The organism is Streptomyces sp. NPDC046866 (assembly GCF_040704625.1).
Lineage (GTDB): Bacteria > Actinomycetota > Actinomycetes > Streptomycetales > Streptomycetaceae > Streptomyces.
On record NZ_JBEYXN010000010.1, the window covers coordinates 1 to 57,671 of the forward strand.

Annotated in this window: 46 protein-coding genes and 1 pseudogene; 32 read left to right on the plus strand and 15 right to left on the minus strand. The window is 74.9% G+C overall.

What is annotated here, in order from left to right:
- The first annotated feature begins 483 nt into the window (after positions 1–483).
- Positions 484–807 carry an STAS domain-containing protein gene (locus AB0953_RS16915; RefSeq protein ID WP_366860242.1) on the plus strand — a complete coding sequence of 108 codons (324 nt, stop codon included), beginning with the start codon at positions 484–486 and terminating at the stop codon, positions 805–807.
- Positions 808–857: 50 nt separating this feature from the next.
- Positions 858–1,286, plus strand: coding sequence for a pyridoxamine 5'-phosphate oxidase family protein (locus AB0953_RS16920; RefSeq protein ID WP_366860243.1), 429 nt, complete (start codon positions 858–860; stop codon positions 1,284–1,286).
- Here the strand turns inward: AB0953_RS16920 and AB0953_RS16925 are convergent, their stop codons facing one another.
- On the minus strand, positions 1,287–3,101 hold the full coding sequence (locus tag AB0953_RS16925; protein ID WP_366860244.1) for a GAF domain-containing protein: 1,815 nt from the start codon (positions 3,099–3,101) through the stop codon (positions 1,287–1,289).
- Between the two features lie 425 nt (positions 3,102–3,526).
- Here AB0953_RS16925 and AB0953_RS16930 point away from each other — a divergent pair, with 425 nt between their 5' ends.
- Genes AB0953_RS16930 through AB0953_RS16940 form a run of 3 tightly spaced genes read left to right on the plus strand, consistent with a single transcriptional unit; the run spans position 3,527 to position 8,262 of the window.
- The gene (locus AB0953_RS16930) at positions 3,527–4,408 is read left to right on the plus strand and encodes an oxygenase MpaB family protein (protein ID WP_366860245.1); all 882 of its coding nucleotides are present in this window, start codon (positions 3,527–3,529) and stop codon (positions 4,406–4,408) included.
- 33 nt (positions 4,409–4,441) lie between these two features.
- The gene (locus AB0953_RS16935) at positions 4,442–6,577 is read left to right on the plus strand and encodes a serine/threonine-protein kinase (protein WP_366860246.1); all 2,136 of its coding nucleotides are present in this window, start codon (positions 4,442–4,444) and stop codon (positions 6,575–6,577) included.
- Positions 6,574–8,262, plus strand: coding sequence for an NAD(P)-binding protein (locus AB0953_RS16940; protein ID WP_366860247.1), 1,689 nt, complete (start codon positions 6,574–6,576; stop codon positions 8,260–8,262). Before AB0953_RS16935 ends, AB0953_RS16940 begins: the two co-directional genes overlap by 4 nt.
- A 24-nt stretch (positions 8,263–8,286) precedes the next feature.
- On the opposite strand, the gene AB0953_RS16945 is transcribed toward AB0953_RS16940, so the two are convergent.
- Entirely contained in the window at positions 8,287–8,772 is a 486-nt protein-coding gene (locus AB0953_RS16945; RefSeq protein ID WP_366860248.1) for a nitroreductase family deazaflavin-dependent oxidoreductase, read from the minus strand.
- 78 nt (positions 8,773–8,850) lie between these two features.
- A complete protein-coding gene (locus tag AB0953_RS16950) occupies positions 8,851–10,029 on the minus strand; it encodes an FAD-dependent monooxygenase (RefSeq protein WP_366860249.1) in 1,179 nt (392 codons plus the stop codon).
- Between the two features lie 83 nt (positions 10,030–10,112).
- Here AB0953_RS16950 and AB0953_RS16955 point away from each other — a divergent pair.
- The 3 genes and pseudogenes from AB0953_RS16955 to AB0953_RS16965 all read left to right on the plus strand — a co-directional run.
- Positions 10,113–10,739: pseudogene (locus AB0953_RS16955) on the plus strand (TetR/AcrR family transcriptional regulator); the annotation flags it as partial.
- 93 nt (positions 10,740–10,832) lie between these two features.
- On the plus strand, positions 10,833–11,210 hold the full coding sequence (locus tag AB0953_RS16960) for a VOC family protein (RefSeq protein WP_366860434.1): 378 nt from the start codon (positions 10,833–10,835) through the stop codon (positions 11,208–11,210).
- A gap of 285 nt (positions 11,211–11,495) precedes the next feature.
- A complete protein-coding gene (locus AB0953_RS16965; RefSeq protein ID WP_366860250.1) occupies positions 11,496–12,476 on the plus strand; it encodes a nitroreductase/quinone reductase family protein in 981 nt (326 codons plus the stop codon).
- A gap of 23 nt (positions 12,477–12,499) precedes the next feature.
- On the opposite strand, the gene AB0953_RS16970 is transcribed toward AB0953_RS16965, so the two are convergent.
- Positions 12,500–13,135 (minus strand): hypothetical protein, encoded by a 636-nt coding sequence (locus AB0953_RS16970; RefSeq protein ID WP_366860251.1) that lies wholly within the window; start codon positions 13,133–13,135, stop codon positions 12,500–12,502.
- 130 nt (positions 13,136–13,265) lie between these two features.
- On the opposite strand from AB0953_RS16970, the gene AB0953_RS16975 reads away from it, so the two are divergent.
- Positions 13,266–14,657, plus strand: a complete 1,392-nt coding sequence (locus AB0953_RS16975; RefSeq protein ID WP_366860252.1) for a PLP-dependent aminotransferase family protein — start codon at positions 13,266–13,268, stop codon at positions 14,655–14,657.
- Positions 14,658–14,771: 114 nt separating this feature from the next.
- Here the strand turns inward: AB0953_RS16975 and AB0953_RS16980 are convergent, their stop codons facing one another.
- Positions 14,772–15,524: an ASCH domain-containing protein gene (locus tag AB0953_RS16980; RefSeq protein ID WP_366860253.1), complete on the minus strand. Its 753-nt coding sequence runs from the start codon at positions 15,522–15,524 to the stop codon at positions 14,772–14,774.
- A gap of 64 nt (positions 15,525–15,588) precedes the next feature.
- A complete protein-coding gene (locus AB0953_RS16985; protein WP_366860254.1) occupies positions 15,589–17,526 on the minus strand; it encodes a serine hydrolase in 1,938 nt (645 codons plus the stop codon).
- A gap of 144 nt (positions 17,527–17,670) precedes the next feature.
- Between AB0953_RS16985 and AB0953_RS16990 the strand changes: the two genes are divergently transcribed.
- The 5 genes from AB0953_RS16990 (at position 17,671) to AB0953_RS17010 (ending at position 24,480) form a co-directional block, all read left to right on the plus strand.
- Positions 17,671–18,777 (plus strand): nitronate monooxygenase, encoded by a 1,107-nt coding sequence (locus tag AB0953_RS16990; protein ID WP_366860255.1) that lies wholly within the window; start codon positions 17,671–17,673, stop codon positions 18,775–18,777.
- Positions 18,778–18,791: 14 nt separating this feature from the next.
- On the plus strand, positions 18,792–20,381 hold the full coding sequence (locus tag AB0953_RS16995) for an acyl-CoA synthetase (RefSeq protein ID WP_366860256.1): 1,590 nt from the start codon (positions 18,792–18,794) through the stop codon (positions 20,379–20,381).
- A 323-nt stretch (positions 20,382–20,704) separates the two neighbouring features.
- Positions 20,705–21,631 (plus strand): hypothetical protein, encoded by a 927-nt coding sequence (locus AB0953_RS17000; RefSeq protein ID WP_366860257.1) that lies wholly within the window; start codon positions 20,705–20,707, stop codon positions 21,629–21,631.
- Between the two features lie 129 nt (positions 21,632–21,760).
- On the plus strand, positions 21,761–22,909 hold the full coding sequence (locus tag AB0953_RS17005) for an ionic transporter y4hA (RefSeq protein ID WP_366860258.1): 1,149 nt from the start codon (positions 21,761–21,763) through the stop codon (positions 22,907–22,909).
- Between the two features lie 50 nt (positions 22,910–22,959).
- Complete coding sequence (locus tag AB0953_RS17010) at positions 22,960–24,480, plus strand: AMP-binding protein (protein ID WP_366860259.1); 1,521 nt, start codon at positions 22,960–22,962, stop codon at positions 24,478–24,480.
- Between the two features lie 75 nt (positions 24,481–24,555).
- Here AB0953_RS17010 and AB0953_RS17015 read toward each other — a convergent pair whose 3' ends face one another.
- Positions 24,556–25,377 carry a YhjD/YihY/BrkB family envelope integrity protein gene (locus AB0953_RS17015; RefSeq protein WP_366860260.1) on the minus strand — a complete coding sequence of 274 codons (822 nt, stop codon included), beginning with the start codon at positions 25,375–25,377 and terminating at the stop codon, positions 24,556–24,558.
- 108 nt (positions 25,378–25,485) lie between these two features.
- On the minus strand, positions 25,486–26,787 hold the full coding sequence (gene paaK / locus AB0953_RS17020; protein WP_366860261.1) for a phenylacetate--CoA ligase PaaK: 1,302 nt from the start codon (positions 26,785–26,787) through the stop codon (positions 25,486–25,488).
- 187 nt (positions 26,788–26,974) lie between these two features.
- Here paaK and AB0953_RS17025 point away from each other — a divergent pair, with 187 nt between their 5' ends.
- Positions 26,975–27,202: a hypothetical protein gene (locus AB0953_RS17025; protein ID WP_366860262.1), complete on the plus strand. Its 228-nt coding sequence runs from the start codon at positions 26,975–26,977 to the stop codon at positions 27,200–27,202.
- 91 nt (positions 27,203–27,293) lie between these two features.
- Here the strand turns inward: AB0953_RS17025 and AB0953_RS17030 are convergent, their stop codons facing one another.
- Positions 27,294–28,940 (minus strand): acyl-CoA synthetase, encoded by a 1,647-nt coding sequence (locus AB0953_RS17030; RefSeq protein ID WP_366860263.1) that lies wholly within the window; start codon positions 28,938–28,940, stop codon positions 27,294–27,296.
- A 188-nt stretch (positions 28,941–29,128) separates the two neighbouring features.
- On the opposite strand from AB0953_RS17030, the gene AB0953_RS17035 reads away from it, so the two are divergent.
- The 5 genes from AB0953_RS17035 to AB0953_RS17055 all read left to right on the plus strand — a co-directional run bounded on the left by AB0953_RS17035 (position 29,129) and on the right by AB0953_RS17055 (position 33,687).
- A complete protein-coding gene (locus AB0953_RS17035) occupies positions 29,129–29,929 on the plus strand; it encodes a crotonase/enoyl-CoA hydratase family protein (RefSeq protein WP_366860264.1) in 801 nt (266 codons plus the stop codon).
- Between the two features lie 104 nt (positions 29,930–30,033).
- Positions 30,034–31,008: an OB-fold domain-containing protein gene (locus AB0953_RS17040; RefSeq protein ID WP_366860265.1), complete on the plus strand. Its 975-nt coding sequence runs from the start codon at positions 30,034–30,036 to the stop codon at positions 31,006–31,008.
- Positions 31,008–32,087, plus strand: coding sequence for a thiolase domain-containing protein (locus tag AB0953_RS17045; RefSeq protein WP_366860266.1), 1,080 nt, complete (start codon positions 31,008–31,010; stop codon positions 32,085–32,087). Before AB0953_RS17040 ends, AB0953_RS17045 begins: the two co-directional genes overlap by 1 nt.
- 5 nt (positions 32,088–32,092) lie before the next feature.
- Positions 32,093–33,259, plus strand: coding sequence for a thiolase domain-containing protein (locus AB0953_RS17050; RefSeq protein WP_366860435.1), 1,167 nt, complete (start codon positions 32,093–32,095; stop codon positions 33,257–33,259).
- Positions 33,260–33,447: 188 nt separating this feature from the next.
- A complete protein-coding gene (locus AB0953_RS17055) occupies positions 33,448–33,687 on the plus strand; it encodes a DUF397 domain-containing protein (protein WP_366860267.1) in 240 nt (79 codons plus the stop codon).
- Between the two features lie 175 nt (positions 33,688–33,862).
- On the opposite strand, the gene AB0953_RS17060 is transcribed toward AB0953_RS17055, so the two are convergent.
- Positions 33,863–35,056 (minus strand): low temperature requirement protein A, encoded by a 1,194-nt coding sequence (locus tag AB0953_RS17060; RefSeq protein WP_366860268.1) that lies wholly within the window; start codon positions 35,054–35,056, stop codon positions 33,863–33,865.
- A 197-nt stretch (positions 35,057–35,253) separates the two neighbouring features.
- Here AB0953_RS17060 and AB0953_RS17065 point away from each other — a divergent pair, with 197 nt between their 5' ends.
- Both AB0953_RS17065 and AB0953_RS17070 read left to right on the plus strand, forming a co-directional pair.
- A complete protein-coding gene (locus AB0953_RS17065) occupies positions 35,254–37,956 on the plus strand; it encodes an AAA family ATPase (protein ID WP_366860269.1) in 2,703 nt (900 codons plus the stop codon).
- A 1,202-nt stretch (positions 37,957–39,158) separates the two neighbouring features.
- Complete coding sequence (locus AB0953_RS17070; RefSeq protein ID WP_366860270.1) at positions 39,159–39,659, plus strand: hypothetical protein; 501 nt, start codon at positions 39,159–39,161, stop codon at positions 39,657–39,659.
- Positions 39,660–39,722: 63 nt separating this feature from the next.
- Here the strand turns inward: AB0953_RS17070 and kstD are convergent, their stop codons facing one another.
- A complete protein-coding gene (gene kstD / locus AB0953_RS17075) occupies positions 39,723–41,528 on the minus strand; it encodes a 3-oxosteroid 1-dehydrogenase (protein WP_366860271.1) in 1,806 nt (601 codons plus the stop codon).
- Between the two features lie 197 nt (positions 41,529–41,725).
- A complete protein-coding gene (locus AB0953_RS17080) occupies positions 41,726–42,850 on the minus strand; it encodes an aminoglycoside phosphotransferase family protein (protein ID WP_366860272.1) in 1,125 nt (374 codons plus the stop codon).
- Positions 42,851–43,077: 227 nt separating this feature from the next.
- On the opposite strand from AB0953_RS17080, the gene AB0953_RS17085 reads away from it, so the two are divergent.
- Positions 43,078–44,559, plus strand: coding sequence for a hypothetical protein (locus AB0953_RS17085; protein ID WP_366860273.1), 1,482 nt, complete (start codon positions 43,078–43,080; stop codon positions 44,557–44,559).
- 100 nt (positions 44,560–44,659) lie between these two features.
- Here AB0953_RS17085 and AB0953_RS17090 read toward each other — a convergent pair whose 3' ends face one another.
- Positions 44,660–46,096, minus strand: coding sequence for a SpoIIE family protein phosphatase (locus tag AB0953_RS17090; protein WP_366860274.1), 1,437 nt, complete (start codon positions 46,094–46,096; stop codon positions 44,660–44,662).
- A gap of 206 nt (positions 46,097–46,302) precedes the next feature.
- Complete coding sequence (locus AB0953_RS17095) at positions 46,303–46,551, minus strand: SCO4226 family nickel-binding protein (RefSeq protein WP_366860275.1); 249 nt, start codon at positions 46,549–46,551, stop codon at positions 46,303–46,305.
- A gap of 316 nt (positions 46,552–46,867) precedes the next feature.
- Here AB0953_RS17095 and AB0953_RS17100 point away from each other — a divergent pair, with 316 nt between their 5' ends.
- The 4 genes from AB0953_RS17100 (at position 46,868) to AB0953_RS17115 (ending at position 53,389) form a co-directional block, all read left to right on the plus strand.
- Complete coding sequence (locus AB0953_RS17100) at positions 46,868–49,114, plus strand: molybdopterin cofactor-binding domain-containing protein (protein ID WP_366860276.1); 2,247 nt, start codon at positions 46,868–46,870, stop codon at positions 49,112–49,114.
- 21 nt (positions 49,115–49,135) lie between these two features.
- The gene (locus AB0953_RS17105) at positions 49,136–49,591 is read left to right on the plus strand and encodes a (2Fe-2S)-binding protein (RefSeq protein ID WP_366860277.1); all 456 of its coding nucleotides are present in this window, start codon (positions 49,136–49,138) and stop codon (positions 49,589–49,591) included.
- A 314-nt stretch (positions 49,592–49,905) separates the two neighbouring features.
- Positions 49,906–51,435, plus strand: a complete 1,530-nt coding sequence (locus AB0953_RS17110; RefSeq protein ID WP_366860278.1) for a helix-turn-helix domain-containing protein — start codon at positions 49,906–49,908, stop codon at positions 51,433–51,435.
- 10 nt (positions 51,436–51,445) lie between these two features.
- Entirely contained in the window at positions 51,446–53,389 is a 1,944-nt protein-coding gene (locus AB0953_RS17115; RefSeq protein ID WP_366860279.1) for an APC family permease, read from the plus strand.
- 21 nt (positions 53,390–53,410) lie between these two features.
- Here the strand turns inward: AB0953_RS17115 and AB0953_RS17120 are convergent, their stop codons facing one another.
- Positions 53,411–54,658, minus strand: a complete 1,248-nt coding sequence (locus AB0953_RS17120; protein WP_366860280.1) for a helix-turn-helix domain-containing protein — start codon at positions 54,656–54,658, stop codon at positions 53,411–53,413.
- A gap of 147 nt (positions 54,659–54,805) precedes the next feature.
- On the opposite strand from AB0953_RS17120, the gene AB0953_RS17125 reads away from it, so the two are divergent.
- The 5 genes from AB0953_RS17125 to AB0953_RS17145 all read left to right on the plus strand — a co-directional run bounded on the left by AB0953_RS17125 (position 54,806) and on the right by AB0953_RS17145 (position 57,668).
- Positions 54,806–55,369 carry a TetR family transcriptional regulator gene (locus AB0953_RS17125; protein WP_366860281.1) on the plus strand — a complete coding sequence of 188 codons (564 nt, stop codon included), beginning with the start codon at positions 54,806–54,808 and terminating at the stop codon, positions 55,367–55,369.
- Positions 55,370–55,541: 172 nt separating this feature from the next.
- Complete coding sequence (locus tag AB0953_RS17130) at positions 55,542–55,946, plus strand: hypothetical protein (protein ID WP_366860282.1); 405 nt, start codon at positions 55,542–55,544, stop codon at positions 55,944–55,946.
- Positions 55,943–56,716, plus strand: a complete 774-nt coding sequence (locus AB0953_RS17135; RefSeq protein WP_366860283.1) for a transcriptional regulator — start codon at positions 55,943–55,945, stop codon at positions 56,714–56,716. Before AB0953_RS17130 ends, AB0953_RS17135 begins: the two co-directional genes overlap by 4 nt.
- Before the next feature lie 89 nt (positions 56,717–56,805).
- A complete protein-coding gene (locus AB0953_RS17140) occupies positions 56,806–57,237 on the plus strand; it encodes a roadblock/LC7 domain-containing protein (protein ID WP_366860284.1) in 432 nt (143 codons plus the stop codon).
- Positions 57,238–57,293: 56 nt separating this feature from the next.
- The gene (locus tag AB0953_RS17145; RefSeq protein ID WP_366860285.1) at positions 57,294–57,668 is read left to right on the plus strand and encodes a hypothetical protein; all 375 of its coding nucleotides are present in this window, start codon (positions 57,294–57,296) and stop codon (positions 57,666–57,668) included.
- The last annotated feature ends 3 nt before the right edge of the window (positions 57,669–57,671 follow it).

Genomic DNA, 57,671 nt, shown 5'->3' on the forward strand with positions numbered 1-57,671 from the left:
GCGGGCGCAGGCCGGGCCGGAGCCCGGGGCCGCACAGGTCGGCGAGCCGGAGCTCACCGGTCCCTCCGCCGCTTCCGCGCCGCCGTGGGAGGGGGAAGGGCAGCCTCGGGACCCCCGCAGCAGCCCGCCGCCGCGTGGGCCGGGGGTGCCGTGCTGCCGCTGCCGCTGCGCGAGCCCGTCCCCTCCCCGCCCCTTCCCGAAACCCGGGCTCCGCCCCGAACCGTCAAAGATTCGGGGCTCCGCCCCGGCCCCCGCGCCTCAAACGCCGGCGGGGCGGAATTCAGCTCGCTCGGGGTCCGGGGCGGAGTCCCGTCACGCGGCGGAGCCGCATATCCGGTACAGCGGGGAGGGGAACGGCTCCGCGGCCTCGGGACCTTCGGCCCCCGAAACGGGGCGTGCGGACCTACCGCGGAGAACCGCGTGCGTGGTGGGGTGGCCGGGTAGGCGGGTGAGGCGAACGAGGCGGACGAGGGGAGAAGACGGATGGGCAGGACGCTGATCGCGCTCCGGACGGTCGTACGGGAGGAGTGGGGTGCGGGCGTCGCGGTGGTCGGCGAGTTGGACGTGCACACGGCCGCGGCCGTCGAGCCGAGACTCACCCGGGTCGCCGACGGCGGCGGGGACGTGGTCCTCGACCTGTCCGGGCTGGCCTTCTGCGACAGCTCGGGCATCGAGATGCTGCTACGCCTGCACCGGCGCTGTGCGCGCGCCGGGGCGCAGCTCGTGCTCCAGGACGTGCCGCCGCTGCTGGCCAAGTCGCTGCGGGTGGTGGGCGCGGACCGGGTCCTGCACTGCGACCGGTCGTGAGCCCGGTGCGCGGGCCGCAGCGCGCTGCGGGCGTCTCGGGTGGCCGCCTCATGCGGCCGCTGGAACGCGAGGAGGCGCTGCGGCTGCTCGGGACGGTGCCGCTGGGCCGGGTCGTGTTCACCCGGCACGCACTGCCGGCCGTTCGCCCCGTCAGCCACCTGCTGGACGGCGGGGAGATCGTCCTGCGGGTGCATGACGGCGGGGCGCCGGCGGCGTTGGCGGCCCCGTCCGAGGCGTCCGGGGCCGTCGTCGCGTACGAGACGGACGATCTCGACCCGCGGACCCGGCTCGGGTGGAGCGTGGTCATCACCGGCTTCGCCGTCGAGGTGGCCGACCCGGTGCTCGCCGCCCGGTACGCCCGGCGGCTGCGGCCGTGGGTGCAGGGGCCGGAGCCCACCCGCGTCGTACGGATCCGGCCGGACCTGGTCACCGGCTTCCGGCTGGAGCGCGACCCGGCCGCGGACGTCCGGGCCGGCTGATCAGCGGCGCGGGGCCGGGGCCGGTTCGGGCTCCAGCGCGTCCGGGCCGGGCCGGGGGTCGGGATCCGGCCCGGCGTCGGGGCGCGGGTCGGGCTGTGGAGGGGCACCGGCGTCCGGGCCGTCCGGGGGCAGGCCGTCCGCGTGCAGCGGGGCCCGCCAGGTGAGCCGGCTGCCGCCTTCGGCCGGGGTCTCGGCCAGGAAGGTGCCGCCGACGCGGCGGGCGCGCTCGGCGAGGTTCGCCAGACCGCTGCGCCGGCCCCGGGCGGGGATGCCGACGCCGTTGTCCGACACGGTGAGGACGAGCTCGCCCCCGGTGGCCTTCAACGAGACCCCGACCCGGGTGGCGCGGGAGTGCCGGGCGGCGTTGCTGAGCAACTCCCCGAGCACCGCCACGGCGTGGTCGGCGACGTCCGCCGGCACATCGGTGTCGAGCAGGCCTTCCATGCTCAGCCGCGGCGGGTGCCCGAGCAGGGCGGCGGCCTCGCCGACCGCGCGCGCCGTGCGGGCGCGCAGCCCCGTGCCGGCGTCCCGGTCCTTGGTGCGCAGCCCGAAGATGGTCGACCGGATGATCTTGATGGTTTCGTCGAGGTCGTCGACGGCCCGGCCGATGCGCTGCGCCGCACCCTCGTGCTCCACCAGCCGGGCGGCGCTCTGCAGGGTCATGCCGGTCGCGAACAGCCGCTGGATCGCCAGGTCGTGGAGGTCGCGGGCGATCCGGTCGCGCTCCTCCAGCAGCGCGATCTGCTCGGCGTCCCGCCGCCGGTCCGCCAACTCCAGGGCGAGGGCCGCCTGCCCGGCGAACGCCAGCAGCGGTTCGAGCTCGCCCTCGCTGAAGACGGGATCGCCGGCGGCCCGGGCCAGCAGGAGCACGCCGCGGGCGTCCGCACCGCGGCCCGTGCCCAGGGGCACCGCCACCGCCGGCCCGCCGGCGCCGGGCAGCGGGGCGCCGGCCGGGAACCGCCGGTCCGTGGCCGCATGCGAACTCGCCACGGGTGCGCCCCCGGTGTGCGCGGCGCCCACCATGCTGCCCTCGAGGGGCAGGACCAGCCCCTGCCGGACTGCGGCGTCCGCGCCCGTGGCCACCTCGACCAGCAGGCCGTCGGCTCCGGGCAGCGCCGTGGCGATCTCGGCCGCCCGGGCGCCGGTGATGTCCCGGGCCCGGCGCGCGATCAGCTGGAGCACCTCGGTGCGCGAACTTCCCGACAGCAGGCTCCGGGTGACCTCCGCGTTGGCCCGCAGCCAGTGCTGCTGGCGCTGGGAGCCCTCGTACAGGCGGGCGTTGTCGATGGCGACGCCGGCGGCCACCGACAGCGTCGTGATGACGGACTCGTCCTCGGTGTCGAACTCCCGCCCGCCCCGCTTGTCGGTGAGGTAGAGGTTGCCGAACACCTCCTCCCGCACCCGTATGGGCACGCCGAGGAAGGTCCGCATCGGCGGGTGGTGGGCGGGGAAGCCGTGCGAGGAGGGGTGCGCCCCCAGGTCGGCCAGGCGCAGCGGCTCCGGGTTGCGGATCACCTCGCCGAGCAGGCCGTGGCCGGACGGCAGCGAGCCGATCCGGGCGATCTCGCCGTCGGTGAGGCCGACCGTCAGGAACTGCGAGAGCGTCCTGCCGTCCGGGCCGATGACGCCGAGGGCCGCGTACTCGGCGTCGACGAGCAGGGCGCCGGCCTCCACGATGCGGCGCAGCACCTGGGAGAGCTCCAGCTCCCGGCCCACGGACACCACGGCCTCCAGGAGGCTGTGGACCCGGTCGCGGGTGCCGCGGGCGGCGTCGATCCGTGCCTGCAGCTCGTCGAGTAACTCGTCCAGACGCATCCTCGGCATCCTGGACAACGCATCCCCCACCATCAACCCGCTCTCCTTGCCCTCGAACGGTGGCAAAGACTATCGGCAGCGCGACGATGCGGAAGGCGGAACTCCTCCGGCTCTGGCGGCCGGCGGCCGGGAGTGCTTCCATGAAAGTGCGGAAGGAGCCCCTTTCGAGGATGCGGAGAAGCGGCCCCCGTGCCGTGCACCGCACAATCGGGTTCCGCGAGAAGCGGGCGGGCTCCTCCCGCCCTTCCGCCTCCGCGCCGGCTCCGGCTCCGCGCCGAGCCTCGGCCCTCCGCCCTGCGCGCCGTTTCCGCGTACGCCCCGTGGCGCGCGGCGCCCCTGCGGTGGCACGCTCGAAACCGGACCACCCGCAGCACCCGTACCCGCCCGCGCCGCCGGGCACGGCGCGGCCATGAGGGAGGCAGGGCATGAGCGGAGGCGACCCGGGGCTCTACGGGCCCGCATCCGTCACCTGGCAGTGCCACGGCGACCCCGTCATGTGGATCGCCGGCGTCCGCGCGCTCTACCTCCAGGCCCTGCACCCGCGGGCCGTCCGCGCCGTCCTGGAGAACTCCGACTTCCGCAGGGACGCCTGGGGCCGGCTGCTGCGCACCGCCGACTTCGTGGGCACCGCCACCTACGGCACCACCGACGCCGCGGAACGCGCCGGCGCCCGCGTCCGCAGGATCCACCGGTCCCTGTCCGCCACCGACCCCGGCACCGGCGAGCGGTTCCCGGTCGACGACCCCGAGCTGCTGCTGTGGGTGCACTGCGCCCAGATCGACAGCTTCCTGCACGTACTGCTCCGCTCCGGCGTCCCCCTCACCCCCGCCCAGGCCGACCGCTACGTCGACGAGAACCGCGTCAGCGCCCGCCTCGTCGGCCTCGACCCGGCCGACGTGCCCGCCGACACCGCCGCGCTCGCCGCCTACTTCGAGAAGGTCAGGCCCGAGCTCGCCGGGGGCCCCGACGCCCGCGCCGTGGACGCGTTCCTGCGCCGCCCGCCGGTCCCCGCCGTCCTCGTACCTGGCCGAAATGTGCTGTGGCGGCCGGTTGCCGCGCTCGCCTACGGATCCCTGCCCGCGTACGCGCACCGTCTGTACGGCAGGCCCGCACCGCCCCCGCGCACCGTCACCCGGCACCTGCGCCTCACCGGTACCCTGCTGCGCAGCATTCCCGCAGGTCTGCGCTGGCAGCTGCCGCCAGGTCACATCTTGAAAGCGATGCAGCGCATGGGCCCCGGGAGCCGCCCCTCCGCGTACACACTGCGTACATCAGCGGCCATACTGGACCGGCCGGGGAGGGCGTAGGACGTAGCACGACAACGGGGGCGGCTTCAAGACATGGCGGAGTCCAGACTGATCCAGGGCCGGTACCGGTCGCTCGATCTGATCGGGCGCGGCGGCATGGGCGAGGTGTGGCGTGCCCGGGACGAATCCCTCGGGCGGCACGTTGCCGTCAAATGCCTCAAACCGCTCGGATCCGAGCAGGACAACCACTTCACCCAGGTCCTGCGCGAGCGCTTCCGCCGCGAGGCCCGCGTCGCCGCCTCCCTCCAGCACCGCGGGGTCACCGTCGTCCACGACTTCGGCGACGACAGCGCCTCCGGCGGCCCCCTGTACCTGGTGATGGAGCTGCTCGACGGCCGCAACCTGAGCCAGCTGATGGAGCAGAACCAGGCCCGCCCGCTCCCCGTCGACGTGGTCGTCGACATCGCCGAGCAGCTCGCCGCGGCCCTCGGCTACACCCACGACCAGGGCGTCGTCCACCGCGACCTCAAGCCCGCCAACATCATGCGGCTCACCGACGGCACGGTGAAGATATGCGACTTCGGCATCGCCCGCCTCGCCCACGACATCGGCTTCACCGCCAAGCTCACCGGCGGCGGCATGGCCATGGGCACCCCCCACTACATGTCGCCCGAGCAGATCGCCGGCGGCGAGCTCGACCACCGCAGCGACCTCTACTCCCTCGGCTGCGTCCTGTACGAGATCGCCACCGGCGCCCCGCCCTTCGACCTCGGCGACTCCTGGTCCGTGCTGGTCGGACACCGCGACAACACGCCCGTGCCGCCGCGCCGGCACCGCCCCGAGCTGCCCGAGTACATCGAGCAGCTGATCCTGGACCTGCTGGCCAAGCGTCCCGAGGACCGCCCGGGCGACGCCCGCGACCTGCACCGCCGGCTCGTCGAGGCCCGCGTTGCCGTCGGCCACACCGCGGCGGGCGGCGTCCCGGCCCCGCTGCCCGCGTGGGCCCGGGGCATGACCGCCGGCCGCAAGGCGGGCATCGAGGCCCGCCCCGCGAGCGGCGAATGGGCCGTGCTCACCGGCTCCTGGACGAGCGGCGGCCAGCGGATCCTGCGCCCCGCCGCGTCGGAGGACCCGCGGCTCACCGCCCCGTACGGGGTGCCGTACGCCAGCGGCTTCCACGGCTCCGGACCCGGCCCCGGCACCGGCATGGGCATCGGCACGGGGCTCGACGCGCTCGGTGCCGCCGGCTTCGACTCCGACACCGGCTCCGCCGCCGCGCTCGCCGCCGGCCACGCCCGGGCCTTCGCGCTCAGCCGGGCCGGCCGCCCCGAGGAGGCGCTGGCCACCTACGAGGCCGTCGCCCACGGACGCACCCGCCTCCTCGGCGCCGACCACCCCGACACCCTCGCCGCCCGTCAGGAGGCGGCGTACGAACTGGGCCGGCTCGGCCGCCACCAGGAGGCCTACGACCTGTACCGCGCGGTGCTCGTCGGCCGCGAGCGCAGCATGGGCCCGCTCCACCGCGACACCCTGCACTGCCGTCACAACCTGGCCTGCGCCCTCGGAGCGCTGGGGCGGCACGCCGAGGCCCACCACGCCGCCGCCGAGACCGCCGCGGACCGGGCGGTCGTCCTGGGCGCCGAGCACCCGGACACGCTGCTGACCCGCTACGAGGCGGCGTACGCGCTGGGACGCCTCGAACGCTGGGAGGAGGCCCTCGAGGGCTTCCGCGAGGTCGCCGCCGTACGGGAACGCGTCCTCGGCCGCGACCATCCCGACACCCTCGCCGCCCGCTACGAGGTGGGCATCGCGCTCGGCCGCAGCGGCCGTGCCTCCCAGGCCCTGGACCTGTTCCGGGGCCTGGTCCGCGACCGCACCCGGGCGTACGGGGCCGCCGACCCCGAGACGCTGCGCGCCCGGCACGTCCTCGGCGTCAACCTCGGCCGCCTCGACCGCTGGGAGGAGGCGGTCGCCGAGGCCCGGCAGGTCGCCGCCGCCCGCGCCGCGGCCCTCGGGGCCGAACATCCCGACACCCTGGTCAGCCGCCGCGAAGTCGCCGTCGGGCTCGGCCGGCTGGGCCGCTGGGACGAGGCCCTGCCGGTCTACCGGGAGCTCGCCGGAATCCGCGAGCGCTCCCTCGGCGACGAGCATCCCGACACGGTCGCGGCCCACGCCGACGAGGCGTACTGTCTGGAGCGGCTCGGCCAGGTGTGCTACCAAGAGCCATGACCAGCTTCGGGCGGGACGCGCAGCGGGACACAGAGCGGGACACGGCACCGGACGGCGAACGCGGAGAGCGCGGTACGGGGCGGGGCGCGCACCGGCGCGCGGACCGGCCCCCGCACCGCGACGTGTACGACGCGGTGATCGTGGGCGGCGGGCACAACGGCCTGGTCGCCGCCGCGTACCTGGCCCGGGCGGGCCGCTCGGTCCTGCTCCTGGAACGCCTCGCCACCACCGGCGGGGCCGCGGTCTCCACCCGCCCCTTCGCCGGCGTCGAGGCCCGGCTCTCGCGCTACTCCTACCTCGTCTCCCTCCTCCCCGCCAAGATCGTGCGCGACCTGGGCCTGCGCTTCGCCGTCCGCAAGCGCGCCGTCTCCTCGTACACGCCCGTCGAGCGCGGCGGCCGCCCCGGCGGGCTCCTCGTCGGCGGCGACGAGGCCCGCACCCGGGAGTCCTTCGCCCGGCTCACCGGCTCGCAGCGCGAGTACGACAGCTGGCGGGCCTTCTACGGCAGGACCGGGCGGCTCGCCGGCAAGGTCTTCCCCACCCTCACCGAGCCGCTGCCGACGCGGGCGGAGCTGCGCTCGCGCATCGACGACGAGGCGGCCTGGCGGATGCTGTTCGAGGAGCCCGTCGGGCGGGCGATCGAGGAGCACTTCGACGACGACCTGGTCCGGGGCGTGGTCCTCACCGACGGCCTGATCGGCACGTTCGCCGACGCGCACGACCCGTCGCTGGTGCAGAACCGCTGCTTCCTCTACCACGTCATCGGCGGCGGCACGGGCGACTGGGACGTCCCCGTCGGCGGCATGGGCGCGCTCACCGGGGCGCTGGCCGAGGCGGCGCGGGCGGCCGGCGCGCACATCGCCACCGGGCACGAGGTGCTGCGGATCGACACCGACGGCAGCGGCGCCCCCGCCGAGGTGGCCTACCGTACGGCGGCCGGCGAAGGGCGGGTCGTCGGCCGGAACGTGCTCGTCGGCGCCTCCCCGCGGGCACTGGCCGAGCTGCTCGGCGAGGAGCCGGCGCTGCCCGCCCCCGAGGGGGCGCAGCTCAAGGTGAACATGCTGCTGCGGCGGCTGCCCCGGCTGCGGGACACCTCGGTGGACCCGCGGGAGGCGTTCGGCGGCACCTTCCACATCGCCGAGGGGTACGCGGAGCTCGCGCGGGCCCACGCCGAGGCCGCCGCCGGCGAACTGCCCTCCGTACCGCCCTCGGAGATCTACTGCCACTCGCTGACGGACCCCTCGATCCTCGGGCCGGAGCTGGTCGAGCAGGGCTACCAGACGCTCACCCTGTTCGGACTGCACACGCCGGCGCGCCTGTTCGAGAAGGACAACCAGGGCGCGCGCGAGGTGCTGCTGACCGCCACCCTCGCCCAGCTCGACGCCCACCTCGCCGAACCCCTCACCGACTGCCTGGCCTTCGACGCGGACGGGCGGCCCTGCATCGAGGCCAAGACCCCGCTGGACCTGGAACGCGAACTGCGCCTGCCCGGCGGGCACATCTTCCACCGCGACCTGTCCTGGCCGTACGCGGACGGGGCCGGGGGCGGGGACGGCGTTCCCGGCCGGTGGGGCGTGGAGACCGCGTACCCCAACATCCTGCTGTGCGGGGCGGGCGCGGTGCGCGGGGGCGGCGTCAGCGGCATCCCCGGCCACAACGCGGCGATGGCGGCGCTGGGCCGCTGAGGGCCCCGCGCCGCCGGCCCGGCGCTATCCGGCGGGTTCGATCACCACGAGCGGGATCTCGCGGTCGGTCTTGCTCTGGTACTCGTCGTACGCGGGCCAGTGCCCCACCATGACGGGCCAGTACGCGGCGCGCTCCTCGGCCGTCGCCGTACGGGCGGTGGCCTGCATGATCCTCGGGCCGACCTGGATGCGCACCTCCGGATGGGCCGTCAGGTTCCGGTACCACAGCGGGTGTTCGTCCGCACCGCCCTTGGAGGCCACCAGCAGGTAGCGGCCGTCGGCCTCGCCGTAGAACAGCGGGGTCCGCACGGGGGTGCCGGAGACCCGGCCGAGGGTGGTGAGCAGCAGCACCCGGGCGCCCTGCCAGGTGAGCCCCTCGGTGCCGCCCGAGTCGACGTACTGCCGGAGGTGGTCGAGCTGCCAGCCCGGCTTCGGGTCCCTGGGGTTGTCCCAGTCGATGCCGGCGGTGTCTGCGCCGTCTGCGCCGTCTGCGTTCTCGGCGGTGGTCATGCGGGCCTCCTTGCGCTGCGGGGGTCGAACGGTCGACGAACCGGATGCCGATGGGCGTCAACCGCGGCGCGGGGCGCTTTATGCCGGGACCGGCTCGCCCGGAAGGGTGAATCCGTTGAACAGGTCGTCCAGGGCGCGGTGCGCGGCGCGCGCCGGGGTGGCCCGGATCGCGAGGTCGCGCAGGGCCACCGCGAGGGGATGGGAGAGGGCGGCCACCCGTCCGGCGCGGTACGCCCGGACCCGGATGGCGTCCGTACGGGCGCAGCGGGCGGCGCTGTAGGCGGCCAGGGCTGCGGGTACGTCGGCCCCGTCCAGCAGGTGAGCGAGGACCACGGCGTCCTCGACGGCCTGGCAGCCGCCCTGCCCGAGGTTGGGCGTCATGGCGTGGGCGGCGTCGCCGAGCCAGGCGAGCCTGCCGCGGTGGTGGCGGGGGAGCGGGGCGGCCAGGTCGAACAGGTCGTGCCGCAGGACGGCCGCCGGGTCGATCAGCTCGACGAGCGCGGGGACGGGGTCGTGCCAGGTGCCGTAGCGGCGCAGCAGTTCGGCCCGCACGTCGGGCGGGCGGTGGCCCTGCGGGACCACGGCGGTGGCGTACAGGTACACGCTGCCGTCGCCGAGCGGCACGATGCCGAAGCGCTCGCCGCGGCCCCAGGTCTCGGCGGCCTCCGGCGGCGCGGCGAGGACGCCGGACAGGACCTCGGCCGGCAGCACCGTGCGCCAGGCGGTCTCCCCGCTGTGGCGCAGGCCGGGGTGGCCGGGGAAGTGGCCGCGGCGGATCGGGCTGTTGATGCCGTCGGCGGCGAGCACCACGTCGGCGGTGAGGTCCCCGCCCGCGGTGCGGACCACGGGTGCGGTGTCGGCGCGGTCGACGGCGGTGACCGCGACCCCGTACCGGATCGTGCCCGCGGGCAGCTCGGCGGCCAGGCCGGCGGCGAGGGCGGCGCGGTGGACGGCGAGCGGTGGCCGGCCGTAGCGGGCGGTCAGGGCGGCGGTGTCGGCGCGGCTGAGCCAGCGGCCGCCGGGCCGGCGCAGCCCCATGGCGGCGGGGACGGCGCGGCCCGCGACGCGCCCGGGGTCGAAGCCGATCGCGTCGAAGGCGCGCAGGGCGTTGGGGGCGAGGACGATCCCCGCGCCGGCGGCGGACGGCCCCGCGGTCCGCTCGCACACGGTGACCCGCCAGCCGCGGCGGTGCAGGGCCACCGCCGCGGTGAGCCCACCGATTCCCGCACCCGCCACGACCGCATGACGCTGGGACATGACCCACTCCGTTCGTTCGCTCGCCCACGACCCTCTACATCCGTAGAGGGTCGTACCTCACTCTACAGCTGTAGAGTGGAGGCATGTCCAGCCCTGCCACCCCCGGAGCCGGCCGCCCCGGCGAAGCAGAAGAACCGCGCACCGCACGCACCGGGGGAGGGGGGCCCACCGACCGCAGGACGCTGATCGCCGACACCGCGATCGACCTGGTCGCCACCGCCGGACTGCGCGGGCTCACCCACCGGGCCGTCGACGGCGCGGCGCAGCTCCCGGCCGGCAGCACCTCGTACTACTTCCGCACGAGGACCGCCCTGATCGGGGCCTGCTACCAGCGGCTCGCCGAGCTGGACCTGGCGGACTACGAGGGCGACGACCGCCCCGCAGCCGCCGACCGGGACGCGGTCGCGGCCGCCCTGGCCGCCCTGCTGCACCGGTGGCTGACCGGCGGGCGGGCCCGGCAGCTGGCCCGCTTCGAACTCAGCCTGGAGGCCTCGCGGAACCCGGAGCTGGAGCCGGAGTTCCGCCGCGCGGGCCGGGCCGCCCGTGACCGGGCCGCCGGCATCCTCGCCGCGCTGGGCGCGCAACGGCCCCGGGAGGCCGCCGAACTGCTGGTCGCCTGGACCGACGGACTCCTCTACGACCGGCTGGTCGGCGCCCTCGCCCGCTCCCGCCCGGTCCCGGACCGCGCCGAACTGGCCGCCGCGGCACGCCGGATGCTCAACGCGGCCCTGGCCCCGGCGGAAGCCGCGGGGCCGGACGGAGCGTCCGCCCCGGCCGACCCCGCGGAACCGGACGCCGCGCCCTTGGCCGCCGAGCTCCAGTGCGTGGTCCTGGACTGCCCCGACCCGCTGCTCCTCGCCGCGTTCTACCGATCCGTGGTGGGCGGCACCGTGAACCGCCCCGACCCGCGGTGGTCCGTCGACGAGGAGTGGGCGACGCTGCACACGCCGTCCGGCCCCGTCCTGGCCTTCCAGCGGGTGGCGGACCACCGGCCGCCGCAGTGGCCGGACCCCGACCGCCCGCAGCAGTTCCACCTCGACTTCGGCGTCCCGGACCTCGACCGCGCCCACGAGCGGGCACTGGCCCGCGGCGCCACCCTCCTCGACGCCCGTCCCGACACCGGGGACTGGCGGGTCTACGCCGACCCGGCGGGCCACCCGTTCTGCCTGGTCCGCCACTGACCGCGGTACCGCGGCGCGTTGACAGCGCGCACGGGTGATCGTTTAATGCCTGGTGTGGCGCGTGGCGCCGGCCAAAGAGATCTGGGCCGGCCGGCGATCGGGCGACCACCCTTCACCAGGGACGACGAATGAGTCCTTTCCTCACGGGCAACGCCTGACCCTCCGGCGACGCACCGGCGCCCTCGCGCCCCCTGCGCCGCCCCGCCGTCGGCGCATCCGTACCGCCCGGCGCGCCCCTTCACGCCTTCACCCCTTGCACCGCGCTCCAGGGAGACCAGACTTCCCATGACCACACCCACGCCCGCATCCGCGCCCGCATCCGCGCAGGCGTCCACGCCCACGCCCTTCAACCAATGGGTCATCGACGAGTTCCGCGCCAACGGCGGCAAGGTCGGCGGCCCCTTCGAGGGCAGCGACCTGCTGCTGCTCACCACCACCGGTGCCAAGTCCGGTGCCGCGCACACCACTCCGCTCGGCTACCTGCCGCACGAGGACGGACTGCTGGTCATCGGCTCCAACCTCGGCGCGCCCCGCCACCCCGCCTGGTACCACAACCTGCTCGCCCACCCCGTCGTGGGCGTCGAGACCGGGAAGGAGACGTTCCAGGCCATCGCCGTCCCCGCCGAAGGCGAGCGCCGCGACAGGCTGTTCGCGTACGCCGTCGCCGCCGCGCCCGGGTACGCGACGTACCAGGCGGCAACGGCGCGGACCCTCCCGGTGGTCGTCCTCGAGCGCCACGACCCGGCGGCGGGGGAGGGGCCGGCCGAGGTCAGCAGCCTCGCCGACAAGCTCCTCGAGGTGCACGTCTGGCTGCGCGCCCAACTGCGCCACGTACGCGCCGAGGTCGAGGCGCACTTCGCGGCGCGGGCCGCGCACCGCGACACCGGCGGACCGGCGCCCGCACCCGGCCTCGGCCTGCAGATACGGCAGCACTGCCTGGCCTTCTGCCAGGCGCTGGAGTTCCACCACACCGGGGAGGACGCGCACGTCTTCCCGGCCCTCCGGGCCGCACACCCCGAGCTGGAGGACACCTTCCGGCGGCTCGCCGCCGAGCACCGGACGATCGCACGCCTCCAGCAGGAGCTGAGCGCGCTGCTCGCCGACATCGCCGACGCCGATCCCGACCGGTTCGGGGCGGAGTTGGCGCGGATGTCCGAGGAACTCACCGCCCACCTCGACCACGAGGAGGAGCAACTCCTGCCGCTCCTGGCCCGGATCCCCTTCCCGCCGGGCCGGCCGCCGGCGGAGCCGGGCCCCGGCCGCTGAGCGCACGGGGCGCACCGTCCCCGTCAGGCCGCCTGCCCGCCCCGAGGGGCGGGCAGGCGAACCGCTGCCAGCGGCAGGAAGAACCCGACGAGGGGCCCGAGGCACAAGGCGACGAGCACGGTCCCCGCCCCGACGGTTCCCCCCAGGAGCCAGCCGGCGCCGGCGACCGTGACGTCGATCCCGATCCGCACGGCGGCGACGGGGAGGCTGGTGATCCGCACGAGTCCCGTCATGATGCCGTCCCGGGGGCCCGATCCGAACTGCGCTCCCAGGTAGAGCGCATCGAAGAACGCCAACGCGACCAGGCCGAGGACGAGGTAGCCGACCCGGGCGGGCGTCCCCTGCGGGTCGGGCAGCACGGCCGCGGTGGCATCCGCGGCGAATCCGACGACGGCGACGTTGAGGACGGTGCCCGGCCCGGGCAGCTCCCGCAGCGGGAGCCATGCGAGGAGAACGAGGACGGAGATCAGGTTCGTCGCCCAGCCGAACGAGATGCCCAGCGCGCCGGCGGCGCCCTCCGTGAGCACGTTCCAGCTCGCTGCTCCGAGCCCGGACCGGACGAGCACCATCACGGCGGCCCCGTACCCCGCCAGACCGACCAGGAGCTGGAGGGTCCGGCGGACCCTGCGGCCCGCCCGGACCTGGTCGAGGGCGCTCATGCGCAGGAGCACGGGCCGGTCGGGACGAGTGGGGGCGCGGAAGCGCCCAAGGGGAGCAAGAGGTGCCATGGAGCCACTCTGCGGACCGTCTGGACCGGGATTCCATGGCCAGATTGGCTACGCTGGCCCGGTGAAGATCAGTTCGCACACGGTGGCCGGCATGGTGGGGCGCTGGCAGGAAGGGCCCGGTCCGGCGCACCGGCGCCTCTCCGACCGGCTCCGGCTGCTCGTCCTGGACGGACGCCTCTGCCTGGGAGCGGCCCTGCCGGGCGAACGGGATCTGGCCGCCGCGCTCGGCACCAGCCGCACCACGGTCGGCACCGCGTACCGCACCCTGGTCGAGCACGGGTACCTCACGACCCGCTCGCGCGCCCGGGCGACCGTACGCCTGCCCGGTGGTCCACGGCCCGAACGGCGGGCCGGCGCACGCGCGCAGACCCTCGACCTGTCCCTGGCGGCGCCGCAGGCCCCGGTGGAAATCCTCCACGCCGCGTTCGCGAGCGCTCTCGAACAGCTGCCGCGGCACTTCGAGCGGCACGGCTACGACCGCTACGGCACCGGGGAGCTGCGCGAGGCGGTCGCCCGCTGGTACGGGCGCCGAGGACTGCCCACCCCGCCCGGCCACATCATGATCACCAACGGCGCCCAGCACGCCCTGGCCCTGTTGGCGCGGACCATGCTGTCGCCGCGCGACAAGGTCGTCATCGACCATCCGACCTACCCGCACGCCATCAAGACCTTCCTGGACGTGCGCGCCCGGCTCCTGCCCGTCGCCGTGACCCCTTCCGGCTGGGACGGCGCGCAGCTGTGCGCCGCAGCGAGCACGGCGCACCTCGCCTACCTGATACCGGACTTCCACAACCCGACCGGGATGAGCATGCCGACGGGCATGCGCCGCCGTCTCGGGCTGGCCTGCCCGACGGTCGTCGACGAGACCATGGCCGATCTGGTGCTGGACGGAGCGGCCCAAGAGCCCTTCGCGGTCCACATGCCCACCGCCATCAGCATCGGCTCGGTCTCCAAGAGCATCTGGGGCGGTCTGCGCATCGGCTGGATCCGCGCCGCCCCCTCCCTCCTGGAACGAGTGGTACAGGCCCGCCCCGCCACCGACCTCGGCACCCCCGTGGTCGAACAGCTCGCCACCGCAGTCCTGTTGAACGAAGACCGGACCCGGCGGCCGGAGGCACTGTGCCGGCTGCGGGAACAGCGCGACGCACTGGGGCAGGCACTCGCCGCCCACCTGCCCCACGTCCGGGCACCACAGCCGTCCGGCGGCATGACGCTGTGGGCGACGTTCCCCGAGCCCGTCGCCTCCCGGCTGGCAGCCATCGCCCCCGACCACGGGGTGACGATCGCGGCCGGGCCCCGCTTCGGCATCGGCGGCGCGTTCGAGCGCAACGTCCGCCTGCCGTACGCGCTCCCTCCGGACCGACTGGCCCTGGCGGTCCGCAGACTGGCCCGGGCCGAAGCCGCCCTCACCCGGGGCGCCACCGGCACCCACACCCCCGCCCCCCTCGCCTGACCACCCCCGGCCCCGACCCGTCGGGTGGACCCAGTCGGCCGGCCCGACCGGCGTTCAGCGGCCGCCGGCCGGCCGCACCCGGTCGCCTCGTCGGCTCGATGGCGGCGGATACGGTCAAGGCGCCAGACGGAAGTGAACGACGGTGACGGCATCGGTGGGCTTGATGTCGGGGTAGTGGAAGCGCAGCCTGTCGTGCAGCTCGGCGAGATCGCGGAACCCGTCGGCGACGGCGTCGTCCTCGGTCAACTCGGCCACGCTCTTGGGAGTGATCCGAGTGACCACACCGGGCAGCACCACCTCGTCATCCAACTCGAACACCATGTTGACCGGGCCCGTCTCCACCGGATCGCGGAACCGCACCGTGCTCGTCTTCCGCCCGGTACGTACCGCATCGAGATAGGCGCGGTGGAAGTGCAGGTCCTGCGTCGCGGCCGAGCCCGGCGCTCCGTCGGACGCTGCGGACTGCTCCCCCCAGACATAGGCATGAGGCAGGAGGTCGGTGATCGCGACACTGCGGATGCCGCCGGCTGCCGGCACGAGGACGCGGATGCCCGGGTGGTAGTCCAGCAGGACCTGCCGGTCCCGGCCACACGGCGCGAGCACGCCGCGCCCCGTGTCACCGACGGCGACGATCGCCGTCAGCTCACGTGCTCCCGCAGCACGCGCATGCCCGAGCGCCACCAACTCCGCGCACGGTCCGCCCGTGAAGTGATACAGGTTGATGCCGCCGAACATCCGGCCCTGGGCGTCGCGCACGGCTGCACCGACGGTGTGCACCTCACCGTCCCCGTTGGCCTCGACAACGCGCTGGGCGAACTCGACCAGCTCCAGGTCTTCTTCCGTCGGCAGATGCATCGTGGTGTCCATTCCACAGACACTACTCATCCACGGATCAAGCAGTGCGCCCAGGTGAACCTTCGCGCTCACCGCACTAGTCGCAAGAGCGGGTCCAGCCGGTGGGGTTGAGGGTGGCGGCGTCTGCGGGGCGGTCTTCCGCGAAGAGGATGCGGCCCGGCTCCGTCACGCGGATGACGTCCACGTACACGCCGCGGCCGACGTAGCGGCCGGTGGCCGTGTGGCGGAAGCGGAGGTGCACCGGGCGGCCCGCCCAGGCGGTGAGGGGGGCTTCGAGGCGGTGCCAGATGCGGCCCGACCAGCCGCCGGCCGTGCCCTCGGGCCACTGTTCGGCAGAGCCGCCCGTCGTGCGGACCGTGCTGAACGGCAGCGGCTCCCAGGCGGTCCCGTCGGCCGAGGCCTCCAGGTGGAACGCGCCCTCGCCGGGCACCGTGTCCCACCACACCGCGCACCGCAGCCGGGCGGCGGACGTGGCCGGGGTGAGGGGCGGCAGGGCCAGGGTGCCGGAGCCGGCGGTGTCCATGCCGGAGAACCAGGCGGCGCCGCCGTGCCGGGTGCGGACGGGGACGGCGCGGGCGAAGCGGTTGCCGACCGCGACCCGGGGGGCACTGCCGGCCCGCCAGGTGCGGACCGGGTGGACCGAGTTGCCCAGCAGGATCAGGAAGGAGTCGGTGGAGGGGTCCAGGACGAGCGAGGTGCCGGTGAACCCGGTGTGGCCGGCGGAGTGCGGGGTGGCCATGGCGCCCATGTACCAGTGCTGGTAGAGCTCGAAGCCCAGGCCGTGGTCGTCGCCGGGGAAGGCGGTGTTGAAGTCGGTGAAGAGCAGCTCGACGGAGGCGGGGCGCAGGATGCGCTTGCCGGCGTAGACGCCGCCGTCGAGGAGGGTGCGGGCGAGGACGGCCAGGTCCCAGGCGGTGCCGAAGATGCCCGCGTGGCCGGCGACGCCGCCGAGGGCGTACGCGTTCTCGTCGTGGACCTCGCCCCAGACCAGGCCCCGGTCCAGGCCGGACCACGGCGGGCGCTGCACTTCGGTGGCGGCGGTCACCCGGCGCCAGGAGAGCGGTGGGTTGTACCGCGTGCGGTGCATCCCGAGCGGAGCAGTGATCTCGTCCTGGAGCAGGACATCCAAAGGGTGACCGGTGATCCGTTCCAGGAGCAGGTGCAGCGTGATCAGGTTCAGGTCCGAGTAGCGGTACACCGTCCCCGGCGGTTCCTGCGGAACCACGGACCACAGCAGCCTCAATTGCCCCGCCCGGGTGGACTCGCGGTAGAACGGCGCCCAGGAGCGCAGGCCCGAGGTGTGCGTCAGCAGCTGCCGTACGGTGATCCGCTCCTTGCCGCCGCCGGTGAACTCGGGCAGGTACCGGTCCACCGGTGCCTCCAGCTCCAGCTGCCCGCGCTCGATCAGCTGCACGGCGAGCAGCGAGGTGAACAGCTTCGTCAGAGATGCCAGGTCGAAGACGGTGTCCTCGGCCATCGCGATGCGCTCCGCCGGCGGGAACTCGACGGCCCGGTCGGTCCGCCCGTCGTAATCCCGGTACCGGACCGCGTCGCCCATCGCCCGGTGCAGGGCGACGGTGCGGCCGCGGCCCGCCAGGACCACGGCCCCGGCGTAGTAGGGGTGCAGGGGGGAGGGGCCGAGGAAGCGTCGGGCCTCCTCCACCACCTGCTCCAGCTGCCGTTCGAGCAGTCCGGCCTGGCGTGCGGAGCCGTAGCGCAGCCGGAGTCCCTGAAGGGCCCGCCGCTCGGCGGGGTTCCCCGCGGCCCCCGCCGCCCACGCCGGCGCCCCGTGCAGCAGCAGCACCCCGCCGAGGGCCAGCAGACGGCCCCCGAGGCACCGCCGGCTGAGACCGCTTCCGCCGCGGGACCGGACCGGTTCCGCCCCCGCGGCGCCGGGCGCGGGCCCGCCCGGCGCCGCCCCGGCCGGCGCGGATCCGGCCGGCGGGGGCGCGGGTCGGGCGGGTGGCGGTGTGTGGGCGTGGGTCGTGCCGGGGTCCCCCGTGCCGTGGTCCATGGCGGCCTCCTGTCTGCCCGAGCGGCCTCTCGAAGTATCTGCCCGCCCGGGCCCCCCGGGCCGCACCGACCGAGCCCGAAAGAATCTGACGCAGCATCAGAAAACCTCTTCCGTCGGCCGCCGCCCTGCGGCATCCTGCCGCCCATGCAGACGGAGCTGAGCAACAGACTGGGAGTCGAGCACGCCATCTTCGGCTTCACCCCGTTCCCGGCCGTCGCCGCGGCCATCACCCGGGCCGGCGGGTTCGGCGTGCTCGGCGCCGTCCGCTACACCGCCCCCGACGACCTCCGCCGCGACCTCGACTGGATGCAGGCGCACACCGACGGCAAGCCCTACGGCCTCGACGTGGTCATGCCCGCCAAGAAGGCCGTCGACGGCATCGGCGAAGCCGACATCGAGGCGATGATCCCGCCCGGCCACCGGGACTTCGTCCGCGACACCCTCGCCAAGCACCACGTCCCCGAGCTGGCCGAGGGCGAGGCCTCCGGCTGGCGGATCACCGGCTGGATGGAGCAGGTCGCCCGCAGCCAGCTCGACGTCGCCTTCGACTACCCCGTCAAACTCCTCGCCAACGCCCTCGGTTCCCCGCCCGCCGACGTCATCGCCCGCGCCCACGACCACGGCGTCCGCGTCGCCGCCCTCGCCGGCAGCGCCAAGCACGCCCGCCGCCACGCCGAGGCGGGCATCGACATCGTCGTGGCCCAGGGCTACGAGGCCGGCGGCCACACCGGGGAGATCGCCACCATGGTCCTCGTCCCCGAGATCGTCGACGCCGTCGCCCCGCTGCCCGTCCTCGCCGCCGGCGGCATCGGCAGCGGCGAGCAGATCGCCGCCGGCCTGGCCCTCGGCGCCCAGGGCGTCTGGCTCGGCTCCCTCTGGCTGACCACCACCGAGGCCGACCTGCACTCCCGAGCCCTCACCGAGAAACTCCTGGCCGCCGGGTCCGGCGACACGGTCCGCTCCCGCGCCCTCACCGGCAAGCCCGCCCGCCAGCTGCGCACCGCCTGGACCGACGCCTGGGACGACCCGGACGGCCCCGGCGCCCTGCCCATGCCGCTACAGGGCCTGCTGGTCGCCGAGGCCGTCTCGCGGATCCAGAAGTACGAGGTCCAGCCGCTGCTCGGCACCCCCGTCGGCCAGATCGTCGGCCGCATGACCACCGAGCGCAGCGTCCGGGCCGTCTTCGACGACCTCACCCGCGGCTTCGAGCGGGCCGTCGACCGCATCACCCGTATCGCCGGCCGAGCGTGAGAGGCGTGAGCCGCATGACCGACACCCACACCGACACCGACGCCGCCACCGCGGCGGCCGAGCTCCCGAACGGCTTCTGGGCCCAGGCCGCCGCCGACCCCGGGCGCACCGTCCTCGTCACCCCGCAGGGCGAGGAGTGGACCGCCGGACGGCTGCACGCCGACGCCAACCGCCTGGTCCACGGCCTGCGCGCCGCCGGGCTCGAACGCGGCGACGTCTTCGCCGTCGTCCTGCCCAACGGCGTCGAGTTCCTCACCGCCTACCTGGCCGCCTCCCAGGCCGGCTTCTACCTCGTCCCGGTCAACCACCACCTCGTCGGCCCCGAGATCGCCTGGATCGTCTCCGACTCCGGCGCCAAGGTCCTCATCGCCCACGAGCGCTTCGCCGACGCAGCCACCGCCGCGGCCGAGGAGTCGGGCCTGCCCGCGAGCCACCGCTACGCCGTCGGAGCCGTCCCCGGCTTCCGCCCGTACGCCGAGCTCCTCGACGGCCGGCCCGACGCGCCCCCCGAGGACCGCACCCTCGGATGGGTCATGAACTACACCTCCGGCACCACCGGCCGCCCGCGCGGCATCCGCCGCCCCCTGCCCGGCAAGCTCCCCGAGGAGACGTACCTCGGCGGCTTCCTCGGCATCTTCGGCATCCGCCCCTTCGACGGCAACGTCCACCTGGTCTGCTCGCCGCTCTACCACACGGCCGTGCTCCAGTTCGCCGGGGCCTCCCTGCACATCGGCCATCCGCTGGTCCTGATGGACAAGTGGACGCCGGAGGAGATGCTCCGCCTGATCGACACCCGCCGCTGCACGCACACCCACATGGTCCCCACCCAGTTCCACCGCCTGCTGGCCCTCCCGCAGGAGGTGAGGTCGGCGTACGACGTCAGCTCCCTGCGGCATGCCATCCACGGGGCCGCGCCCTGCCCCGACCACGTCAAGCGGGCGATGATCGAGTGGTGGGGCCACTGCGTGGAGGAGTACTACGCGGCCAGCGAGGGCGGCGGCGCGTTCGCCACCGCCGAGGACTGGCTGAAGAAGCCGGGAACGGTGGGCAAGGCCTGGCCGATCAGCGAACTCGCCGTCTTCGACGACGACGGCAACCGACTGCCGCCGGGTGAACTGGGCACCGTCTACATGAAGATGAGCACCGGCGGCTTCAGCTACCACAAGGACGAGGGCAAGACGCGCAGGAACCGCATCGGCGACTTCTTCACCGTCGGGGACCTCGGGCTGCTCGACGAGGACGGCTACCTCTTCCTCCGCGACCGCAAGATAGACATGATCATCTCCGGCGGGGTGAACATCTACCCCGCCGAGATCGAGTCCGCCCTGCTGATGCACCCGGCGGTCGCCGACGCGGCCGTCTTCGGCATCCCGCACCCGGACTGGGGCGAGGAGGTCAAGGCGGTCGTCGAGCCGGCCGACGGGTACGAGCCGGGGGAGGAGCTGGCCGCCGCGATCCTGGCCCACTGCGAGCACCGGCTGGCCGGCTACAAGCGCCCCAGGACGGTCGACTTCATCGCGGCCATGCCCCGCGACCCCAACGGCAAGCTCTACAAGCGCCGGCTGCGCGACCCGTACTGGGAGGGCCGCGACCGGGCGGTCTGACCGTACGCGACCGGGCGGCGAGGCCGTACGAAGGCGGGCTGCGAGGCCTTACGAGGCCGGGCTGCGAGGCGGTGCGAGGCCGGGCTGCGAGGCGGCTCGCGGGGCCCGCCTGACCTCGTCCGACCGGCCGGGCGCCGCCCGTTCCCGCGGCCCTACGCTGGCCGGCGCAACCTTGCGGTCCGGCCGGGCTACTCCCCGGCCGTGCCTGTGCCCGGGTGCGCGCGGGCCTCGGTGAGATGGACGGCGGACCGACGCGGTCCGATTCCACCCCCCACCTCACCGCACTCCTCCGGCCCGGCACGGGCGGGGGAGGTAAGGAAGCCATGAACGCGAGTACCACCACCCGCCGCAGCCGGCGCCGCGCCTTCGGCGTCGCGGCCCTGACCGCGGCGGCCGTCGCCGGCCAGCTGCTCGTCATGTCCCCGACGGCACAGGCCGACGGGGACCGCGCGAACCGTGCGATCCGCACCGGCGTCAACCTGATGGAGCCCCCGCCGGGCAACGAGGACGCGCGCCACGACGCCCCCAGCTCCGCCGAGCCCCGCCCCGACGAGGGCCGCTACGAGGGCGACGGCCAGACGAAGCCCAAGCCGAAGCCGACCACGACGAAGACCCCGCTGCACGGCGTGCAGGAGTTCACCGGGGACGGGACCTTCGTGCCGCCGCCCGGCGTCACCTCGGTCTTCGTCCAGGCCTGGGGCGCGGGCGGCGGCGGTGGCGGCGGTGGCGGTGGCGGCGCCTCCAGCAGCGGTGGTGCCGGCGGCGGTGGTGGTGGCGGCGGCTTCGCCTGGTGCACCGTCCCGGTGAAGCCGTCGAAGACCTACGCGGTGGTCCTCGGGGACCGCGGCGACGGCGGTGGTCCCGGCACGGGCAACCCCACCGGCGCGGGCGGCAACGGCCAGCCGGGCGACCCGGGTACGTCGACCACCCTGGCCACGCCCCAGGGTGACGTCGTCGTCACGGCGACCGGCGGCGGAGGCGGTGGCGGAGGCCAGGGCGGCACGGCCACCGGCGCCGACGGCGCCCCGGGCGACCCCGGCGCCGGCGGCACCGGCACCTGCCGCACCGGCGGGGTGACGCGGACCGGAGAGAGCGGGATCGGCCAAACCGGCGGTGGCGCGGTGGACGGCATCGTCGGCCTGCCGAACGGCGCCAGCCTCGGCGGCAACGGTGGCGCGGGCGGCCTGCCCGGGCAGCCCGGAGAGCCCGGAGAGCCCGGCGGCGACGGGTACGTCGTCATCTTCTGGTAGTCCGCACACGGTTCACCGGCCGCAGGCCCCTTCCGTACCGGGGGCCTGCGGTCGACCCGGTCCTTCGCACCGTTCGCCTCCCCGTTCGCCCCGAGCGCCCCGAGCGCCCCGTTCATCGGAGGTTGGGGCATGCGCACGGCAGCCCGCAGGTTCCCCCTCACCGACTGGACCGTCCTGGTCCCGCTCCTCTCGCTCCTCGCGCTGGTGTTCAGCTGGGGACGGGAGCTGCCGGGATTCGCGGTGGCCGTCGTCGCGCTGTGCCTGGCGGGCGCGGTGCTCGCGGCGGTCCACCATGCGGAGGTGGTCGCCCACCGCGTGGGCGAGCCGTTCGGCTCGCTCGTCCTGGCCGTCGCCGTCACCGTCATCGAAGTGGCCCTCATCGTCACCCTGATGGCCGACGGGGGCGACAAGACCGCCTCCCTCGCCCGGGACACCGTCTTCGCCGCGGTCATGATCACGTGCAACGGCATCGTCGGGCTGTCCCTGCTGGTGGGCGCTCTGCGCCACCGGGTCGCCGTCTTCAACGCCGAAGGCTCCGGCGCCGCGCTCGCCACGGTCGCGACCCTGGCCACGCTCAGCCTGGTCCTGCCGACGTTCACCACCAGCAAGCCCGGCCCCGAATTCTCCGCGCCCCAGCTCACCTTCGCCGCCGTCGCCTCGCTCGCCCTGTACGGGCTGTTCGTCGCCGTCCAGACGGTCCGCCACCGGGACTACTTCCTCCCCGTGGCCACCGCGCCGGCCGGTGACGGGGCGCCCGGTGCCGGCCGTGGTGCCGGCCCCGGCGGTGCTTCCGGCGACGGGGAGCACGCCGTTCCGCCCACCGCCCGGGCCGCCCTGGTCAGCCTCGGCCTGCTGCTCGTCGCGCTCGTCGCCGTCGTCGGCAACGCCAAGGCCGTCTCGCCCGCCATCGAGTCGGGCGTGGCGGAGGCCGGCCTGCCCCAGGCCGTGGTCGGCGTCGTCATCGCGCTGCTCGTGCTGCTGCCCGAGACGCTCGCGGCCGTCCGCGCCGCCCGCCGCGACCGGGTCCAGACCAGCCTGAACCTGGCCTACGGCTCCTCCCTCGCGAGCATCGGCCTGACCATCCCGGTCATCGCGCTGGCCTCCGTATGGCTCGCGGGACCGCTGCTGCTCGGGCTCGGCCCGGTCCACACGGTGCTGCTCGCCCTGACCGTCGTGGTCGGCGCCCTGACCGTCGTCCCGGGCCGGGCCACCCTGCTCCAGGGCGGCGTGCACCTCGTGCTGCTGGCCGCGTACCTCTTCCTCGCGGTGAGCCCGTGAGCCGGTCCCCGGTTGTTGACCTCCGGTGCGCGGGGGCCGAGGATCGCGCCATGACACGAGGGCGTACGGCGGTACGGCGGAACACGGTCGACGGTCTGGTGCGCGACAGCGCGCTGCGCCACCCGGACCGGCCGGCCGTCCGCTACCGCGAGCGGACCTGGAGCTACGCCGCCCTCGACGAGGCGGTCTCCACCGGGGCCGCCGTCCTGCGGGAGCGCTACGGGCTGTCCGCCGGCGACCGGGTCGCGGCGTTCGCCCACAACTCCGACGCCTACCTGCTCGCCTTCCTCGCCTGCGCCCGGGCCGGCCTCACGCACGTCCCGGTCAACCAGAACCTCACCGGCGAGGACCTCGCGTACATCCTGGACGACTGCGCGGGCTCGCTGGTCCTGGCCGACCCGGACCTCGCGGGCCGGATCCCGGCCGGGTACCCCGTCCGGCCGCTGCGCGACGCGCGGGGCTCCTTCCTCGGCGAGCTCGCCGCACCGCTGCCCTTCGAGCCGGGCCGCCCGGACCCGGGGGCCGTCGTGCAGCTCCTGTACACCTCCGGCACCACCGCCCTGCCGAAGGGCGCGATGATGACGCACGCGGCGCTGGTCCACGCGTACGAGAGCGCGATCGAGGCCCTCGACCTGGACGGAGCGGACCTTCCGGTGCACGCGCTGCCGCTGTACCACTCGGCGCAGATGCACGTGTTCCTTCTGCCCTACCTGGCGGTGGGCGCGCAGAACACGGTCCTCGACGCGCCGGTCGCCGAGGAGCTGTTCGCGCTGGTGGAGGCGGGGCGGGCCGACAGCTTCTTCGCCCCGCCGACGGTGTGGATCGCCATCGCCAACCATCCGGACTTCGGCCGGCGCGACCTCGGCGCGCTGCGCAAGGCGTACTACGGGGCCTCCGTCATGCCGGTACCGGTCCTGCAGCGGCTGCAGGAGCGGCTGCCCGGGCTGGGGTTCTACAACTGCTTCGGCCAGTCGGAGATCGGGCCGCTGGCCACCGTGCTGGGGCCGGCGGAGCACGAGGGGCGGATGGAGTCGTGCGGGCGGACCGTCCGGCACGTGCAGGCGCGGGTCGTGGACGAGGAGGGCGCGGAGGTGCCCGACGGGACGGCGGGCGAGGTGGTGTACCGCTCGCCGCAGCTGTGCCTGGGGTACTGGAACGATCCGGAGGCCACGCGCAAGGCCTTCCGGGACGGCTGGTTCCGCTCGGGGGACCTCGTGGTGCGCGATGCGCAGGGCTACTTCACGGTCGTGGACCGGGTGAAGGACGTCATCAACTCCGGCGGGGTGCTGGTCGCCTCCCGGCAGGTCGAGGACGTGCTGTACACCCATCCGGGGGTGTCCGAGGCGGCGGTGGTGGGGCTGCCCGACGCGCGCTGGATCGAGGCCGTGACGGCGGTGGTGGTGCCGCGCGGGGAGGTGGGCGAGGCGGAGCTCCTGGCGTACGCGCGGGAGAGGCTCGCGCACTTCAAGGCCCCGAAGCGGGTGCTGTTCGTGGAGGCCCTGCCGCGCAACGCCAGCGGCAAGATCCTCAAGCGTGAACTGCGCGACCGCTTCGGCGGGGCGAACGGCTGACGCGGCCACGCGCTGACCCGGCTCAGGTGGCTGCCGTGGCTGCCGCGGCTGCCGTGAGCGCGCCGGAGGGGGCCTTCAGCGCTCGAAGTGGCCGGAGTGGCGCAGGCGGCGCAGCGTCAGGTGCTCGTGGACCAGGCGGCCGACGAGGGCCCCGCCGTAGACGACGAAGCCGACGCCGACCAGCCAGGACTGGACGACGAGGAGGGTGCCGAAGGGGCCGTACGTGACGGCGTTCGACGCGATCAGCGGCGAGAACACCAGCTGCGAGAAGACCCGCAGGCCGACCAGGCCCAGGCTGGTGGCCGCCGCGCCGGGCAGCAGGGCCCGCCAGCGGACCCGGCCGCCGAGCAGCAGGCGCTGCGAGCCCCAGAAGAACAGGCAGGTGCCGACGACGTCCCCGGTGGCGCCCAGCACCGCGCCGACCGCGTCGTCGGAGGGGGCGCGGATCCCGACCAGCAGCGCGAGGTAGCAGACGAGCAGGGCGAGCCAGACGACGTGCCGCCACATGGTGTGCCAGCGCGCGGTCGGCAGGTCCCACACCTTCTCGTACCCGGTCTGCACGGCCGCGCCGAAGGTCAGCCCGAAGACGGCCAGGGCCGCGAGGCCGAAGGCGGTGGTCCGCTCCAGCGCCAGATCGGCCGCCCCGAACAGCATCTCGACGCGGGCCCGGGAGGCGGCCGTGACCCCGAGTGCCTGCCCGAGCCACCGGCCGAAGCCCGAGCCGCTGCCCGGCGCGGCCGCCGCCACCACGACCAGCAGCGGCACCAGCGTCAGGAAGCCGAGCGCGGCGAAGCCCATGGCCCGGTGCATCAGCTCCATCTCGCGCCCCCGGCTCCAGGTGAGTCCGACCGGAGAGGCCAGAAGCCGGGCATGGAGCTGACGGAGCTTCGAGGTCACGCCCCATGGACTACCCGGACGGGCCCCGGGGGTCTCGGAGGCGGTGCCGGAATCAGCCCGAACGGGTGGTTCCTCCTGCCCGTACGCGTGTCTGCACCGCGCCGGCGGTCACCGGGCGCCGCGCAGGTCGACCAGGCGTTTGATCTTGCCCACGGAGCGCTCCAGTGTCTCCGGTTCGACCACCTCCACCGCGACGGAGACCCCGACGCCTTCCTTCACCGCCCGGACCACGGCGCCGGCCGCCGCCTCGCGCTGCTCGGCCGTGGCCTCGCGCCGGGCCTCCACCCGGACGGTCAGGGCATCCAGGCGGCCCTCGCGGGTCAGGCGCAGCTGGAAGTGGGGGGCCAGGCCGGGCGTGCGCAGCAGGACCTCCTCGATCTGGGTCGGGTACAGGTTCACCCCGCGCAGGATGATCATGTCGTCGCTGCGGCCGGTCACCTTCTCCATGCGCCGGAAGGCCGGCCGGGCGGTCCCGGGCAGCAGGCGCGTCAGGTCCCGGGTGCGGTAGCGGATGACGGGCATCGCCTCCTTGGTGAGCGAGGTGAACACCAGCTCCCCGGGCTCGCCGTCCGGCAGCACCTCACCGGTCAGCGGATCGACCACCTCCGGGTAGAAGTGGTCCTCCCAGATGTGCAGCCCGTCCTTCGTGGCGGCGAACTCCTGTGCGACGCCCGGTCCCATCACCTCGGACAGGCCGTAGATGTCGACCGCGTCGATGCCCAGGCGGTCCTCGATCTCCCGGCGCATCTCCTCGGTCCAGGGCTCCGCACCGAATATCCCGGTCCGCAGGGAGGTGCGGCGGGGGTCGATGCCCTGGCGCTCCATCTCGTCGATCAGCGTCAGCATGTACGAGGGGGTCACCATGATGACCTCGGGGCGGAAGTCCTGGATCAGCCGGACCTGGCGGTCCGTCATCCCGCCGGACGCGGGTACGACCGTGCAGCCGAGCCGCTCCGCGCCGTAGTGCGCGCCGAGGCCGCCGGTGAACAGGCCGTACCCGTACGCGATGTGCACGATCTGGCCCGGGCGGCCGCCCGCGGCGCGGATCGACCGCGCGACCACGTCCGCCCAGAGCGACAGGTCCCCGTCGGTGTAGCCCACCACGGTGGGGCGGCCGGTGGTGCCGCTCGAGGCGTGGATGCGGCGGACCTCCGGGCGGGGGACGGCGAACATCCCGAAGGGGTACTGGTCGCGCAGGTCTGCCTTGGTGGTGAAGGGGAACCGGGCGAGATCGGCGAGGGAGCGGCAGTCGTCGGGATGCACCCCCGCCTTGTCGAAGGCCTGCCGGTGGAACGGCACGCGCTCGTACACCCGGCGCAGCGTGGCCTGCAGCCGGGCCAGCTGGAGCGCGGCCAGCTCGTCCGGGCCCAGCCGCTCGCCCTCGTCCTGCACCTCTGCGTACGCCGCCATCGCCGCCACCTCGCCGTGAGAGAACCGCCAACCGACCGATCATTCGGTAGATTGCCGGACCCGGGCGGCCAAATCAATGACTCGAACGAGTGATCGCATCATGGGATGCCCGCCGAGCAGGCTCCGGCCGCCGAGGGGCCGCGCCCGTCCGGATGCGTCCGGAGCCGTCCGGGCGGACCCTAGGCGCATGGACCGCGCCCGCATCACCGTGCACCCCGTGGCCCGGACCGGCGGCCGGCGGGTGGCCGCTCACGTCCACGGGGAGGACACGATCCTGGGCACCGCCTACGGGCTGCCCGACCTCGCTGCGTTCCTCCGGCGGATCGGCGTGGAGGATCCGGACCGCCTGCTCAGCTCCGGAGACCCCTTGGTCGAGTGGCGGGGCGGCGGGCGGGACGTGTGGGGGGCGGACTGAGCCGGTCCTGCGCGGCGATCCGCCGGGCGTGGCGCCCGGCGGAGCCCGCCACCAGCCGCCCTCGGTCCCGCCGGGCCGTGGGGGGGAGGTTTCAGTTCGGGTCGGCGGTGGCGCAGGGGTCGGCGGCGGTGGCCACCGACTTGGCCCAGCGGTAGTCCGCCTTGCCGCTCGGAGAGCGCTGGATGGCGGGGGCGATGACCAGCTGGCGCGGGATCTTGTAGCCTGCCAGCCGGGTGCGGCAGTGGGTCTGGATCTCCTCCAGCGTCGGCTCCGGCGCGCCCGCCCGGACCTGCACCACCGCCGCCACGTGGTTGCCCCACGTCGCGTCCGGCACGCCCGCCACCAGGGCGTCGTACACGTCCGGATGGGACTTCAGGGCCTGCTCGACCTCCTCCGGGTACACCTTCTCCCCGCCCGTGTTGATGCACTGCGAGCCGCGCCCCAGCACGGTGACGATGCCCTCGGCGTCCACCGTGGCCATGTCCCCGAGCAGCACCCACCGCTCCCCGCCCTTGCGGAAGAAGGTCTCCGCGGTCTTCACCGGGTCGTTGTAGTAGCCCAGCGGTACGTGCCCCCGCTGCGCCAGCCGCCCCGGCACCCCGACCGGGACCGGCTCGTGCGTCACCGGGTCCACCACCTGCGTACGGTCGTTGACGACGAGCCGGAAGCCCTTCTCCGGGCCGGCGTCGTCGGCCGCCCGGCCGTTGGACCCGGACTCCGAGGACCCGAAGTTGTTCAGCAGCAGCACGTTCGGCGCGAGTTGGCGGAACTCGTCCTTCACCGAATCCGACATGATCGCCCCGGAGGAGGAGACGCTGAAGAGGGAGGACAGGTCCGTGCCCGCCAGGGGGCCCTTCAGGGCGTCGATGAGCGGCCGCAGCATCGCGTCGCCCACCAGGGACACGCTCGACACCTTCTCCTTCTCGATCGTCCGCAGCACCTCCTCCGGCACGTACTTGCGGTGGATGACCACCCGCTGCCCGTAGTTGAAGGCGATGAACGAGGTCAGCGTCGACGTGCCGTGCATGAGCGGCGGCGCGGGGAAGAAGGTGAGTCCGGCGCCGCGCGCCGCCACCCGCTCGGCCAGCTCCTCGGGCCGCTTGACCGGCTCGCCCGAGGGCTCGCCGCCGAAGAGCCCCGCGAAGAACAGGTCCTCGGCCCGCCACATGACGCCCTTGGGCATGCCGGTGGTGCCGCCGGTGTAGATGATGAACAGGTCGTCGGGGGAGCGGGGCGCGAAGCCCCGCGCGGGCGAGCCGGCCGCCTCGGCGTCCGCGTACGCCACCGGCGCGACCGCCGGCTCCGGCGCGCCCTCGGGGGCCGCTCCCACCCGTACGAGGTGGCGCAGCCCCGGCGTCTGCGGCAGGGCGGCTGCCACCCGCGCGGTGAACTCGCCCTCGAAGACCAGGGCGGCGAGGTCGGCGTCGTTGTAGAGGTAGACCAGCTCCTCCTCCACGTACCGGTAGTTGACGTTCACCGGCACCATGCGGGCCTTGAGGCAGGCCAGCACGGTCTGGAGGTACTCGACCCCGTTGTAGAGGTGCAGGCCCACGTGCTCGCCGGCCTTCAGCCCGCTGCCCAGCAGGTGGTGGGCGATGCGGTTGGCCGCCGCGTCCAGCTGCGCGTAGGTCAGGCGGCGCTCGGCGCCGGTCCCGGGGTGGTCCACGTACACCAGGGCCTCGCGGTCCGGGACCACGTCCACGACCGACTCGAACAGGTCGGCAAGGTTGTACTCCACCGTTCCTCCTCACCCCCGAAAGCTCCCGTGGCGGGCGGCCCGCCGGGCCGTCCGGCGGCCCATTAGAGCGCCGCCCACCCACGCTGGGAAGGGACCCGACGAAGAAATCTGACTGGGCGTCAGAAAACTCTTGTCCTGCACCCCACCCTCCTGCAACCTGTTCTAGGTCTCGACACGGGAGGACGGCAATGGGCGGTACGGAACACCTGACCGTGGAGCGCCACGGGGCCACGATGGTGCTCACCATGAACAGGCCCGAGGCGAAGAACGCGCTCTCGCTGCCGCTGCTGGTGGGCCTGTACGACGGCTGGATGGAGGCCGACGCCGACGACACCGTCCGCTCGGTGGTCCTCACCGGCGCCGGCGGGGACTTCTGCGCCGGCATGGACCTCAAGGCCCTGGCCGGCAAGGGGATCGCGGGGGAGTCCTACCGGGACCGCCTCAAGGCCGACCCCGACCTGCACTGGAAGGCGATGCTGCGCCACCACCGCCCGCGCAAGCCCGTCATCGCGGCCGTCGAGGGGTACTGCGTGGCCGGCGGCACCGAGATCCTCCAGGGCACCGACATCCGCGTCGCCGCCGAGGGCGCCACCTTCGGGCTGTTCGAGGTCCGGCGGGGCCTGTTCCCGATCGGCGGCTCGACGGTGCGGCTGCCGCGGCAGATCCCGCGCACGCACGCCCTGGAGATGCTGCTGACCGGCAGGCCGTACTCCGCCGAGGAGGCCGCCCGCATCGGACTCGTCGGCCACGTGGTCCCCGCCGGAACCGCCCTGGCGAAGGCCCTGGAGATCGCCGAGCAGGTCAACGCCTGCGGCCCGCTCGCCGTCGAGGCCGTCAAGGCCTCCGTCTACGACACCGCCGAGATGACCGAGCGGGAGGGGCTCGCCGCCGAACTGGTGCGGGGCTGGCCCGTCTTCGACACGGCGGACGCGAAGGAGGGCGCGCGCGCCTTCGCCGAGAAGCGGCCCCCGCTGTACCGGCGGGAGTAGCCGCCGCCCGCCCCTCGGGCCCGCCCCGCCCCTCGGCCCTGCCCGCCCCCGGTCCGGCCCCGGCCACGCTCCCCCCACCCGACCCGAGCTTCGGAGAGTCGACCATGACAGCAGCCGCGTCCCCGCCCGAGGTGCTGCGCGCGCCCCTCGTCGTCGAGTTCCCCTTCACCCGGTCCCTCGGACCGGTCCAGAGCGCCTTCCTCACCGGGCTCCGCGAACGCGTGGTCCTGGGCGTGAAGGCCTCCGACGGCCGGGTGATGGTTCCGCCCGTCGAGTACGACCCCGTCACCGCCGCGGAGATCCGCGACCTCGTCGAGGTCGCCGCCACCGGAACCGTGACCACCTGGGCCTGGAACGACCGCCCGCGCCCCCGCCAGCCCCTGGCCACCCCCTTCGCCTGGGTCCTGGTACGCCTCGACGGCGCCGACACCGCGATCCTGCACGCCCTCGACGCCCCCGGCCCAGACGCCGTCCGCACCGGCATGCGCGTACGGATCCGCTGGGCCGGGCAGCGCACCGGCGCGATCACCGACATCGCCTGCTTCGAACCCCACGACGGCGAGGACGCCCCGGCCGACGGCGCCGCACCCGCCCCGCACGACGGCGCCTTCGCCGACCGCGTCACCGGCATCGTCGCCGAGGCCCGCCTGGACTACACCTACAGCCCCGGCCGCGCCCAGACCGCGTACATCAACGCCCTCGCCGAACACCGCACCGTCGGCGAACGCTGCCCCTCCTGCCGCAAGGTGTACGTGCCGCCGCGCGGCGCCTGCCCCACCTGCGGGGTCGCCACCACCGACCGGGTGGAGGTCGGGCCCGCCGGCACGGTCACCACCTTCTGCATCGTGAACATCAAGGCCAAGACCCTGGACATCGAAGTGCCCTACGTCTACGCCCACATCGCCCTCGACGGCGCCGACCTCGCCCTGCACGGCCGGATCGCCGGCATCCCCTACGACCAGGTCCGCATGGGCCTGCGCGTCGAACCGGTGTGGACCGAGGGAAGCCGCCACCCCGACCACTACCGCCCCACCGGCGAGCCGGACGCGGACTACGACGCGTACAAGGAGCTCATCTGATGACCCCGCACGCACCGCGCTCCCGGTACGCCCGCGACGTCGCCGTCGTCGCCTTCGCCCAGAGCGACCACCTGCGCCGCACCGACGAGCTCAGCGAGGTCGAGATGCTGATGCCGGTGCTGCACGAGGTGCTGGACCGCACCGGGCTGAAGGCCGGCGAGATCGGCTTCACCTGCTCCGGCTCCAGCGACTACCTCGCCGGCCGGCCCTTCTCCTTCACCATGACCCTCGACGGGGTCGGCGCCTGGCCGCCGATCTCCGAATCACACGTCGAGATGGACGGCGCCTGGGCCCTTCACGAGGCCTGGGTCAAGATCCAGACCGGGGAGGCCGACACCGCCCTCGTCTACGCGTACGGCAAGTCCTCGCCCGGCTCCGTACGCGACGTGCTGACCCGGCAGCTCGACCCGTACTACACGGCACCGCTGTGGCCCGACTCCGTCGCCCTGGCCGCCCTCCAGGCCCAGGCCCTCATCGACGCGGGCCGGGCCGACGAGCCCGCCCTCGCCGCCGTCGGCGCCCGCAGCCGCGCCGCAGCCGAGACCAACCCCCACGCCCAGCTCCGCGGCGCCGTCCCGCAGGGCGACTACCAGGTCAGGCCGCTGCGCACCGGCGACTGCCCGCCCATCGGCGACGGCGCCGCCGCCGTGGTCCTCGCCGCGGACGACACCGCCCGGCGGCTCTGCGCCCGCCCGGCCTGGATCACCGGCATCGACCACCGGATCGAGGCGCACGGCCTGGGACTGCGCGACCTCACCGACTCCCCGTCCACCCGGCTCGCGGCCCAGCACGCGGGGCTCTTCGACGGCGCACCGGTCGACACCGCCGAGCTCCACGCGCCGTTCTCCTCCCAGGAGATCGTCCTGCGCAGGGCCCTGCGGCTCGGCGACGGCGTGGCCGTCAACCCCTCGGGCGGGGCCCTGGCCGCCAACCCGATGATGGCCGCCGGCCTGATCCGGATCGGCGAGGCCGCCGCCCGGATCCACCGCGGCGGGTCCGACCGGGCCCTCGCCCACGCCACCTCCGGCCCCTGCCTCCAGCAGAACCTGGTCGCCGTCCTGGAAGGGGACCGCACATGAGCCGCATGGGCAAGGAGCCCGTGGCCGTCGTCGGGATCGGCCAGACCAAGCACGTCGCCGCCCGCCACGACGTCTCCCTCGCCGGACTCGTCCGCGAGGCGGCCTCCCGCGCCCTCGCCGACGCCGAGTTGGACTGGGCGGACGTCGACGCCGTCGTGATCGGCAAGGCCCCCGACTTCTTCGAGGGCGTGATGATGCCGGAGCTGTACCTGGCCGACGCCCTCGGAGCGAACGGCAAGCCGATGCTGCGCGTGCACACCGCGGGCTCGGTCGGCGGATCCACGGCGCTGGTCGCCGCCAACCTGGTCGCCGCCCGGATCCACCGGACCGTGCTGACGCTGGCCTTCGAGAAGCAGTCGGAGTCCAACGCCATGTGGGGGCTGTCGCTGCCCGTCCCCTTCCAGCAGCCGCTGCTGGCGGGAGCCGGGGGGTTCTTCGCCCCGCACGTGCGCGCCTACATCCGGCGCACCGGCGCCCCCGACACGGTCGGCTCGCTCGTCGCCTACAAGGACCGCCGCAACGCGCTGAAGAACCCCTACGCCCACCTGCACGAGCACGGCATCACCCTGGAGGGGGTCCAGGCCTCGCCGATGCTGTGGGACCCGATCCGGTACTCCGAGACCTGCCCGTCCTCGGACGGGGCCTGCGCGATGGTCCTCACCGACCGGGCGGGCGCGGCGCGGGCGCCGAAGCCGGCGGCGTGGGTGCACGGCGGTGCGATGCGCAGTGAGCCGACGCTCTTCGCGGGCAAGGACTTCGTCTCGCCGCAGGCGGGCAAGGACTGCGCGGCCGACGTCTACCGGCAGGCCGGGATCACCGACCCGCGGCGCGAGATCGACGCCGTGGAGATGTACGTGCCGTTCTCCTGGTACGAGCCGATGTGGCTGGAGAACCTCGGCTTCGCGCAGGAGGGGGAGGGCTGGAAGCTCACCGAGGCGGGCGCGACCGAACTCGACGGGGACCTGCCCGTGAACCCCTCCGGCGGGGTGCTGTCCACCAACCCGATCGGTGCGTCCGGCATGATCCGGTTCGCGGAGGCGGCCCTCCAGGTGCGCGGCGGGGCCGGGGAGCACCAGGTCCCCGGGGCGCGGCGGGCGCTCGGGCACGCGTACGGGGGCGGGGCGCAGTTCTTCGCGATGTGGCTGGTGGGGGCCGCCATGCCGAACTCCTGACGGGGACCGGGGGTTGGGGGCGGTTGCCCCGGTCGGGCGGATCGGTCCGGGGGCTCGGCCGGTGGCTCGGCCGGGCGGTCGTCGCGGACCGGTGGCCCCGGCGGCGTGGGTGACTCACCGTGGCCTGTGCGACACGCGCCGCGATGGTTACCCTGGCCCCCGGACGACGTACCGGGAGGAGCACGCACGTGGCCGAGAGCATGACTTCGCAGCCGCCGACCGGCTGGGGCAAGCCGGACCTGGATCTCAGCCAGGCCGACTGGCAGTCGAGCAGCCGGGGGGCCGGCGACGTCCAGATCGCCTTCGTCGAGGGGTTCATCGCGATGCGGAACAGTGAGCGGCCCGAGAGTCCGTCGCTGATCTTCGCGCCCGACGAGTGGCGCAAGTTCGTCCTGAGTGCGCAGGGGGGCGAGTTCGACCTCACGTGAGTCCCGGCTCCGCCGACCACCGGGCCCCGCCCGGCCCCGCGCCTCAATCGCCGGCGGGGCTGGAAAGGGTGCGGGGCTCCCGTCCAGAGCGGCGGCGGGGTGGAGTTGCCGCTCTCGGCTCGGGCTCGGCAGGCTGATTTGCCGGGATCATGCGGTGGGTTGCCCGGGGGCTTGGTCAGGGGGCGGTGGGGGTCGGTTTGGCCGGGGTTTGGGGTGGGCGGGTCAGGAGAAGGGGCCAGCGGGCCGTGAGGACGAGGGTCCACACCAGTTCCACCGGGCCCCAGCCGGCGCCCGCCAGGCCCAAGGCCAGGGCACCCGCCACCCCCGGCGCGGCGACCAGCAGCGCCCGCCACGGGCCGTGCCCCGAGGCGGCCACCGCCACGCCCGCGAGCAGCAGGTACACCGCCATGGCCCCGCACATCAGCAGCCGCACCGGATCCGGGACCTCGCCGTCCGTGTACGCCACCGCACCGCCCAGCGCGGCCGCCAGTGCCGCGATGGAGCCGGCCGTGAAGCAGTGCAGCGGCAGCACCAGCCGCACCGGCAGTGCGCCCGGCTCCAGCAGCGGCACCCCGCCCGACCCGTGCCGCAGCGACAGCGACCACATCTGCAGCAGCAGCGTGAACGCGCCGATGCCCACCCCGTACAGCGCCCAGTCCCACACGGCGACCGAGGCCGCGGTCACCACCTGGGCCACCGCCTCGCCCAGCACGATCAGCACGAACAGGCCCAGCCGCTCCCGGAGATGCGGCGCGTCCGTCAGCGCCGGCCGCGGCTTCGGCTCCAGGTGCCGCCCGCTCCGCGCGGCCCGCTCGTAGCGCCGGTCCAGCCGCGCCGCCCACGCGGGGCCCGAGACGGCCGCCATCACGCCGAGGTCGACGGCCAGGCCGACCGCCCACCACACGTACCGGGCCGTCCCCTCGGCCCACATCGACACGACCCACGGCGTCAGCCCCAGCCCGACCTGCGTGACCGGCAGGTCCGCCGCGTACTCCCCCTGCCGCCCCCAGGCCTTCCCCGCGAGCGACCGCACCAGGATGTAGGCCAGGGCGAACGCCCACGCGGTGTCCTCGCGCACGCCGTGCACCGCGGCCGCCATCACGGCCATCCCGAACATCCCCGCCAGCACCGTGTTCGTCCGGGCCGCCTCGCCGGTGACGTTCGCGTACACCGTCAGCAGCATCCAGCCCGTCCAGAAGGCCAGGAACATCACCGCGTACAGGGCGAGCGCGCCGGCCCCCGGCTCCCCGTGCAGCAGGTGCGCCAGCTGGGCCACGCCCGCGACGGCCGTCAGGTCGAAGAACAGTTCCAGCCACGTGGCGTGCCGCTCGCCCGGCTCCCCGCCCGCCGAACCCGAAGAAACGGTCATGACGGGATGATAGGGGTGGAGGGAGTGGAAGGGGTGGTACGGGGCGTAGCGGTGATCGGGAGGGCGGTGGTGCGGTCGGGGCAGGCGACGGACCGCGCCCTTACCAAAGAATCCGATCTTTCCCGGCCACCACGCCTCCACCCGCGCGTACGCGGGCGTACGCTGAATCCCCCGAACCGGCCTGAGGGGTACCCACCATGACGGACCGCCGGACCAGCGGACGGCGCACCATGTTCGAACGCGAGACGGAACTCGCCACCGCCGACGAGGCCCTGGACCGGCTCTCCGGACCCGGCCCCGGCGGCCGCCCCGGCACGGGCGGTGGCCTGCTCGCTTTCTCCGGCCCCGCCGGACTCGGCAAGACCACCCTCCTCGCAGAGGTCCGCCGCCGCGCCCTCGCCCGCTCGTACACCCTCCTGTCCGCCCGCGGCGGCGAACAGGAGCGGCTCCAGCCCTTCCACGTCGCCCGCCAGCTGATCCAGCCCCAGCTCGCCGGCCTCACCGAGGCCGAACTGAAGGACACCCTCGGCAGCTGGTACGCCATCGTCGGCCCCGCCCTCGGCCTGTGCGCCGCCGAACAGGGCGCCCCGCCCGACCCCCAGGGCCTGTGCGACGGCCTCGACTGGGTCCTGACCCACCTCGCCGTCCAGCGGGCCCCCGTCGTCCTCGTCCTCGACGACGCCCACTGGGCCGACCCCGAGTCCCTCTCCTGGCTCGCCGCCTTCGCCCCGCGCGCCGAACACCTCCCGCTGCTCCTCGCCGTCGCCTACCGGCCCGACGAACTGCCCGCCCACGCCGACGCCTTCCGTACGCTGCCGGGCCGGGCCGGACACCGCCCGCTCGCCCTCGCCCCGCTCACCGCCGAGGCCGTGGCCGGCCTTGTCCGCGACACGGTCGGCGCCCACGCCGACGACGCCTTCTGCCGCGAGGTCTGGGCCGTCACCGCCGGCAACCCCTTCGAGGCCGTCGAACTCACCGCCAAAATCCGCGAGAAGGGCCTGGCCCCCACCGCGGCCGGCGCTCCGCAGCTGCGCGACCTCGCCGCCGCCCAGCGCGGCAGCGGCCTCGTCGCCCGCCTGGAGCGCCTGGGCCCCTCCACCGTCCGCTTCGCCTGGGCCTGCGCCGTCCTCGGCACCGCCATCCCCCGCGAGCTCGCCGCCCGCGTCGCCGGGCTCGGCGCCGAGGAGGCCGCGGCCGCCACCGGCCGGCTGCGCGAGGCCCGCATCCTGGCCGCCGCGACCGAGGACCCCGACGCCGGACTGGAGTTCGTCCACCCGCTCATCGCCACCGCCCTCTACCGGGCCATCCCCGACGCCCTGCGCACCGCCCTGCACGGCCAGGCCGCAGCGGCCGTCGTCGACGCCGGGCTCGGCGCCGGCGCGGCCGCCCGCCACCTGCTGGAGACCCACCCCGACCACGACCCCTGGGTCGTGCGGATCCTGCGCGAGGCCGCCGCCGAGAACCTGCGGGCCGGCGCCCCCGACGCCGCCCGCCGCCAGCTCGCCCGCGCCCTGACCGAGCCGCCCGCCTTCGACGAGCGGGCCGCCGTCCTGTACGAGCTGGGCTGCGCCTCCCTGCTCACCGAGCCCGCCCACACCGTCAACCACCTGCGCGCCGCCCTCGCCGAGCCCGTCGACGACCCGGCCCTGCGCCAGGGCATCGTCATCCGCCTCGCCCAGGTCCTCGCCCACAGCGACCGCCTCGCAGAGGCCTCCCGCACCCTCGCCAGGGAGATCGCCGCCACCGCCGACGTCCGCGCCCGACTGCGCCTGCAGTCCGAGCAGTTCATGTGGGACGCCTTCGACGCCGCCGAAACGGACTCCCCGGCCCGTTCCCGCCGCCTGGCCCGCCTCGCCGACCGGCTCACCGGCCGCGACCTCACCGAGCGGTACATCATCGGCCTGCGCGCCTGGGACGCCTGCCTGCGCGGCGAGCCCGTCGAGACGGCCCTGCACCACGCCGACCGGGCCCTCGGCGACGGCTTCAGCTGGGCGCACGAGGACCGCGGCTTCGAGGTCCCCGTCCTCGCCGCCCTCGTCCACATGTACGCCGACCGGCCGGACCGCGCCGAGGAGCTGTTCGAAGCGGGCACCGCCGAGTTCGAACGGCAGGGCTGGCGCGGCGCCCACCTCTCCTTCGCGTACAGCCTGCGCGCCTACATCCGCTACCGGCGCGGCCGGCTCGCGGGCGCCGAGGAGCTCGCCCGCTCCGGCCTGCGCCTCGCCGAACGCGTCGGCCGCCGCACCCCCGTGCACTGGTACGCCGTCGCCATCCTCCTCACCACCCTGCTCGCCCGCGGCCGCACCGACGAGGCCTGGGAGCTGGCGCAGGACCACGCCTATGACCGGCCCTTCCCGGCCGCCGTGGTCTTCCCCGACTGCCAGACCGTGTACGCCGAACTCCTCCTCGCCAAGGGCCGGCCGAAGGAGGCCGCCGCCGAACTGGAGGCCGTCGGCCGCCGGCTGAGCCCGCGCGGCATCAAGAACCCCTCCTGGTGCCCCTGGGAGCTGCTCCTCGCGCAGGCGGTGCACGGGGAGGACCCCGCCGGGGCCCGCGCCCTGGCCGACGACGCCGTGCGCCGCGCCCGCGCCTTCGGGGCGCCGTCCGCCGTGGGGCAGGCCCTGCGGATCGCCGCGCTGGTGGCGGTGCCGCAGGACCGGCCGGCCCTGCTGACGGAGGCGGTGGCCCTGCTGTCGGCCTCCCCGGCCGGGTACGAGCTGGCACTCGCCCTGGCCGCGCTCGGCACCGAGCGCGGCGACCCGCAGCTCCTGGCCCGGGCCGCCGCCACGGCCCGGGAATGCGGCGCCGACGGCCTGGTACGGGAGACCGAGCGCGCCCTGGCCGCGCTCGACGGCCCGGCACCCCGCGACGCGGCGGGCCGGCCGGCAGCCCTGGCGTGACGGCCCGGCCGGGGAGCCGCACGCGGCGGACCCCGCCGCCCGCGACGACCCGGCGGCCAGCGCCGCCCAGCTCCCACCCGGCGCCCGCACACCCGGCACGCACCGCGCGGACCGGCCCGGCCCGCACGCCCGTCACGCCCCGCCGGACCGGCACCCACCGCGCGGACCGGCAGGCACCGCCCGGACCGGACCGCCGGGGACCGCCGCGGTGCGCCCGCCGGACCGGTCCGGACCGCCGCGGGCCCGCCGACGCGCCCGCGGCGTGCGCCCGCGGCGCGATGTGATCGGCCGGCCGGCAAGCCGGACGTACGGGAGGGTCCTGTCATGGGCCACCACGAGCGGCTCGCCCACTTCCGCACCGGGACCCCGGCCTTCGAGAAGGCGATCCGCCGGGCCTTCGCCGACGCGGCCGACCGCCCCGTGCCCCTGGTGCCGAGCCGCCCCGGCCGGTCGGCCGCCGACCTGGTGCCCCGCCTCGGCCCGGTGCACCGCTTCGTCGGCCGCATCCTGCGCGACCGCCTCACCGGCCCCCCGACCGCACCGACCCGCCGTCCACGCGACCCCCAGGATGCTGCCGTACGGGAGGCCCGGCGGCGCCCCGAAGGAGCTCGCCGACCGGTGCGCCGAGGGCGCCCGCACCCCGGAGGCACGCTTGCGCGGGCTGGTACCGGACGCACCGGTGCGGACCCGGTCCCTCGACCCCGCCCGGCCCACCGTCGGCTCCGGCTGCGCACGCGGCCCCCCAACCGGCGGTCCGCCGCCGGGACGCCGAGCGCGCGACCGGCCCGGCAAGCCCCGTCCCCGCCGCGGTCCCGCAGCGTCGGAGGTCATGCCCCTTCCGGCGTACTGCGGCCCCCGCTCCCGCGGGAGTCGGCGAGGGCCACCGCTTCACCCGCACCCGACCGCCCCGGCTCCTGGACGGTCACCTTCCGCGGTGACCGCGTCCCGCCCGGGCCCGACGCCACCGGACCGGCGCCGTCGGGGCCGCCGGCACCGCCTGCGACCTGCTGCTTTTTCTCCGGCCGCGGATCCCCGTCACCGGTCTGCGGATCACCGGCGACACCCGCGGGCAGGACCACTGGTTCACCCCGGTCCCGCCGGTCCGGCCCGCCGCGGCCGCGGGCACGGGCAGCCGGCCCGTGCTCCGGCGCGGGGTGGGCCCCCGGGCCCGGAAATCCCGCCCGGCCACGTACCATGGCCGCATGTCCTTCCTCCGCCGCAACCGCGCCGCCACACCCGCCGGCCCGGACTTCGACGTCCTGGCCATGGACCCGGGGGACTGGCCGGGCAATCTCGGTGCCGGGCTGCTCCCCGCGCCCGACGGCAGCTGCCAGGGCGTCTTCCTCCGCTACGACCTGTTCGGCGGACGCGGCCCGGCAATGATCATCGGCAACCTCCCCGAGGGCTCCCCGGCCCGGGACCTCGACGAGGGCCAGGTCCCCTTCGAGGTGGCCCAGCTCCTCGACGCCCTCGAGAACGACGAGGACATCGAGGTCACCGGCGTCGAGGACTGCCCCGTGATGCAGGGCGACAACCTCCTCATCGTCCGCAAGGTCAAGCTCTCCGAGAGCCGGATCAGCTGCGTCCAGTTCGACCGCAGCGACAACGTCCTGGTCACCATCGCGAGCTGGGACCGGCCCATCACCGACGACCTGTACGCCCTGCTGAAGCCGCTCCCCGCCGAGCTCTTCCAGCAGGGATAGCCCCGCCGGCGCGCCCGGCAGCGCCGGTGCCCGCGCCGGACCCGCCGCGGCGGGCGGGACGGCTCAGGAGTCCGCGATGTCGTTCGCCGCCACGTACCCGAACGTCATCGCGGGGCCGATCGTCGACCCCGCCCCCGCGTAGCTGCGCCCCATCACCGCCGCACTCGCGTTGCCCGCCGCCCACAGCCCCCGGATCACCGAGCCGTCCGGGCGCAGCGCACGGGCCCGCGCGTCCGTGACGATCCCGCCCTTCGTGCCGAGATCGCCCGGCACGATCCGGAACGCGTAGAACGGCGGCGCCCACACCGGCGCCAGACACGAGTTCGGCAGCACGCCCGGATCGGTGTAGTAGTGGTCGTACGCGGTGTCCCCCCGGTGGAAGTCGGGGTCGGATCCGGCGAGCGCCTGCGCGTTGAACCGGCTCAGCGTCGCCCGCAGCGCCGCCGCCGGCACCCCGATCTGCCCGGCCAGTGCGTCCCACGTCCACGCCTTCTTCGCCGCACCCGCCTCGTACCAGGCGTCCGGGAACACGATCGTCGGCAGCACGTCCTTGAACAAGTACTTGCTGCGGTAGTTCTGATCCACGATCAGCCAGGCGGGGACGTGCGAGCCGGGCGCGCCGCGGTCCCGCTCGTACATCACGTGGACCACGTCGCTGTAGGGCGCCGCCTCGTTGACGAAGCGGGCCCCGGCCCCGTTCACGATCAGCCCGCCCGGCAGGGTGCGTTCGGCGAGGCAGAAGTACGGTTCCCCCGGCAGCGGGATCGAGGGGCCCCACCAGGCGTCCTCCATCAGCGCCAGCGCCGCCCCGGCCCGCTGCCCGGCCCGGATCCCGTCCCCCGTGTTCTCCTTGGCGCCCACCGACCACTGCGTGCCGATCGGCTGCTGCTGGTACTGGGCCCGCATCTGCGCGTTGTGCTCGAACCCGCCCGAGCCGACGACCACGCCCCTGCGGGCGCGTACGACGCCCCGTACGCCCTCCTTCTCCACGACCACGCCGGTCACGGCCCCGCCCTCCTGCACCAGGTCCACCAGCGGGCTGTTGAGCCACACCGGCACCCCGGCCCGCATCAGGCCCACCCGCAGTCCGGCCGCCAGTGCCTGGCCCATGGTCAGCGGCTTCTCCCCGCACAGCGCCGCCCTCGTCCCGCGCGCCAGGCACTCGGTGGAGACCGCCAGGCCCTTGGCGCTGACCGCAGCCAGCGTGAGCCACTTGTAGTCCTGGCTGAACACCACCATCCCGGCCGGCACGGCCATGTACGCCGGGTTGAGCCGCGCGAGCTCGGGGCCGAGGAGGTTGCCGTCGAGCTGGTCGGGTTCGATCGAGCGGCCGTTCGGGAGCCCGCCGGGCAGGTTCGGGTAGTAGTCGCTGTACCCGTCCATGTACCGGAAGCGCAGCGGGCTGTTGGCCATCACGAAGTCCAGCATCCGGGGGCCGTTGGCCAGGAACGCCGCCTGCCGGTCCGCGGGCACCTCGGGTCCGACGACCGCCGCCAGGTACGCCGCCGCCTTCTGCGGGGTGTCGGGCACGCCCGCCCGCAGGATCACCGCATTGTTCGGCAGCCAGATCCCGGCCCCCGAGCGTGCTGCCGACCCGCCGAAGGTCGCGGCCTTCTCGACCACCAGGACGCTCAGCCCGCGCCGGGCGGCCGTGAGCGCAGCGGTCATCCCCGCGGCCCCCGACCCGGCCACGACGACGTCGTACTCCCCGAGCGGAGCCCCCTCGGCCGCCCGCGCCGCCGCGGACGGCAGCACGCCGGCGCCGGCGGCGAGCACCCCGGCACCGGCCCCGGCGAGGACGGTGCGGCGGGAGGGGAGGGCCGCGGGACCCGGGGCGGGGGCGGCGTCGGAGGCGTGGCGCGCGGTCATGGGCGGGCTCCAGCGGAAAGGGGAGGGCGGCTTCCTGATGCCGCGTCACAAGAAGGTCTTCGGAGGATCATGTGAAGTCAAGGCACGCGCAGCGACCGCCCCGGACCCGGCCCCCGGCCCCAAACGCACGAAATCCCGTGGTACGCACACGGAGTGCGTACACGGGATTTTCGTGGCGTGCGGCGGGAGCTGCCGGCTCAGCGGGTTCCGACCGCCGCGCGGACCGCCCTGCGGGCCATGCCGCAGTCGTCGTGCAGGCGGCGCAGCAGCAGCCGCTGCTCCTCGCCCGAGGAGAGGGCGCCCACCGGAAGGGGCTGGGTCGGGGCGGCCGCGGCCATGGACCGCTGCACCGCCGTCTCGGACATCCGGATCTCCCGGGTCAGCACCAGCATCAGGTTGACGAGGAAGGCGTCCCGCGCCGCCGGACCGGCCGCCTGGGCGAGCCGGCTGATCTGGCTCCGCGCGGCCGGGGCGTCGCCCAGCACCGTCCACAGCGTGGCCAGGTCGTAGCCGGGCAGGTACCAGCCCGCGTGCTCCCAGTCGAGCAGCACCGGCCCCGCGGGGGACAGCAGCAGGTTCGACAGGAGCGCGTCACCGTGGTTGAACTGCCGCTGTACGCCGGCCAGCTTCAGCCCGTGCAGCAGCTTCTGCAGGTCACCCAGGTCCCGGTCGGTCAGCAGCCCCAACTCGTGGTACCGCGCGATCCGCTGCGCGTAGTTCAGCGGATCCTCGAACAGGTCCGTCGGCGGCCGCCACTGGTTCACCCGGCACACCGCGCCCAGCGCCGCCCGTACGTCGGCCCGCGGCGGGGCCTCCACGGGGTGGCGCTGCAAAGCCGCGACCCGGCCCGCCATCCGTTCGACCACCAGCGTGCAGTTCTCGGGGTCCGCGGCGATCAGCCGCGGCACCCGGACCGGCGGGCGGTGACGGACGAACGCCCGGTACGCCGCTATTTCGTGCCGGTACCGCTCACGCCATTCCGGCGAGTGGTCCAGTAAAACCTTGGCGACGGCGGTCATCCGCCCCGTCGTCCCGACCAGGAGGACCGACCGTCCGCTGCGGCGCAGCACCTGCACCGGCGCGAACTCCGGGCAGATCCGCTGCACCGAGGCGAGCGCGGTGCGCAGCTGCGCCCCCTGCGGCCCGGACAGGTCGATTCTTCCGCTGAGCGGCTGCGCCCCGGCACCCGGCATCCGGCGCGCCCGCACGGCGCCCTGCACCGCTGCCGCGGGCCGGCCGGGGTCGAGGTAGGGGCCGCCGCCCGCCGGGAGGGTGCGGTGCGGGCGGACCGGGGCGGACACGGAGGACGTTGCTGCGTACATGGCTTGCTGTTCCCTTCGTGCGCCGACGAGTTCATACGCCGCCCCGACGATCCCGTACTTCACCCTGGGGAGTTCCGCCGGTGACCGGGTCGGGGAGGCGCATTCCTACCTGACACCCGGCCGTGGGTGGCGGACCATCTTGCGAGGCCTGGCGAAGCCTGGCGAATAGTCGCTGGGCATCTGACGGCGGGCTACTGTCAAGTCAGCCGAGAACCTGGGGGCTTGACGTGAGCAAAGGACCAAACACCCGACTCAACGACCTGTTCGGCCTCGCCGGCTGGTCGAAGGGTGAGCTGGCGAGGATGGTCAACCGGCAGGCGGCGGCCATGGGCCACCACCAACTGGCCACCGACACCTCGCGGGTACGGCGCTGGATCGACATGGGGGAGAGCCCCCGCGAACCGGTTCCCACCGTACTGGCAGCCCTGTTCACCGAGCGGCTCGGTCGTGTCGTGACCATCGAGGACCTCGGGTTCGTACGGCAGCGGCGCACCACCAAACGGCAGCCGGACGGGGCGAAGGACAACCCCGACGGAATGCCCTGGGCGCCCGAACGCACAGCCGCGGTCCTCACCGAATTCACGGGAATGGACCTCATGCTCAACCGTCGCGGTCTGATGGGCGCGGGAATGGCGCTCACCGCCGGCTCCGCCCTCACCCACGCCATGCACGACTGGCTCCACACCGACGCAGGCTCCGCCGGGGACGCGCGGCGCTTCGGCGACTCCTTCCAGGCCGATCCGGCGGGCTACGACCGCTACGAAGCCGCCCCCATCGGCTCCCAGGAGATCGAGGCGCTGGAGCGCTCGGTGGAGGTGTTCCGGGCCTGGGACGCCTCCAGAGGCGGCGGACTGCAACGCAAGGCCGTGGTCGGCCAGCTCAACGAGGTCGGCGGCATGCTGGCCTACCACCACCCCGACCACCTCCAGCGGCGGCTGTGGGGCGTGGCCGCCAACCTGGCCGTGCTGGCGGGCTGGATGTCCCACGACGTCGGTCTGGAACCCACCGCGCAGAAGTACTTCGTCATCGCCGCGCACGCGGCCCGCGAGGGCGGCGACCGGCCGCGCGCCGGGGAGGCGCTCTCCCGGGCCGCACGCCAGATGGTCCACCTGGGCCGGCCGGGCGAGGCCCTGGACCTGATGAAGCTGGCCCAGTCCGGATCCGGGGAGCAGACCCTGCCGCGCACCCGTGCCATGCTGCACACCATCGAGGCCTGGGCGCAGGCCGCCATGGGCAAGGGGCAGGCCATGCGCCGCACCCTCGGCGAGGCCGAGGAGCTGTTCGTCTCCGACAAGGGGGACGTGCCCCCGCCCTCGTGGATGCAGCACTTCGACGAGGCGGACCTGCACGGCATGCAGGCGCTGGCCTTCCGTACCCTCGCCGACCACGACCCCTCCGCCGCCCCGATCGCCCAGCGGCACGCCCGGGAGGCGCTGCGGCTGCGGGGCAACGGCTACCAGCGCTCGCAGATCTTCGACTACATCTCCATGGCCTCGGCGTGCTTCATCGCCGACGACCCGGAGCAGGCCGACCGCTACGCCCGTCTGGCCCTGGTCTCCATGAACGAGACCTCCTCGCACCGGACGTGGCACCGGTTGCGGGAGATGTACCGGCTCACCGGCCAGTACGCGGGCTACGCGCGCATCGAGGACCTGCGGGCGGAGATCAAGCTCGCCCTCCCCGACAGCCCGGTGCAGCAGACCGTCTAGGGCGTGCGGGGGAACCGTGCGGGCGAAACGGGGCACACGAGAGCGAGGCCGCGCCGGTCGGCGCGGCCTCGAACCCTTTGTGGCGTGAGGGCCGGGCGGTTCAGCCGCCGATGCGGGCCACCAGGACGCAGGCGTCGTCCTCGCGCCTGCCCTCGCCGAACTCCTCGACGACCCTCCGCAGGCACTCCTGGGCCGACCGGGCCGCCGTCAGCTGCGGGGCCAGCGCCAGCAGCCGCTCGGTGCCGTCGGGCCGGCTGAAATCGGCGCGGCGCGGGCTCAGCCCGTCCGTGTGCAGGACGAGGACGTCGCCCGCCTCCAGCCGCTCCTCGGCCTGGCCGTACGCCGCCCCGGAGGTCGCGCCCAACAGCACGCCCTCCGGGGGGACCAGGGCGCGGCCGCTGCCGCCGCGGAAGAGAAGCGGGGCCGGGTGGCCCGCCTGCGCCCAGGACAGCAGCCGGCGCTCGGGGTCGTACCGGCAGCAGACCGCCGATCCGAGAGCGGGCTGCACGGAGGCCTCCAGCAGCTGGTTGAGCCAGCCCATCAGCGGGCCCGGTTCGATGCCGGCCATGGCCATGCCGCGCAGCGCGCCGAGGATCATCGCCATGCCGGAGGTGGCGGTGACGCCGTGGCCGGTGAGGTCTCCGACGGTCAGCATCGAGCGGCCGTCGGACAGTTCGAGCGCGTCGTACCAGTCGCCGCCGATCAGGGCACTGGTCGCGGAGGGCAGGTAGTGCGCGGCCACGTCGAGGGCGCCGGTGGTGTCGTGCGGGAACCGCAGGGAGCCGCGCCACGGGGGCAGCACGGCCTCCTGGAGCTCGACCGCCAGCCGGTGCTCGGTCTGTGCGATCTCCCGCCGCCGCTGGAGCGAGTCGCGGGACTCGCGCACGGCGCGCTGGCTGCGGCGCAGCTCGCTCACGTCCCGGAGCACGGCCCACATGGAGGCGGTGCAGCCGTCGGGGTCGAGGACCGGCTCGCCCCGCATGTGCAGGGTGCGGACGCGGCCGTCGGCCCGGACGATGCGGAACTCGCCGTCTATCGGCTTGCCGTCGACCAGACAGGCCGTCACCATCGCGGTGAGCAGCGGCTGGTCCTCGGAGAACAGGGTGGAGCCGAGCTCGTCCAGGGGCAGGGGGCCCGCCTCGGGGGAGCGGCCGAAGATCTGGTAGAGCTCCTCGGACCAGCTGACCTCGTCGGTCAGCAGGTTCCACTCGGCGCTGCCGACGCGGGTCTGCTGGGCCTCGGCCTCGGCTTCCGCGGCGGCCTGCGGCTCCGCTTCCGGGAGCTCGTCGAGTACGGGCGCGGGGGGCAGGCCCTCCTTGAGCTGGCCCAGGTGCTCGCGCAGGTCGTCGAGGTGGTGCACGGCGAGGTCGCAGAGCGCGCGCTGCCAGCGGCCCTGGGCGTCGTCGTCGTCGACGACGGTGTCCCGGCGCACCGCGTCCACGCCGCCGCGCAACCGCCGGGTCTGCGAGATCAGTGCGTCCACCGACCCCGGCTCGGGCGGCTGCGCGGGACGGTCCGCGAACAGGTGGGGCGGCATGAGAACTCCGATACAGGCGCGGCACGGCCAAGTCTGAAGGAAGGACCGATGACGACTGTTGCACAGGGAGCGACGGCCTGTAAGGCGTTTGGCAACATCCGTAACGTCCTTGCTTCGGGCATATGCCTAGGGCCTGCCGGATGCCCTCCTGACTGTGCGAACGATTCCGGTCAGCCCCGCCGGGGCCTGCGAGGAGCCCCTGCCCCTCACACCATCAGGGGTACCGGGTGGATCTCGTTGGCGGGGTGGCCCGCCCGCTCGTGGATCCGCATGACCGCCTCCGCCGAGGGGGCCTCGGACAGGCAGTAGACCGTGCCGGACGCCGGGTCGGCCCATGCCCGCTCGAAGTGCACCTTCTCCTCGCCCTCGATGGCCAGGTCCGCCTTGTGGGCGGCCATCAGCTGCTCCTCGGTGATGCCCTTCATGCCGTGGTGGACATCCATGAACTTCGTCACCGCCGAACACCTCCTCGTGTGCTCCGGTCGGACGGGTCGTGCTTCCATCGTCCGCCCGTGGCCGGAAACCGGCCTTCCGGGCGGTGCGGATCGCTCATCCGAGCGAGCTCCGGGCCCGTTCGGGTCACCGGACTCGTACGGGACATCGGCGGACGTTTCCCCGCGGGTACCCCCGAACGAAGGACCCCCTCCCGGGCGTACCGCGCTCAGGGATGCCGTTCCGCTTCCCAGCCGTACGGGCGGTCGCTACCCTACGTGTCGGTAACGAGCCGGGAGCGGCCGTGCAGGGGCTGCGCGCAGGGCGGAGGCACATGACATGACCGGGCGGGACCGCGCGGAGGGGCGCAGCCGGGCGGACGGGCGCAGCCGCCGCTCCTTCCTCACCCACCTCGTGGCGGCGCCCACCCTCGCGCTCGTCACCCGGGCCGGCGCCGACGCCCTCGCCCCGCAGGCCGCCCACGCCGTCGTGCCCTCCCTGCCCGCCCCCGCGGACCTCGTCGACCTCGGCGACCTGTTCATCCTGGCCGGCGCCCCCACCGCCACCCTGCTGGTGCTCACCGTCGAGACGGACGGGAGCATCCGCTTCCGGCTGCCGCGCGAGGAAGTCGGCCAAGGCCTGACCACCGCCGTGGCCATGCTCGTCGCGGAGGAGCTCGACGCGCCGCTCGCCTCCGTACGCGTCGAGCTCGACGACGCCCGGCCCGAGCTGCTGTTCAACCAGCTCACCGGCAGCTCCAACGCCATCCGCTCGCTGTACGGGCCGGTCCGCCAGACCGCCGCCACCGCCCGCGCCCGCCTCGTCGCGGCCGCCGCGCGCCGCTGGGACCTGCCCGCCTCGACCCTGACGACCGCCAACGGCGCCGTACACGCCCCCGACGGGCGCACCGCCGGCTACGGCAGCCTCGCCGCGGCCGCGGCCGAACCCACCCTGACCGTCCTCGGCGCGGCCCCCAAGAGCGCCGGGCGGCACACCCTGGTCGGCCGGCCCACCGGCCGGATCGACGCCCGCGCCATGGTCACCGGTGCCCAGCGCTACACCCTCGACCTCGACGTGCCCGGCGCCAAGCCGTGCGTGGTGCGCCGCCCGCCCACCCTAGGCGGCACCGTCCGCTCCGTGGCCAACCTCGCCGCCGTCCGCGCCATGCCGGGCGTGCTGCACGTGGTCACCGTCCCGACCGGCGTCGCGGTCGTCGCCGAGACCTTCGGCCAGGCACTCGACGCCAAGGCCGCGCTCCAGGTCGCCTGGGGCCCCGGACCCGCCGACGGGCTGTCCGACCGGGAGGTCCGGGACCGGCTGCGCGCGGCCGCCCCGGCGCCGCTGCTGCCGCCGCTGCTCACCCCGTACGTCGACGCCGAGTTCGACTTCGCCTTCGTCAGCCACGCCCCGATGGAGACCAACTCCGCGGTCGCCGACGTCCGCGAGGACCGGGCCGAGATCTGGTCCGGGCTGAAGTCCCCCATCGTGGCCCGCCAGACCATCGCCGCCGAGCTCGGCCTGCCCGTCGACAAGGTCACCGTGCACGTGGTCCAGGCCGGAGGCTCCTTCGGGCGGCGCCTCTTCTTCGACGCCGCCCTCGAGGCCGCCCGCGTCTCGAAGGCCTGCCGCCGCCCCGTCCGGCTGATGTGGACCCGCGTCGACGACACACGGCACGGCCGGATGCGGCCCGCCACCCACCACCGGATCCGCGCCACGTACGCCCTCGGCGAGGTACTGAGCTTCGAGCACCGGGTGGCCGCCGCCGAGACCGACTTCCGGCACGGGCTCGGCGAGATCGTCACCGCCACCGCCGCGCACCTGCCCGCCGGCATCGGCAACGCCACCCTGGCGCAGACCCTGTTCCACACCACCGTGAAGACCCCCTACCACTTCGGGCTCACCACCCACGGGCTCACCGAGGTCCCCACCGGCATCCCGACCGGCTCCTGGCGCTCGGTGTACTCCGCCAACACCCGCGGCGCCGAGGAGATCGTCGTCGACGAGCTCGCGGCCCGGACCGGCAAGGACCCGTACCGGTTCCGGCGCACGTTCCTGAAGGACGACGCCCAGCGCGCCGTGCTCGACAAGGCGGCGGCGGAAGGGGAGTGGGGCCGGCCGATGCCGGCGGGCTGCGCGCAGGGCATCGCCTTCCACGAGGAGTACAAGTCCCGCACCGCGTGCCTGGTCGAGATCGACGCCCGCGACCCGGAGCACGTCCGCGTCACCAAGGCGGTCATCGCCGTCGACGTGGGCCTGCCCGTCAACCCGCGCGGCCTGGAGGCCCAGATGATCGGCGGCCTCACCGACGCCATCTCGACCACGCTGAAGGCAGGGCTGCACCTGGACCGGGGCCTGCCGCTGGAGGGCAGCTACAGCCAGTTCCACTGGGCCCGGCAGCGCGACACCCCGCGGGACGTGCGGGTCTTCGTCCTGCCCGCCTCCGGGGAGGAGCCCGGCGGCGCGGGCGAGCTCGGCGTGCCGGCCGCCGTCGGCGCCATCGCCAACGCCTGGGCCCGGGCCACCGGGAACAAGCCGCGCAGCTTCCCCCTCGACTTCGACGTCGACTTCACCCCCTACCCGCGCTAGCGGCAGTTCAGGAGCCCCGCCGTGCCCTCGCACACCTTCACCGTCAACGGGCGGAGCGTCACCGTCGACGCCCCCGACGACCTGCCCCTGCTGTGGGTGCTCCGCGACATGCTGGGCGTCCGCGGTCCCAAGTACGGCTGCGGCGTGGACGTCTGCAAGGCCTGCACGAGCCATCTCGACGGCCAGGACATCCGCCCGTGCGTGGTGCCGGTCTCCGCCTGCGCGGGAAGGTCGGTGACCACCATCGAGGGGCTCGCCGACGGGGACGAGCTGCACCCCGTGCAGGAGGCCTGGCTGGAACAGGACGTCTCCCAGTGCGGTTTCTGCCAGCCCGGCCAGATCATGGCGGCCGTGGCCCTGCTCAAGCGGACGCCCTCGCCCACCGACGAGGACATCGACGCCATCGCCAACATCTGCCGCTGCGGCACCTACTTCCGCATCCGGGAGGCCATCCGCAGCGCGGCGGCCCGGATGTGAGCGAGGTGGCCCGGATGTGAGCGAGGTGGCCCCGGCGACTCCCCCGTCGTTCCCGGGGCCTACCGCTCATGGCCAAACCTAGGCGGGCGGTGGCCGGTTCGCAGGGTCCGGCCTGCACAGTGACGGGGCGAGACGGGTATCACTGCGCACAGCGGGACGCGGGTGGTTGAATGCGGCGGCGCGACCCGGACCGAAGGGACCCCCAGATTCCGAAGCCTCCCGCCACGGCGCCCGGTGGCGACCCCGCTCCCGACCCCGCCGCTGCGCCCGCGCCGGCCCCGGCAGGCGAGCGCTCCCGCTCCCGGGCCGAGGACGTGCTCAAGGTGCACCGGCTCGCCCACTCCGGCGGCTCCGCCGCCCTGCTCCAGTGGCTGGGCGGCCGCCTCGGCGGCTGGACGGGCGTGGTCCCGCTCGACGGCCCGGCCGGCCCGGAACTCGCCGTACGGGGCGCGGCCGAGCTGGCCGCCCGCGGGGTCCGCTCGGCCGTCCTGCACGGCGAGGGCTCGGCGGCGCTGCTGTTCGCGCTGGACGACCACCGCGCCCTGGCCGCCGTACTGGACGTGCCGCACGACCCCGCCGCGCCCGCGCTGCTCGCGGACGCTGCGGCGGCCCTCGCCCTCGCCCTGCGCGCGGAGGAGGCCGAGCGGCGCGAGGAGCGGGCCGAACTCGCCGAGTCCCGGGCCCGCGAGGCCGTCCTGCACCTGCTGATGAACGGCCGGCTCTCCACGGCCCACCAGATCGCCGAGGCGCTGAGCCCCTCGCTGCCCGAGCCGATGCGGATGTACGTCGTCGAGTGCCGGGCCGGGGAGCGCACGGCGGTGACCCGGCTGTGCGAGGAACTGACCGGCGGGCGGGCCTGGGTGGTGCGCTGCCCGGTCTACGTACGCCACCTCATCGCCCTCGTCCCCGCCGACCTGGCGGCCACCTCGGCCGCCCACGACCCGCTGGCCGAGGCGCTGACGGCGGCGGTGCGGGACTGCGTGGCCGGGGTGAGCGGAGAGCTGCGGCTGCGGGAGGCCCCGGCCGCCTACACCCAGGCCTTCCACGCCCTGGCCGTGGCCCGCGGCCGCCGCGAGCGGCACGCCCGCTTCGGCCCCGGACCCGAACCGGAGCTGGCCGCGCACGCCGCGGGGGCCGGCTGGGCCGAGACGGTGCTCGCGCCGCTGCACGCGTACCGGCCCCGGCGGCCCCAGGACCCGGGCGCGCAAGAGCTGCGGGCCACCGCCCACGCCTGGCTGAACTTCTCCTCGCACGCGACCCGGCTGCTGAAGATCCACCGCAACACCCTGGCGACCCGGCTGCGCCTGATCGAGTCGGTGCTCGGCGCGGACCTGGCCCGGCTGCCCGACCAGGCCGCCCTGTCGCTGGCCCTGCGCCTGACCCCGGGCGGCGCCGTCCGCGCGGCCGCGGCCGGACCGGCGGCAGGAGCCGCCGCCGACCCCGCGGCCACGACCGGGACTGCGGCCGAGACCGAGACCGGGACCGGGACCGCCGCCGGTCTGCGGGCCGGGCTCGACGGTGTGCTGCGCCACCCCGACCTGGCGGCCTGGGCGCGCGCCCACCTGGAGCCGCTGACCGGCCCCGACGCCCCGCCGGGGGCCGCGCAGACCGTGCGGGCCTGGCTCCGCCACGACGCCCAGCTGGCCCCGGCGGCCGCGGCCCTCGGCATCTCGGTCCCGGGCGCCCGCAAGCGGCTGATCCGGATCGAGGCCCTGCTCCGGCGCTCGCTGCTGCAGTCGCCGAGCGCCCGCCACGACCTGTGGCTGGCCCACCGGTCGGAGGAGCTCGCCGGTTCCGCCGGGGACACAGCTCCAGAAGCGCCAGATCGGGCGAAAAGTGAATGATCATGCCTGAATGAGGCGTATCAATGTGAAGCGCGTCCTGGTGGGCGAGCCGCTCGACACCGCACGGCTGGGGGAGACCCTGCTGCCCAAGCGGCTCGCGCTGCCGATCTTCTGCAGCGACCCGCTCTCCTCCGTCGCCTACGCCACCGAGGAGATCCTGCTCATCCTCGCCCTCGGCGGGACCGCGCTGCTCCACCTCGCCTGGTACGCGGCCGCCGCGATCGTCTTCCTGCTGATCGTGGTGGTCGCCTCGTACCGGCAGACCTGCTACGCGTATCCGGGCGGCGGCGGGGCGTACGTCGTCAGCTCCGAGAACCTCGGGCAGACCGCCGCACTGACCGCCGCCAGTGCCCTGCTGGTCGACTACGTGCTGACCGTCGCCGTCTCCGTGGTCTCGGGCGTGGCCGCCATCACCTCCGCGATCCCCGCGCTCGGCGACCACCGGGTCGCCCTCTCGGTGTCCTTCGTGGTGCTGCTGATGCTGATGAACCTGCGCGGCGTCCGCGAGTCCGGCCGGGTCTTCGCCGTGCCCACCTACGGCTTCGCCGCCGTCATCTACCTCATGTTCACCGTCGCGGCGGTCCGCCTCGCCACCGGCTCCACCCTCCGCGCCGAGTCCGCCGACCTGCCGCTCACGGCCACCGGCACCTTCGCCGGCCTGGGCCTGGTCCTCCTCGCCATGCGCGCGTTCGCCTCCGGCTGCACCGCCCTCACCGGCGTCGAGGCGATCAGCAACGGCGTGCCCGCCTTCCGCAAGCCCAAGAGCCGCAACGCCGCCACCACCCTCGCCGCGATGGGCGCCCTGTCCGTCACGATGTTCTTCGGCATCACCGTCCTCGCGATGGTGTACCAGGTGCACGTCGCCGCCGACCCCACCGAACTGGGGCTCGCCCCCGGCACCCCGATGTCCACGGCCCTCGCGCAGATCGGCCGCGCCACCTTCGGGGACTGGCACGTCCTGTTCTACCTGCTCCAGGCGGCCACCGCGGGCGTCCTCGTGCTCGCCGCCAACACCGCCTTCAACGGCTTCCCGATGCTCGCCTCGATCCTGGCCAAGGACCGCTACGCGCCGCGCCAGCTCTTCAACCGCGGCGACCGGCTCGTCTACTCCAACGGCATCGTCCTGCTCGCCCTCGCGGCCATCGCCCTTATCGTCGCCTTCGACGCCGAGCTGACCCGCCTCATCCAGCTCTACATCATCGGCGTCTTCGTCTCCTTCACCCTCTCCCAGTCGGGCATGGTCCGGCACTGGCGGCGCGAGCTGGCCTCGCCCGCGACCCCGCGCCGGGAGCGGATCCACATCCACCGCCGGCTCGCCATCAACGCCGTCGGCGCGACGCTCACCGCCCTGGTGCTGGTCATCGTCCTGGTCACCAAGTTCACGCACGGCGCCTGGCTCGTCGTCATCGCCATGCCGCTGCTCTTCCTCGGCATGAAGGGGGTCCGCCGGCACTACGACAGGGTCGCGGCCCAGGTCGCCGTCCCCGCCGGCCTCAGGCCCCGCAAACCCTCCCGCCACCACGTCCTGGTCCTGGTCTCCGCCGTCCAGGCGCCGACGCTGAAGGCCCTCGGCTACGCGCAGGCGCTCCACTCCGACACGCTCACGGCCGTCACCGTCGCCGCCGACGAGGAGGACGCCCGCCGGCTGCGCGGGGCCTGGGCGGAGCACGACCCCGGCGTACCGCTGAAGATCATCCACTCGCCGTACCGCGAGGTGGTCGGGCCGGTGCTCGCCCACATCCAGGAACTGGCCGCCGCCGAGGGCACCGACGTGCTCTCCGTGGTCATTCCCGAGTACATCGTGGGGCGCTGGTGGGAGCAGCCCCTGCACAACCAGATCGCCCTGCGCCTGAAGGCCCGGCTGCTGTTCACCCCGGGCGTCGCGGTGATCGACGTGCCCTACCTGCTGGAGTCGGCCCGGTCCGCCGCCCCGCAGCGGCAGCGCCTGCCCTGAGGATCCGGTGCGGCCGGGCGGCTACGGCTCCCTCGGCACCCCGGACCGGCGGCCGAGCGCCCCCCGACGCGGGACGGCGGCCTCCGGGCCGCGCTCCGCCTCGCCCCCGGTGTGCTGCAGCACCGCCGCGTGGGCCAGCGCCAGCTCCACCACCTGCGCCGGGTCGGACAGCGAGCGGCCGGTGAGCTGCTCCAGCCGCCGCAGCCGGTTCGACACGGTGTTGCGGTGGCAGTACAGCCGCTGCGCGGCCTGGGTCGTCGAGCCCCGGCAGGTCAGCCACGTGCCCAGCGTGGTCAGCAGCACCCGGCCGTCCTCGGCGGGCAGCGCCAGCACCGGGCCGAGCACCACCTGCCGCAGCCGGCCCGCGAGTTCGGCCTGCGCCGCCACCAGCGCCATCGGCAGCCGCTCGTCCAGCAGGGCCGTGTACGGGCCGCCGCCCGGCGTCGGAGCCGTCCGCAGCGCGAGGGCCGCCAGCCACCGCGCCCGCGCCAGATCGCCCGGGCTCTCCACGACCGGGCTGACCCCGGCCCGCACACCGAGCGGGGCCAGCAGGCCGCGTACGGACTCCAGCGGGGCGCGGCCCAGCTCCACCAGCCCGGTCTCGCCGTCCGCACGGATCCGCCACAGCACGCGCGGGCCGGCTCCGGACGGCTCCCCGCCCCGCCCGCAGGCGCTGCCCGAACCGAGCACCACGACCGCGAACCGGCCGCGCTCCGGCAGCCCCAGCCGGGCCGCCGCCTCGGACACGGCCGGGCCGTCGGTCGACCCGCCCCCGTCCAGCAGCCTGTCCAGCAGGGCCGCCCGCCGCTCCCGGTCGCGGTCGCAGCGCGCCGCCTCCGTGCGGCGGTACGCCTCCGCCACCGCGTCCGTCTGCTGGTCCAGCACGTCCCACAGGACGGCCGCCAGCGGCAGCAGCCGGGGCAGCCGCGCCGGATCGTGCGCGGTCACGGCCTCCGTGAGGGTGTGCCACAGCAGCCGCCCGCCGCGGCGGTAGGTGCGCAGCAGCGAGGCGAGCGGCAGCCCCTGCTCGGCGCGGAGGGTGCCGGTGGCCCGGGCGTCGGCGAGCTCCACCGGCAGCCCGCGCGCACTGCGCAGCAGCCCCTCGACCGACTGGCCGAGGTTGCGGTGGATCCGCTCGCGCAGCTCGCCCCGGCCGAGCAGGGCGGCGTACGCGGGGTCCTCGGCCAGCGTCCGGTCGGCGAGCCGGTCCGCCGTCACGGCGATGCGGCGGGACAGGTCCTCTCGTATCTCCTCGATGATCCGCTCCATGAGGGGCAGGGTGACACGGAAGGGGGACCGGTGGGGAGGTCCCGGACGTGCCGCGTCCGCTAGCGTGTCCGAATCACTGCAAGCGGAGTGCCCGCGCGCCGTGCACTCCTCCCACCCGCAAACCCCCGCACCGTCAGGAACCCCCGTATGCGCCAGAACCCGGAGCGCCGCGCCGCGCTGCTCGACGCCGCCATCGACGTGCTGGCGCGCGAGGGGTCACGGGGCCTGACGCTGCGCGCGGTGGACGCGGAGGCCGGCGTGCCGACCGGCACCGCCTCGAACTACTTCGCCAACCGGGCGCAGCTGCTCGTGCAGATCCTGCACCGCACCCGCGAGCGGCTGACCCCCGACCCCGCGGACCTCTCCGGCGACCTGGACACCAAGGAGCTGCTGGCCCGGCTCCTGGAGCGGATGCGGCGCGAACGCAGCGTGCACATCGCGATGCTGGAGCTGCGGCTGGAGGGGATCCGGCGCCCGGAACTCCAGTCAGAGCTGGCCGAGTTCCAGCGCGAGGAGCTGGAGGCGAACATCGCCTGGCACCTGGAGGCGGGCCTGCCCGGAGACCGGCAGGGCGTGGTCCTGCTGTACCTGGCGATGCTCGGCCTGATCGTGGACGACCTGACCGCCCCGGCGATGCTGGACGCCTATCCGACCGAACACCTCATCGACACCATGGTCGAACGCCTGCTCCCGCACTCCCGGCGACCGTGATCAACATTCGTGATCAAAAGGCGACGGGTTCCGGCCACCGAGCCGTGCTGTTCTGTGCATGTTCCCGCGGAAAATGCCAGAAGGCCCTTCCGGGCTGCGGAACTTGAGTAGGTTCCCTCCTGTCGCGCCGTAGACCGTGCACCTCGCACGTCTGGCCGGGAGGGGAGCCCGCGTGCCCGGGATCGACGAATGCCTGCTCGAAGCCATGGCCCTGCCCGGGGCGCGCGGGGCCGCGCTGGTCGACTGGAGCAGCGGACTGGCCCTCGGCACCGCCGGGGAGTCTCCCGTGGGGGACCACGAGACCACCGCCGCCGAGACGGCGGAGCTCGCCCGGGCAGCCGCCGAGTACGAGTCCTTCGCCCAGCCGGCCGCGGAGGTCCCGCCCGACGATCCCGGCGGCCAGCCGGTGGAAGACGTGATCGTCACCACCCGCAGCGGCTACCACGTCCTGCGCTTCGTCGAGACCAGCTTCGACAGCAGCGTCTTCCTCCACCTCTGGCTCGACCGCACCGACGGCAACCTCGCCCTCGCCCGCCACCGACTCCGCGCCCTCGCCGAGGGGCTGGTCCTGAGATGAACACCGCCGCCACCGCCGTCTCCCCCCTGCTCACCCGGCTCGCCGCCGAGCGGGCCACCGGCGCCCTGCTGCGCGACCGCGGCACCCTCTTCCTCGAGGACGGCCGCATCGTGCACGCCGAGAGCCCGGCCACCCCCGGCCTCGACGTCCTCCTCACCACCGGCGGCGGCCTCACGCCCGAACGCTGGCGCGAGGCCGTGGACCGGGCCGGGGCCCGCCGCCAGGTCGCCCGCTTCCTCGTGGACAGCGGCGGCCTGGCCGGGGGCGAGCTGGAGATCTGCCACCTCGCCGCCATCTTCGACGCCGCCTTCTTCGCCCTCTCCCCGGGCAGCGGTCCCTCCCGCTTCCGCCGCGGCGCCACCCACTGGATCGGCTCCGTGCGCTCCGTCCCGGCGGCCGCCGTCGAACGCGAGACCGCCCGCCGCCGGGAGCTGCTGGACGCCGTCTGGCCCTATCCGCAGCTGGACACGGCCCCCGTGGTCCCCCGGGCCGCCGCCCCCGGCCAGACCGTCACGGCCCGCCAGCGGATGCTGCTGGCCCACGCCGACGGCGTACGCACCCCCGCCGACCTGGCCTGGCTCCTGGGGCGGCCCGCCTTCCACACCCTGCTCGACGTCCGGCGCCTCGCCGCGGCCGGACTGGTCGAAACCCCGCACGTGCCCGTCCCGGCGCACGCCGTCACCCCCCTGCCCGACTGGATGACCGAGACCCAATCCCCGGACGTGGCGCTGCTCCGCCGGTTACGCGACGCACTGGAGGCAAGCCTGTGAGGCTCCCGCTGCGACCGGCACTGCGCTCCGAGCGCACCGAGCGCGCCGACCGCGCCGAGCGGAGGCAGCCCGAAAGGAGAAAAGCCGACATGAGCACGGCGATGGTGCCCCCCGAGGCCGAGGCCGAGATACTCGCCGAGCTCCGCCGGCTGCGGGCCCGCGTCCCCCAGCTCAGCGGCGCGCTGGCCGGCAGCTCCGACGGCCTGGTGCTGGCCCAGGACAGCGCCGCCACGGAGGTCGAGGCCGTCGCGGCCCTCACCGCGGCCGCCCTCGGAGTGGCGCAGCGGCTGAGCGACAGCACCGGCCAGGGCGGGTTCCGCGAACTGCTCGTCCGGGGCGAGCACGGCTACGTGGCCACCTACGCGGCGGGCGAAGCCGCCGTCCTGACGCTGATAGCGGAACCCCGGGTCAACGTGGGCCGGCTCCACCTGGAGGCCCGCCGCTCCAGCCTGCGCATAGCCGAACTGATCGACCACACCCTCGGGCGCCGCGGCCCCGGGACCACCGTCCCGCAGGTCTGAGCCCGCATACGACAGCACCCCACGGACACCACCCGTACAGGAAAGAGGAACCCGTCATGGCCACTGTGGAAACCGCCCTCAAGGAAGCCACCACCGTCATCGACGGCGCCCTGGGCGCCGCCCTCGTCGACTACGACAGCGGCATGGCCCTCGGCACCATCGGCGGCGGCAAGGAACTCGACCTCTCCGTGGCCGCGGCCGGCAACACGGACGTGGTCCGCGCCAAGGTCCGCACGATGGAGATGCTGGGGCTGCAGGACGAGATCGAGGACATCCTGATCACCCTGGGCGGCCAGTACCACCTGATCCGGCTGCTGAAGGGCCGGGGGAGCAAGGGCTTCTTCCTCTACCTCGCGCTCGACCGCGGCCGGGCCAACCTGGCCATGGCTCGGCACCAGCTCAAGAAGATCGAGAACGAGCTCGAAGTGTGATCG

Excerpts from the sequence above, each read along its gene's own strand:
- AB0953_RS16915 (WP_366860242.1), top strand. The coding sequence starts at position 484 with ATGGGCAGGACGCTGATCGCGCTCCGGACGGTCGTACGGGAGGAGTGG.
- AB0953_RS16920 (WP_366860243.1), top strand. The coding sequence starts at position 858 with ATGCGGCCGCTGGAACGCGAGGAGGCGCTGCGGCTGCTCGGGACGGTG.
- AB0953_RS16925 (WP_366860244.1), bottom strand. The coding sequence starts at position 3,101 with ATGCGTCTGGACGAGTTACTCGACGAGCTGCAGGCACGGATCGACGCC.
- AB0953_RS16930 (WP_366860245.1), top strand. The coding sequence starts at position 3,527 with ATGAGCGGAGGCGACCCGGGGCTCTACGGGCCCGCATCCGTCACCTGG.
- AB0953_RS16935 (WP_366860246.1), top strand. The coding sequence starts at position 4,442 with ATGGCGGAGTCCAGACTGATCCAGGGCCGGTACCGGTCGCTCGATCTG.
- AB0953_RS16940 (WP_366860247.1), top strand. The coding sequence starts at position 6,574 with ATGACCAGCTTCGGGCGGGACGCGCAGCGGGACACAGAGCGGGACACG.
- AB0953_RS16945 (WP_366860248.1), bottom strand. The coding sequence starts at position 8,772 with ATGACCACCGCCGAGAACGCAGACGGCGCAGACGGCGCAGACACCGCC.
- AB0953_RS16950 (WP_366860249.1), bottom strand. The coding sequence starts at position 10,029 with ATGTCCCAGCGTCATGCGGTCGTGGCGGGTGCGGGAATCGGTGGGCTC.
- AB0953_RS16965 (WP_366860250.1), top strand. The coding sequence starts at position 11,496 with ATGACCACACCCACGCCCGCATCCGCGCCCGCATCCGCGCAGGCGTCC.
- AB0953_RS16970 (WP_366860251.1), bottom strand. The coding sequence starts at position 13,135 with ATGAGCGCCCTCGACCAGGTCCGGGCGGGCCGCAGGGTCCGCCGGACC.
- AB0953_RS16980 (WP_366860253.1), bottom strand. The coding sequence starts at position 15,524 with ATGGACACCACGATGCATCTGCCGACGGAAGAAGACCTGGAGCTGGTC.
- AB0953_RS16985 (WP_366860254.1), bottom strand. The coding sequence starts at position 17,526 with ATGGACCACGGCACGGGGGACCCCGGCACGACCCACGCCCACACACCG.
- AB0953_RS16990 (WP_366860255.1), top strand. The coding sequence starts at position 17,671 with ATGCAGACGGAGCTGAGCAACAGACTGGGAGTCGAGCACGCCATCTTC.
- AB0953_RS16995 (WP_366860256.1), top strand. The coding sequence starts at position 18,792 with ATGACCGACACCCACACCGACACCGACGCCGCCACCGCGGCGGCCGAG.
- AB0953_RS17000 (WP_366860257.1), top strand. The coding sequence starts at position 20,705 with ATGAACGCGAGTACCACCACCCGCCGCAGCCGGCGCCGCGCCTTCGGC.
- AB0953_RS17005 (WP_366860258.1), top strand. The coding sequence starts at position 21,761 with ATGCGCACGGCAGCCCGCAGGTTCCCCCTCACCGACTGGACCGTCCTG.
- AB0953_RS17010 (WP_366860259.1), top strand. The coding sequence starts at position 22,960 with ATGACACGAGGGCGTACGGCGGTACGGCGGAACACGGTCGACGGTCTG.
- paaK (WP_366860261.1), bottom strand. The coding sequence starts at position 26,787 with ATGGCGGCGTACGCAGAGGTGCAGGACGAGGGCGAGCGGCTGGGCCCG.
- AB0953_RS17025 (WP_366860262.1), top strand. The coding sequence starts at position 26,975 with ATGGACCGCGCCCGCATCACCGTGCACCCCGTGGCCCGGACCGGCGGC.
- AB0953_RS17035 (WP_366860264.1), top strand. The coding sequence starts at position 29,129 with ATGGGCGGTACGGAACACCTGACCGTGGAGCGCCACGGGGCCACGATG.
- AB0953_RS17040 (WP_366860265.1), top strand. The coding sequence starts at position 30,034 with ATGACAGCAGCCGCGTCCCCGCCCGAGGTGCTGCGCGCGCCCCTCGTC.
- AB0953_RS17045 (WP_366860266.1), top strand. The coding sequence starts at position 31,008 with ATGACCCCGCACGCACCGCGCTCCCGGTACGCCCGCGACGTCGCCGTC.
- AB0953_RS17050 (WP_366860435.1), top strand. The coding sequence starts at position 32,093 with ATGGGCAAGGAGCCCGTGGCCGTCGTCGGGATCGGCCAGACCAAGCAC.
- AB0953_RS17060 (WP_366860268.1), bottom strand. The coding sequence starts at position 35,056 with ATGACCGTTTCTTCGGGTTCGGCGGGCGGGGAGCCGGGCGAGCGGCAC.
- AB0953_RS17065 (WP_366860269.1), top strand. The coding sequence starts at position 35,254 with ATGACGGACCGCCGGACCAGCGGACGGCGCACCATGTTCGAACGCGAG.
- AB0953_RS17070 (WP_366860270.1), top strand. The coding sequence starts at position 39,159 with ATGTCCTTCCTCCGCCGCAACCGCGCCGCCACACCCGCCGGCCCGGAC.
- kstD (WP_366860271.1), bottom strand. The coding sequence starts at position 41,528 with ATGACCGCGCGCCACGCCTCCGACGCCGCCCCCGCCCCGGGTCCCGCG.
- AB0953_RS17080 (WP_366860272.1), bottom strand. The coding sequence starts at position 42,850 with ATGTACGCAGCAACGTCCTCCGTGTCCGCCCCGGTCCGCCCGCACCGC.
- AB0953_RS17090 (WP_366860274.1), bottom strand. The coding sequence starts at position 46,096 with ATGCCGCCCCACCTGTTCGCGGACCGTCCCGCGCAGCCGCCCGAGCCG.
- AB0953_RS17100 (WP_366860276.1), top strand. The coding sequence starts at position 46,868 with ATGACCGGGCGGGACCGCGCGGAGGGGCGCAGCCGGGCGGACGGGCGC.
- AB0953_RS17115 (WP_366860279.1), top strand. The coding sequence starts at position 51,446 with ATGAGGCGTATCAATGTGAAGCGCGTCCTGGTGGGCGAGCCGCTCGAC.
- AB0953_RS17120 (WP_366860280.1), bottom strand. The coding sequence starts at position 54,658 with ATGGAGCGGATCATCGAGGAGATACGAGAGGACCTGTCCCGCCGCATC.
- AB0953_RS17125 (WP_366860281.1), top strand. The coding sequence starts at position 54,806 with ATGCGCCAGAACCCGGAGCGCCGCGCCGCGCTGCTCGACGCCGCCATC.
- AB0953_RS17135 (WP_366860283.1), top strand. The coding sequence starts at position 55,943 with ATGAACACCGCCGCCACCGCCGTCTCCCCCCTGCTCACCCGGCTCGCC.
- AB0953_RS17140 (WP_366860284.1), top strand. The coding sequence starts at position 56,806 with ATGAGCACGGCGATGGTGCCCCCCGAGGCCGAGGCCGAGATACTCGCC.
- AB0953_RS17145 (WP_366860285.1), top strand. The coding sequence starts at position 57,294 with ATGGCCACTGTGGAAACCGCCCTCAAGGAAGCCACCACCGTCATCGAC.